The following is a 57,671-nucleotide window of genomic DNA, read 5'->3' on the forward strand; positions in this document are numbered from 1 at the left end:
TACAATTTTCTTTTCAACAGGGAAAACGAACAAAATTAACCAAATCGAAACACAAAACCATAACCAATCAAGGAATCAGAGCCTTTAATCTGCTAATTTGTGCCTTCTATATATAGAGTGTAAAAATACCTCTTCAAGGCATCGTGATCCGGTAAATTTGTGTTTGCACCACAAACAAAAGCCGCCCGCAAATTGCTTTATGGACGGCTTGGATCTCTGAATTATTTTGAAAAAACTATCTCGCAGCTACGACTCGCTTTTCAAATGGCCCATGGGGAATCGTTGGCGGTGCAAAACTTTCTGCGGAAGCGCGCTCCCACCGGCTGTACCAATCGGATAATTCTTCAATTTCTTCCTCTTGAAGCAAGAATCCATCCGGTAAATATGGATAGACTTCATTGCCATCGAGGAATTTGTTGTCATTCTGTCGGAACATAAAGTGATAAGGCATGAAATCACGCGGATCCGTCAAACCCGCGGCACCGGCAATTTCACCCAATGCATGCATTGTATTACGATGGAAGCGTGCGACTCGATCACTTTTATCACCGACATCAATGGCGCGCTGACGTAACGGGTCTTGTGTAGCGATTCCCACCGGACATTTATTAGTGTGACACGCCTGTGCCTGAATACAACCAATGGCAAACATGAAACCGCGCGCTGAGTTACACCAGTCAGCACCCAGCGCAAATGCACGAGCGATATCGAATGCGGTGATAATTTTACCGGCAGCGCCGATTTTAACCTGCTCGCGAATCCCCGCACCACGCAATGTATTATGTACGAAGGTCAAACCTTCCAACATCGGCATACCAACGCGGTTGGCAAACTCTACCGGAGCAGCACCAGTTCCGCCTTCTTTACCATCGACCACGATAAAGTCTGGAATAATACCGGTTTTGAGCATTGCCTTAACGATCGACATGAATTCACGACGATGACCGATGCAGAGTTTAAAGCCGACCGGCTTGCCGTTCGACAACTCGCGCAACTGTCCAATAAATTCCATCAGGCCAAGTGGTGTAGAGAATGTACTATGTGCAGGAGGCGAGATACAGTCCACACCAATCGGAATACCGCGCGCTTCAGCAATTTCTTCTGTTACCTTAGGGCCTGGCAGCATACCGCCGTGACCGGGTTTAGCACCCTGACTGAGTTTCAGCTCAATCATCTTAATCTGAGGATCTGCTGCAGTTTTAGCAAATTTCTCCGGTGAAAAACTGCCATCATCATTGCGGCAACCAAAATAACCGGATGCAATTTGATAAATCAGATCACCACCGCCTTGTCGGTGATAGCGGCTGATCCCTCCCTCGCCCGTATCATGAGCGAATTTTCCCTTACGCGCACCAATATTCAGAGCAGAGATGGCATTAGCAGATAAAGCTCCAAAACTCATTGCTGAAATATTATAAAGACTGGAATCATACGGCTGGGTACATTGTGAACCGCCGATATGAACACGGAAATCTGTGTCTGCATTTTGAACCGGAGCGGTTGAGTGTGTCAGCCAGGCATAGCCGGAGCTATAGACATTTTCGATGGTGCCGAAAGGACGCTTGTCTTCTTCGCCTTTGGAGCGCTGATAAACCAGACCACGATCCTGACGGCTGAAAGGCACTTCGTCTTTATCACTCTCAATCATATATTGACGGATCTCGGGGCGGATACTCTCCAGAATATAACGCATATGTCCCAAGATAGGATAGTTGCGCAACACAGCGTGTTTTATCTGAATGACATCGTACAACCCAACGAGCGTCAATCCACCAAAAACAGGCAGGCCGATCCACCACCAATAACTGTGAAACACGCCGGCGATTAACAGCAGGAAAGTGAGTAACGCGACAGCAGCAAATACCGCGTAGCGCAGGTTCAAATACATAGGTTCCACCTTAGTCATTGCCCGTTTGACGGCCATCTATGAGACTGCTCTCATATTGTCAAATAGCATTTTGTTGTGTCCGAAGGTTAACGGTGATCGTTATGATGTGCAAATTAGACAAGGATTGGGCGAACAAATCGATTTAGATCCTATAATGAAAACAATCGGATGCAAAATCGCTTGATCTTAGCGTTGTCATTTAAAATATGTCTCTATAATATTTTTGCTAATGGCTGGTAAAATTTTACATTTTATGTGATGAACTCCCTAAAAATTCTGACCAATTATAAAAAGTCGTGCCATGTCTGAGAGCATTCATCCTCCTTTTCGTTTTCATGATCTAAAAGCTGCACTTTGTCTGATGCTCGTCGGAGCTATAGCTCTTCTGATCGCAATGCTCAGTCCTACAGGTGTTAATTATCAATATGGCGTGGTAATGCCGCTGTGGTCCGATACAGGTGAAACACTGGCCATGATCGGACGGGCAAATGGCGAGATTATTTCGATCAACGATAAAACAGGCATTGCGCTTGTTTATTCCGATGAAGATGATTTTGTCAGCAAAATTTATGAAGCCGGCGCATGGCTGGTTTTTGAACCTTTGGAACTTGGCGGCTGCATTAGTTTTGGCGAAAGTTACGGTGCTTAAATGAACGTTGAACTTGATAAATTACGCACAAAGTTCAGTGGATTTCTGGTCATTTTATTATGGCTCCATCTTCCGCTTTTATTTTTAACTGCTCATGCGCTGGATCAATCACCTTATGGTGCTCTACTTGCCGGTGCTGTGCTTGCCGGTGCTTATAACATATCATGGTATAAAAACGGCATTGCCGAAAGTACTCGTTATATTTCTGCTGTAGCCTTAATGGGCGAGCCGATCATTCTCCTTTATTTGTTGCGCGGTCATGAGTGGCAAATGGATGTACATATGTACTTCTTTGCCATGTTGGCGCTCACAATTGCCTGGTGCGACCGTCGCGTCATTATTCTCGCGGCAGTGACAGTCGTCATTCATCACTTATTGCTTAATTTTGTGCTGCCTTATCTGGTTTTTCCAAATGGCGCTAATTTCAACCGTGTCGTTTTACACGGTGTTATCGTGGCATTCCAATCCACAGTGCTGATCTGGTTTTGCAATATGTTGGTGGAGAGTTTCCATCATAACGAAATTATGCGCAATGAAATTGAAGCAAAAAACAAAGCGCTTGAAGAAAGATCGAAGGCGGCAGAAGCTGCCTATGAGGCTAAGGGGATTTTCCTCGCCAATATGAGCCATGAAATCCGCACGCCGATGAATGCGATACTTGGTTTCTGCCATTTGATCATGCGCACGGATTTGAATGAAAAACAGCGCGATTATATGTCGAAAATCAGCGGTGCCGGTTCATCATTGTTGCGCCTGATTAACGACATTCTTGATTTTTCCAAAAACGAAGCTGGCAAGCTCACTCTTGAACGTCGCTCTTTCAATCTGCGCAATGCCATCGACAACCAGATTTTTTTGGTTACCAATGAAGCCGACAAGAAAAGTGTCAAGTTAAAAACCCTGATTGCACCTGACGTCCCGACCAAGGTGATCGGCGATGAATTGCGCTTCAATCAAGTTTTGATGAATATTGTCAGCAATGCTATTAAATTCAGTGAAAACGGCAATGTGACGGTTGAAGTCAAGCTCAACCAGCCAGCTAATGAAAAAGTCAGCCTTGCCGTTTCTGTAACAGATACCGGCATCGGGCTAACCGAAGAACAGCAAAAAAACCTCTTCAGTTCCTTTGCGCAGGCTGACAGTTCCACCACGCGCCGCTTTGGCGGCACCGGATTGGGTCTCATAATCAGCAAGCAGATTGTTGAGCAGATGTCCGGTAAAATCGAGGTCAAAAGCGAACTCGGTCAAGGCAGTACATTTACATTTACGATCGTTTTCGATTCTGCCGAAAATGAAAAACGTGAAGTCACCGCGCTGCCCACCCATATTCAGGCATTGCGTGTATTGGTGGCTGACGACAATCCCGCTTCGCGTGAAATTCTGCAAAGCATTTTTGCATCATGGTCGATGAAGATTGATTTGGTCGCTTCCGGCGAAGAAGTTATTGGCGCTTTGCTCAATCATCAAAACAGTAATACGCCATATGATTTACTGCTGCTGGATTGGAAAATGCCGGGAATGGATGGCCTCAATACTTTGAAGGTCATGCATTCGAATACCCAAATCAACCAGTTCCCGCATGTCATTTTGATCAGTGCTTATGGCCGTGAACAATTCGAGCAGGAAGCAGAGCAATCGGGCGTTACCAGTTTCCTGACCAAGCCGATTGAAGAAACTGTGCTGCTGAGTACAATCTGCAATTTGTTTGCGGATGAGAAGACTACGAATGACACTCAAACCCTGACCACACCAACCGTTTCAGCAAAATCACAAGGCAAGCAAATTTTGTTGGTGGAAGATAATGCCATCAATCAGGAAATTGCTGCTGAATTGTTGATGGATGCAGGTTTGAATGTCGACACAGCCGACAACGGATTGATTGCAGTTGAAATGGTCAAAGCCAATCCGGATAAGTATCAGGTCATTTTGATGGATGTGCAAATGCCGGTTATGGATGGCATTGAAGCGACCAAAACAATCCGGCAAACAATTGCATCGGATCGCCTGCCGATTATTGCTTTGACAGCGCATGCTTATGAAGAAGAGCGCAATAAATGTTTCAATGCCGGTATGAACGACCATGTATCCAAGCCAATTGATCCACAATTGCTGGTAAAAACGCTGGATAAATGGCTTCACGCTAATGTAGCCCCAACCGGACAGACAAGTGCAGCACCTGCCACAGTTGCAAGAACAGAAGAAAACCTGCCGGATGAATTAAGCCCTTTTGACATCAAAGCGGCTCTTGTACGTGTTAATGGAAAGCGTAGTTTGTTGCGCAAACTCATCATCAATTTCGCTGATAGTTTTGAGAATGTCGTCAAGGAATTGAAAGACAAACAACTGGCAAATGATATGGAACCAGCACGCCGTCAGGCCCACACGCTGAAAGGTGTTGCCGCCTCGCTTGAACTTGCGCAGGTCTCTAAAGCAGCCCACCAGTTGGAACTCGCCTATGCGGCGCAAGATCTCAGCAATATCGAAACATTATTGTCCAATCTGGAAACCTTTATTTTACCAGCACTTACAGCGGCTCGAAGTTTACAGCCATCACAACAGCAAAATTCAATTGTCAAAATAACGGGTCTCAATTTTGACGATTGCATGAACGACACATCAGTTCTGCGTGAACTGCTCGTCAAGCGCAGCCTCAGAGCACGAAGTCAATTTGAAGAGTTGGCAAAAAAACTCAACACAGCCACCACAGATATGCCGCTTCTGCCTGTAAAACAGGCAATCGACAAACTAGATTACGATCAGGCTCTGAAGGTGCTCGATCAATTATTATCTGCGCAGACGGACAAGTCATTATGAATAATCGCGCTGTCATCCTGATTGTGGATGATGAAGTCACCAATATTGAAATTATGAATGCAGTGTTGGAAGACACCTATGAAATTTGCTTTGCTACGTCCGGCGAGCAAGCACTTGAGGTTGCGCGCAATGTTTTGCCCGATCTCATTCTGCTTGATGTCATGATGCCGGGCATTGATGGCTATGATGTATGCGAGCGCATCAAATCTGAGCGCCTGCTGGCAGATGTTCCGGTGATCTTCACGACCGGTCTTACCGATGAAGATGCCGAGGTTCGAGGCCTCTCACTTGGTGCAATTGACTATATTACCAAACCAATCCAGCCGGTAGTGTTGCGTGCACGTGTTGCCAATCATGTGGAACTCAAACGGCTTCGTGATCAACTGGCACAAATGGCTGTCACCGATGCATTAACAGGTTTGAGCAATCGCCGCCATTTGGAAGAAACAATCAAAACAGAAATTACCACATTGGCACAAACCGAAGACTTATTATCAGTGATTTTACTTGATATTGATTTCTTCAAATCATTCAACGATACATACGGCCATCCAGAGGGTGATCGTTGTTTGACCATGGTTGCATCTGCTTTGAGCCGTGCCATTCATTTGTCCGATAATACGGTCGCGCGTTATGGCGGTGAAGAATTCGCCTGCATTTTACCAAGCACTGATTTTTCAACAGCCATGAAAGTGGCGCATGATATCCGCAATCAAGTTCAGGCGCTCAACATTCCGCATTCAGGTTCATCTGTCAGTCCATTTTTGACCGTCAGCTTAGGAGTTGCTACTGCTATAGCTCAAAGCGGTATGACATCATACGACTGGATTACACAGGCTGACCAACAACTTTATTTAAGTAAAGCCGGTGGTCGGGATATGATTTCCGGAACTATTTTTGGTCAAGAAAACTCTTAAATTTATTCTTCAAACTTTATTTACTTTGAAAAAACCGCGTCTGATTCACGCGGTTTTTTCTTTAACAAATTTAAAATGATGAAAAAAACAAAGAAAATTTGAATATATTAGAATTCTATTAAAATATATTTTTTCAACTAAAACTTGTATTTTACGCTTTTTAAGCAACAAACTAAGCTTTTATTATAAATTCCATGCATTTTGTTACCTGATTTGTTCTCAAACAATTGCATTTTGGATGACATGACGTTATTCCCATCTTCTGATTAAATGCAAACTGCAATCAAGGCCAACGACAGCACAAACGGGAGTTCCTCCTCAATGCTAAAAGTGCGTATTCGCACATTTGCCTTCATGCTCAACAGGATTAATCACTCAAAGGCACGCATTAGCATGCGTTCTATCGCTTACATACGATTGAAACGGATACAAGAATGGCTCAAGAACTGAATTCCCCTGCGCTAAATATGAGAACAGAGCACGACATGCTCGGTGAAATGGATATTCCGCTACACTTACGCTATGGGATTCAGACGGTTCGAGCGTTGGAGAATTTTCCAATTTCCGGTGTAAGTATTGGCCAGTTTCCAAGCCTCGTTAAAGCTTTTGGTATCGTCAAAAAAGCAGCCGCTGCCGGCAACTACGCTGAAGGCAGCCTGAGCAAGCAGCAATTTGATGCTATTTGCCTTGCCTGCGATGATGTTATCAGTGGTGCGTTGAATGATGATTTCGTTGTCGATGTTTTCCAGGGCGGTGCCGGTACATCCACAAATATGAATGCCAATGAAGTGATTGCCAACCGCGCTTTGGAACACCTTGGCAAGCCGCACGGCGCTTATGATGTTATCCATCCCAACGAAGACATCAACCGGTCCCAATCCACCAATGATATGTATCCGACTTCCGTGAAGCTCGCGATTATCCTCAGCAGTCAGGATTTGCTGGATGCACTGGATATTCTGATCGCATCATTCGAGAAAAAAGCAGCTGAATTCAATGACCATGTCAAACTTGGTAGAACCCAGCTTCAAGACGCTGTTCCGATGACCTTGGGTCAGGAATTCAACGCATTTGCGACCATTTTCAAAGATGATATTATCCGCTTGAAAGACGCTGTGCAGCAGATGACTGTGGTTAATCTTGGTGGTACGGCAATCGGCACATGCATCAATGCATCACAAATTTATATTGATGCAGCATTTGAAAACTTGCGCACATTTAGCGGCCTTGAAATGACGCCTGCTAAAGACATGCTGGCAGCCAGTTGGGATATGGGGGCTTTCATCTCTTATTCCAGCGCCTTAAAGCGCATTGCATCCAAGCTTTCCAAAGTCAGCAATGATTTGCGTTTGATGTCCAGCGGCCCACGTGGTGGCATTGGCGAGATCAAATTACCGGCTCAGCAACCGGGCTCATCCATTATGCCGGGTAAAGTCAATCCGGTTATTCCGGAATCTGTCAATCAGGTCTGTTTCCAGGTTATCGGTCATGATGTGGCTGTCACCATGGCCGCAGAAGCCGGCCAATATCAGCTCAATGCTTTTGAGCCGTTGATTGCTTATAATATTCTGACCTCGATCCAGCTGCTTTCAAACGCATCGCGTAACTTGGTCGAAAAATGTATTAATGGCATTGAGGCTAATGTAGATGCGTGCCGCACAATGGCTGAGACCTGCACCACATTGGCAACGGCGCTTGTGCCGGTCATGGGCTATGATGCAGCAATCCGCATTGCAAAATCAGCGCTTGATGATGGCGTGAGTGTGAAGGAAGCAGCTATTGCCGAGGGCCTTGATCCGGCATTGGCGGCTGAATTGCTTGAACCTATGCGTATGACCAATGCAAGGTAATGTTTCCAGTTCTATAAACTGAACTATTCTTTCTATGCCATTGTCTTCAAAATTTAGAGGACAATGGCATTTTTATGCAATAAGCGCGTTATTATTATAAATAAGACGCGTCTATTCGCGATAAAAGTCAAGAATACAGTGGTTCAAGATAATCTTGTTGGAAATAAGCGTCATTCGTTTTAAAGATCACATATCGAATATTTTTTTACGCATGGCGCTCATCCATGCAGACTACCATTTCAAGATCGCGACGGAATATGCCGGAAAATTATAACATCACACTCAATTTTCTTGATAACGCCAATAAGCAAGCTGATGATTTATTCTATTCGGACCGCTCGGCACAGCTCACCTATGGCGCCATGCAAAAGCTGGTTATTGAACTGGCAAGCTTTATTACTGCACGTAAACGGCCTAAAAAAATCGGCATTTTAGCGACCAAAAGCCCGCAAGCTTACATGGGTATTTTAGCGGCTGGCTATGCCGGCGCGACCTATATTCCGCTTAATCTGAAATGGCCGGAGCAACGCATTGTTCAACTTTTGGAAGCTCTTCAACTTGATGCTTTGATCGTAGACAAACAGGGTTTGGGCTTGCTTACGACAGATGTTTTAAAAGCCGCGCCCGATCTGGTTGTTTGCACTGATAAGCAAAACCTGCAAGCTGCATACAACAAACAACTGATTGTAGAATTTTCTGATATCAGCGCCGAAACTCTGATTGAGCCAGCACAGGTCGATGCAAAAGATCTGGCCTATATTCTCTTTACCTCCGGCACCACAGGCTTGCCAAAAGGGGTGATGATTTCTGCAGGTTCGCTCAAGAGCTATCTGGATGAAAGCCGGTCATGGACAAATCTGACACCGCAAGACCGATTGGCTGAAACCTGCGATGTTACATTTGATCTGAGCGTCCATAATCTGTTTTTATGCGTTGATGCCGGTGCATCACTGCATATTTTCTCATCATTGGAAATGCTCGCACCAAGCCGCTTTATTCGCGAGCGTTCGATAACTGTCTGGATGTCTGTGCCAACGCTTGCCGCAATGATGCGCAAAAGCGGAGCGCTCAAAGCCGACAGCCTGCCTAGCCTGCGTCTTTCCATCTTTTGTGGCGAGCCACTGCCTGTCGCAACAGTTGAAGCATGGGCACAAGCAGCCCCTAACGGGGTGATCGAAAATATTTACGGCCCCACCGAAGGCACTGTTATTTGTTTGCGTCAAAGGGTCGATGCAAAACCTGCTATCACCAAGGGACGCGATATTATCGCAATCGGTACACCTTATAAAACCATGCAGGTTGAAATTTTTGATGAAAACCAGCAAACCCTTGGTCTAGGACAAGCGGGAGAGATCGCATTAAGCGGCCCGCAGCTTGCTGAAGGGTATTTCGATTATGCCAATACCAATCAGAATGATCGTTTTCGGGAAATCAATGGGCAGCGATGGTATTTGACCGGCGATCTGGGCATGAAAGATGAAAACGGCATTTTTCATCATCTCGGTCGTACAGACAATCAGATCAAACTGAAAGGTAACCGCGTCGAACTCGAAGAAGTCGAGGCGCATTTGAGAAAAGCTGCCCAAAGTGAGATGGTGGCTGTTGTTGCTTGGCCGATTGTTGAAAATTCAGCGCAAGGTTTGGTCGCTTTCTGCACAAGCGCTTTAACGACTGATGCCATCAAAACAGCTCTTCTAAGCAGTTTGCCGCGCTACATGGTGCCGGAGACCATTCATATCTGCGATATATTGCCCGTCAATATCAATGGTAAAATTGACCGCAAACAGCTTCTAGAGCAAATCTAACACACATCCAAAATCATTCAAAAATAAATGAGTCATATATCGATGTCCGCTTCAGAATTTCAACAGATCAAAACCTATATCCTCGGTGTTCTTGCAACTTATAATATTCATGATGTTGCTGATGATCAGCCACTTTTTTCATCCGGCATGATGGATTCACTCGCAGCCGTGCAGATTTTAACCCAGCTGGAAACAGATTTTAACATTGATCTGGCTGACGAAGATTTTGATATCAATCACATCGACAGCCTCACGGCGTTGGAAAATTTTCTGTCTAAACGCCAAAATTAAGACGATAGTTTTTAACCGGTTCAAAGCTTGAAATATGAAACTGCGCGCAATAGAAATAGATGAACTCGATCAAGCGGCAACCTTGCTGCATGAAGGATTCAGCAAGCGTTCCAAAGTCAAATGGCTGGCCGATTTGCGTGATATGCACAGACACGCAGAAGAACTGGGTTATAAAAATATTGGCTTCATCGCCTCCAACAAAGAAACTGATCTCGGAATTTGTCTGGCCGTACCGTTAATACGTTCGATTTATGAAGCCGAACCTGTAAAAGCCATCAATATAGCCGCTTTTTATATGAAGCCGGAATTCAAATGGATGGCGGCACTTTTTTTGCGTCGTATCATGACGGAAAATGATGTGGATTATGTTGATGTGACGGCTTCCTCATCAATGAGAAAAGTCAATGCGCATTTGGGCTTTACGACATCCGCGACAGGATTGCTTGTCGTGCCGCTTATCGCAACGGCATTCCGTCCGTTTAAACGTGCCAAAATCCGCCGCTATAACCCCAAGAAATCAAGGTTATTTGCAGATAATACAAGCAAAATTCTTCAGGATCATATTGCGCTTGGCTGTCGTGTTTTGACCATTGAGCAAGATGGTCAAATACATCCGGTTATTTTAAGTCCTAAAAAGCGTGGCAGCCTTCCAAGTGCACGTGTGATATTGACCAAAGATCGCCAATTGATTGAAAATTCAATCGGATCACTTGCACGTTATTTATTGATACGCGGTCTCTTTTTTCTGGAAATGGATGTTTTTTCCAAACCAGATTTATGGGAAAGCTCGCTCAGAAAAAGATCTGCCCCTGTCCAGTCGACCCGTATTTCATCAACAGAAGCAATTGATCATACCTATACCGAACTGGTCTTTGTTCGCTAGAGCGTGTCGCACTTAATCGTATCCACTGTGCTCGCTCTAGCGTTTTGTTTTTACGCATGTCTTTATCCCAAAACTAGTGCCCACTTTCGGGAGACATGCTCTAAATATGTATTGAAGATTTTCTAACAAAAAACTCCCCCGACTAAGCTGCCGGGGGAGTTTTTTGTTTGAATGCTATATTTTTTATCAGAATTTAGATGTCATGCTAACCCAGAGACGGCGCCCGTCAAGGGTTGTATTGAAATCATCAACACCCACTTTTTTATCAAACATGTTATAAACAGCTGCATTAAAGGTCAGGTGTTCGTTGAATTCATAAGTGGTACCAATATCGAAGGTCATGTAGGAATCATATTTGCGCGCGATGACATTACCTTTTTCATCATAAGCAGCAGGTTTACCATTACCTCCGATACGGCTACCCGCATTGATTTCTGAGCCATGATAGTTTGCCACTGTCCATGCAGACAAACCTTCGACAGGTGTTGTCCAGTCAGCGCGGATATTACCCATATGCTCCGGTGTCCGCGTCAAAGGCAATCCATCAAAAATGCCGCCCTTCTGGCGTGAATGCGTATAAGTATAGTTTGCACGCAAACGGATATCATCGGTTACTTCCCATTGTGCAGTCAGTTCAACACCCTGCATGACTGCATTATCGATATTGAAGCTACTCCACAGTACATAGTTTTGGTTTTCACTCCAGCGAACCGGATTTCCGTTGCTATCCAAAACCTGCGTGTTGGAAATTTTATCTTTAAAATCAGTATAAAAATAAGTGGCACCCAGCTGCAGTCCGTCCTGATTGTCCCACAAAGCCGCAAACTCATAGCTTGTACTTTTTTCAGCTTTCAGACTGCCATCACCGATGATGACACCACAAGGGTTTTTACCGTCAGGCAGACTTGCCTCAGGCCCATAGTAACAACCTGCGCCACCGGTTGTATAAGCGTAACCAGGCGCAATGGTGCGAATTTCAGGTGCTTTAAACCCTGTGGAGATGCCGCCCTTTAAAGTCAGCTGCTCTGTTGCATGCCAAACCGCATAGGCACGAGGGCTCAAATGTGAACCATAAACCTCATGGTCATCCATGCGTAAGCCACCGGTCAGCGAGAAATCCGGTGTAATCCACCACTCATCTTCCGCAAACAATGCCCATTGCTGAATGCTAAATTTCTCGTCGAGACCTGTTCTGCGTCCGGGATTTTGGTCGATCAAACGAGAATCAATAAACTGACCGCCTGTTACGAGCGTATGTTGGCCATAAAATTCGAATGGGGTTGTAAATTTACCGTCCAAGACCGAGTTACGCACTTCCGGTGACCGTAAATCTTCTTCATAGGCCCCATTTGGTGTGTTTTGGCTGTAAGCGGTGCGTTTTGCCCATTCTTGAGAGAATGAAAAATCAGAGGTTGTCGGACCCCAACGGCCTGTGTGACTGATCATCCAATGGTCACGGTCATTGTCATTGTAGTTGTTCTTGCTTCTGCCGTCATCAGCCATTGATTTGCCAATTTGCCCTTCACGGCGCAGACGTGAAACACCACCTTTAATGATAATGTCATGATCTTCGTTAGGCGTGATGGTCAGCTTACCGCTCAGATCGCCATCACGCTGTTCTTTGGTACCACCAACTATCTTGTCTTCATTGCGTTTCATGCCGCGCCCCCAAACCTGCAGGCCGACAACATCCTTCACAAGCGGACCATTGGCATAAAATGAAATCTGACCGCTATTGCCATGATCAGATTTTTGTAAAGTGCCATCAACAGTGACTTCACCGTGCCACTCATCATCAACTTTTTTGGTAATGATGTTAATAACACCACCCATAGCATCCGAACCGTAAAGCGAAGACATCGGGCCGCGCACAACTTCGATGCGTTCAATCGCAGAAGCAGGCGGCATATAACTTTGTTCAAAGCCCGAATTACCATTCGTGCGCGCTTCGCGTGTGCTCTGGCGCTTGCCATCCACCAAAATAAGTGTGTAGGCACCGGGCAAACCACGGATAAAGATATCCTCTTCATTGGCAACACCGGTAACGCTCACTCCCTGTACACCTGCCAAGGCATCGGTCAGGTTACGGAAAACACCTTTTTTCAACTCTTCCTGCGGAACGACCGTAATACTGGCAGGAGCATCTTTCACATTTTGCTCGAAGCCCGTTGCCGTTACCACGATCTGATTCAGCAAAATACCGCTACCGCTTTCAAGCGATTGCGCAATTTCTTCTTCTGTAAGTGCAGGTTTCTTTTTCGCTGTCTGGGCATTTGCGGTGACAGTCAGAGACAATAAAGTACCCGCCAAAATTGTACCGCATGCAAGTCGCGATAAATGGCGTAATTTTATCGGATTTAACAATTGCGAAACAGACAAGGCTTCAGTTTTATGTCCCATTCTGGTCATTTCCATTGCTCTCTATTATAAATATGAGTTATTAACTCCTATTAATTAGGGAAGAGCAAAGAGGTCAATTGCCATGATTCAAACTTATTTCAACCTCAGCTTTTTGCAATTTAATAAAAAGTAGATTGTTCCCCTCCTTCTCTTCTAAATATTATATATTTTATAAGGACTTAGAGCTTTGCCTGAAGATAAAAATACCAGTAATCTGCCATCATCCCGCCTCGGGCAATTACGTTTACTGGTGGCTCTCGACACATTACTTGTTGAGGGGAGTGTCCAAAATGCCGCAGTTGAAATGGGTTTGAGCGCACCTGCAATGAGCCGTTTACTCAATCAAATCCGCGAAGCATTTGGCGATCCTATTTTTATCCGTTCCGGACGCCGCATGTTACCAACACCAAAAGCCGAAGCCTTACGGTTACGTTTGCGTGCTCTTAGCGCCGAGGCGGATGATCTGTTGAAACCATTACCCGACGATCAGCGCCAACACGCGCACAATGATTGGCAATCCACAGCCCTTATGTCAGCACCACCACTCTCGCTTCGAAAGCCTTTGCTGGACGGTCAGCCAACGCCACAGCAACTGGCAACCCAACTTGAAAACCTTACTCAACACAATGATCCGGCCATTCGGTTTTCGCGCTTTCTTGGCATTATCGGTCGGGGCAGCGGCAATAGCCGTCCTTTATCCATAGAGGAAGCAGATGAAGCTTTCTCTTTAATATTAGAGGGACGTGTTGACCCTCTCCAACTTGGTAGTTTTTTAAGCCTGATCCATTATCGCGGCACATCTGCACAAGAACTCGCAGGCATGATTTATGCAACCCGCCGGTTTTATGACCTCGACAACCCGAACATCCAACGCGCTGATCTGGACTGGCCTGCATATCTTTCACCCAATTCACAGCGTGCACCCTGGTTTATGCAGGCTGCGAAATTATTAGCGCAGGCAGGCTATAAGATCGCGTTGCATGGAAATAACGGCACAGGTGCCAATAGCGGAAAAATTGAAAAAGCCGCTAGAGCCCTCGATATTCCGATCGCATGCAATGTGATGCAAGCAAGCCAGAACTTAGCGGCCAACAACATTGTCTATCTGCCGCTACCGGCCTTTGCCCCGCATGTTGGTGCTTTGAACGCGCTTTATCCGCTGTTTGCAGCACGCTCTCCTGTCGGCGACTGCGTCCATTTAATCAACCCCTTGCAGGCACATGCAAGCCTGTTGGGTGTCTCACGCCCAGCCTATCGTGAATTGCATCGCGATACGATCAATCTGATGATTGAGCAGCAAAAAAATGCAACGCTTTATACCAATTCATTGAAACAACTTAATATATTGAGCGGCAATCGGGATGTGGCTGAGTTTTTCCCATTCCGTGACACAACAATCTTAAATCTGACAGAACGCAAAAGCGCCGACATTTTTATTCAAGCACTGAAAGAACCGGAAGCGCATCCCCGTATTGCCATGGATTCATTTGAATATTGGTATGCAATATGGCAAGGCACGGCCATTGATAAAAGATTAGAAACGGTTATTACCGCAACAGCAGCACTTGGTTTGATGACATTACAACCAAGTGAGCCTTTCGAGACCTGTCACCTGTTTACAAAGAAGCTTTGGCAAAACAGACATAATAAGCCATGAGATATGATACATAGTAATGCATCACAAACCGTATAGAACTAACGATAGACTATCAAAGCCAGTCCGATCACAACAAATGCTGCACCTAACCACGCTCCGGCGGCAGGACGCTCGCCCGTGCGCAACCATAAAAGTGGTAAAATAATCACCGGTGTTGTTGCTGAAATAGTCGAGACAATTCCGGTTTTCCCGCCTGATAAAGCATATAGAAGCAGCGTCATTCCCAATGCTAAAGATAAGAACCCCGATAGTGCCGTCATTGCCAATATCGGCAGTGTAGGTTTGTTACGGGGTTTAACCGAAGCAATCGGTAATTGGGTCAATACACTTAAACAAGCCGCAGCCACCCCTACACGCATCATTGAGCCGACAAATGGATCAATACCTGTTTCCATCACCGGCCGGACAACAATAGAACCAATGGCTTGGCCAAGAGCTGACAACATACCAAGTAAAACGCCCACCCATAATGTGCCTTTGACTATTTCCCACGGGTGATTTTGATTGCGCCGTTTACCAAAGAAAATTGCGAGGCAGACACCACCAACAGTAATTGCAATTCCCAATACGGCACGGGCGGTCAAAACCTCTCCCAAAATCAGCCAGCCCAGCAAAGCAGCAATGGGCGCATTCATGGCAAAAAGAATGCCGGAACGTCTGGGTCCCAAACGATTTAAGGTTAGAAATAGCGCGGTATCGCCCAAAAAAATACCAATGAACCCGGAAAGGATCAAAGGACCAATATTGGAACCGCTTAGTTGCTGCCACGCTCCTGTTGTCATGACATAAAGAGCAAGCAGGCAGGTTACAAAAATCTGGCGATAAAGATTATATGTCAGTGCGCCAAGATGTCCGGCAGGGCCGGCAGAAATTAATCCTGTCAATGCCCAGCAAAAAGCGGATCCTAGAGCCGCAAGTTCGTAAACCGGCATATTGGGCCCCTCGGACTTATTCGCCACTTGATTTTGTTATGAAAGCTTTCTCAAAAAAGCTCATAAAACAGAGACGGATCAAAATCAATCGACCATGTGTTTACGCCAAAGGTTTAAATTCTGACGTGAACATATCGCTTGAAAAATCAGCGTGGAAAACGTTGATTTTCTTCAAGAACATTCAAATCCATATGATTGCGCATATAGCGTTCTGATGCCTTTTGCAGCGGTTGATAATCCCACGGATAATAAGCCCCGTTACGAAGTGCCGGATAAACTACATGGCGCCGTGCCTGACTGGCACGCACCTGCGCATCATAAAGCTCAAGATTCCATCGCTGATCAGCCAATTCCGTCAAGTTTTGAAGCACTTCCCGATACTCGGCTGAACCGGCCAGATTGTTCAATTCGTCCGGGTCATTCTTCAAATTAAATAATTGTGGCGGATCAGCGCGGCAAAGGTTCAATTTCCAATCACCGTCACGCAACGAAACCATTGGTGCAATCGTGCCTTCCGCCGCATATTCCATCGGAACGATACCGCGTGCGCCATTACCATTAGCAACATCCACCAGGGACATGCCATCCGTCCAAGGCATAATGCCATGAAGATCAATACCAGCAAGATCAGAAAGTGTTGGCAACACATCCAATGTCGAGACGGGTTGGTCTACCAATCCTGCCTTTAACTGCGGCGCAGCTATCAATAGCGGAACACGTGCCGAGCCTTCAAAAAAGTTCATTTTGAACCAAAGGCCGCGTTCACCAAGCATATCGCCATGATCGGAAGTAAACACGATCAAGGTGTTTTCGCTCATCCCGCAGCGCTCAAGCACATCCAGCAAACCACCGATCTTCTCATCCACGTAAGAAATATTGGCAAAATAGGCCTGACGTGCGGTTCTGATCTGTTCAACGGTCAAAGCATAATCTTCTGCCTTGCAGGCACGCAACAAACGTTCGCTATGGGGATCAATATCCTCTGCTTTTAAAGGCGCAATTTTCGGATCAAGCTGAGGAATATCAGCATAAAGATCATAAAAACGTTTACGCGCGACATAAGGGTCATGCGGATGGGTAAAACTTACCGTGAGACACCAAGGCCGTTCATCATGCCCGCGCGCAAGATCATAAAGTTTGGCTTCAGCCTGATAAGCCACTTCGTCATCATATTCCAGCTGATTGGTGATCTCTGCAGTACCGGCACCGGTGATCGAACCCAGATTGTGATACCACCAATCAATACGCTCACCAGGTTTGCGATAATCAGGCGTCCAGCCAAAATCTGCCGGATAAATATCGGTGGTCAGACGTTGTTCGAAACCATGCAATTGATCTGGCCCAACAAAATGCATTTTCCCCGATAAAGCGGTTTGATAGCCTGCGTTACGCAAATGATGCGCATAGGTCGGGATTTCGGAAGAAAATTCCGCAGCATTATCATAAACACCAGTTCGCGACGGCAATTGTCCCGACATGAATGATGCGCGCGCAGGCGCACAAAGTGGGCTTGGGGTATAACAATTAGCAAATCGTACCGAACGCTCAGCAAGCTTGCGCAGATGAGGGACATGCAGAAAATCTGCCGGACCATCCGGAAAGAAAGTTCCGTTCAGCTGATCGGCCATCAAAATGAGAATGTTCGGCTTTGTCATTAGATTAAACCATCAAAAATAAGAAATTATCATGCAAAACGGCGGGCATCTGAAATGCCCGCCTGCTCACAAAATCTATAACACAGATTAAAGGCCGAGTTTAGCTTTAACAGCTGTTATGCCCGTTTCCCCTTTATATGTGGTAACACCCTCAAGCCATTTATCCAGCTTGTCCGGATTGGCTTTCAACAATGTTTTAGCAGCAGCTTTGCCTTCCGTGCCATCATTGAGAATTTTATCCATCAGCTCATTTTCCATATCAACTGTAAAAACCAGTTGCTTGAAAAACTTCGAGGCATTCGGGCATTGTTCCGCCCAACCGGTACGGGACAACGTGTAAACTTCGGCACCACCATAATTGGGGCCAAAATAATCATCGCCACCAGAAAGATACTCAATATTGAGCTTGGTATTCATCGGATGCGGAGCCCAAGCCAGAAATGCGACCCATTGTTTGTTTTTATTTTTGCGCTCTACTTGCGCCAGCATGGCTTGTTCGCTTGATTCAACAAGCTTCCAGCCATCAAGTTTAAGATTTTTATCGGCAAGAATCTTTTCAATATTCTGATTTGCAGGTGCCCCCGGTTCAATCCCGTAAATTTCTTTACCGAATTTATCGGCATGCGCACTCAGATCAGCTAAATCTTTAATGCCTTCCTGGGCAACATAATCAGGAACCGCCAATGTAAATTTGGCCCCTTCCAGATTTTTCACCAATATCTCCGCCGCTTTTGCACTATCAAGATCGTCGCGGAATTTTTGCTGTGCCGGCATCCAATTGCCGAGAAACACATCAATATTGCCGGTTTTCAAGGCTTCATATCCAATGGGCACCGACATGGTTTTAATGTCGGCCTTATAACCAAGGCCGTCAAGCAGAACGGCAGCCACAGAATTCGTTGATGTTATATCAGTCCAGCCCGGATCAGATAAACGGATTGTTTGACATGCCTCAGGATCTGCCGCAAGAGCAATACCTGTTAGCCCCGTCAATCCGGCTAGTGCCAATGCTGTCAATTTAAGATAGCGCATAAATATTTCCCCTGTCCGGCTCCACTTTAAAAACGCATGCAAAATCAAATTTCGTTATGACTTGCATTCTTGCTTTTAAAGAAAACATCTTTAACGATAGGGGAAAAGACATTGATTTTTTATCGCAGATATAAAGGTTATTTATGGCTTCTCCATCTTGGGATCTCGGCAGCTTAAGCGTTTTCGAAGCTGTCGGACGCTTGGAAAATTTAACCTTGGCAGCGCGTGAACTCGGTATGACGCAACCTGCGGTGAGTTATCAAATTAAACGCCTTGAAGATCGTTTAGGTGTTGCTCTTTTTGCAAGACGCGCCCGTGGCGTAGAAATGTTACCGGAAGGAGACATTCTTTATACAGCCGTTCGTCAGGGGTTGAGCGGTATTGATGAAGCCTTGCAACAAATTAAACGCCGCCAACGCAGCCCCGGTCTCAGAATTGCAACAGATTATGGCTTTGCCGCATTTTGGCTTATGCCACGAGTGGCAAAATTTCGCCCGAAACATCCAAATGTCGACGTACGCATTATGGCATCTTCCATGCTGCAGCAAAATATATACAAAGAGGCTGATATAGCGATTTTATTTGGCGGACGCGAAGATTTTCCCGCCAATGCCATCCGTTTCATTGGTGAAGCGGTAACACCGGTGTGCTCACCGGCTTTTTTACGAAAATTTGGGCCATTTTCTAATGGAAAAGGTTTGAATTCTGCACCTCTCCTGCATCTGGACACATTACAAGGCGCCCGCTGGTACACTTGGGAAAGCTGGCTTGACGAGGTCAATTTAGAAATTGATGATCACAATTCAGGTCTGGTTTTCAATACTTATAATCTGGTGCTGGAAGCGGCCATTGCCGATCAAGGCATCGCGCTTGGCTGGGCAGGGCTCACCGAGGAGGCACTCAAGCGCGGACAACTTATTCCAGCCTGTGATGTAACTTTGACAAGCAATAAAGGTTACTGGTTGATCACCAACCCTGATATTTCAGATATAGCCGAAAAACTATGTTCCGAACTTCTGACGATTGAGCCGGATCAATAAATCAATCGGCTCGAACAGGATACACCTTTTCCAGCAGGCTTTAAGCACCAACAAAGCCAATTCAGCTCGCTCGACAGGTTTCAATTCAAAAGAATGTTTTATATTGATTGCTTCTGGTTCATATTTTTGCTGTATCTGCAATAAATTGTAAGCGGTTCAATCGGAAAACTACCATGTCAACTAAATTATCGGCTCTTGAGGCTGCTTCAAAATATCTTTCGCCTGATGACAAAGCAGAATATTTAAAGATCAAACGGACAATGGAGGCAGCTGGTGCCCCACGCTCCAAAATCGAAGAGCGACTGCACAACTTCATCTGGGAAATCATTGAAAGCGATGATGACGACTATGAAGATGATGAAAACATAGAGGAATAATATTAGACTATCTAAAATGTGCCGATAAACACCTTGTTAATTAAAAGCTTTTACAACAATAGCCATGATTAAAGCATTTGTTACATCATCTGTTATTTTTTCCGTCATCTCCATCGGTAACTTAGCCCATGCCAATGAGCTGATTGAGTATGGGAAAAAAATCGTTGAAGTAAACTGCTCCGGCTGTCATGCAATCGGCACAGATGACAAAAGCACCCATAAAGATGCACCACCATTCCGCACTCTTTCCAAGCGCTACCCGATTGACGCGTTAGCGGAAGCTTTTGCTGAAGGCATTTATGCCGGTCATCCCGATATGCCGGAATTTGAAGCATCACCTGAACAAATTGATGCAATTCTGGCCTATATGAGCAGCATTCAGGAAAAATGATGAAAATGGCGCGTGCATTATAAATGCCCGCTCCTGTTCCCGCTCCTGTTAATGCGCAATAACGGTTTCCGGCTGAATATAAATGCGCTCATTTTTGAAAATGATATCTGCCTCTATTTTATAGACATTGCGCAAATTTTCAGCTGTCAAAACGGCTTTTGGTGTGCCGTCTGCAATAATTCTGCCCTTCTCCAACATAATCAATCGTGTGCAACGATGTGCTGATAATGACAAATCATGCAATGAAGCAATCACCGTTTTTCCCGCTTGTGCCAGCTCTGCAAAACATTGCATCAGACTCAACTGATGCGCCGGATCAAGGCCGGAAACCGGCTCATCCGCCAAAATCAAGGGCGAACCTTGCGCCAATAAACGCGCAATCAAAACGCGGGCTTTTTCGCCGCCGGACAATTCCTGCACGGATTTTTTGGCAAATTTAGTTACATCCATCTGCGCCATAGCCTCTGCAATAACTTGATGATCATCAGGGCTGAGCGACGCAAAAGCGGAACGCTGCATATGCCGGCCAAGACCGACAATTGTTTCTACCGAAACCGGCCATGCGACATCGCGTTCCTGCGGCAAATATGAAAGCCATTTTGCACGCTCATTATGCGCCATTTTAACAGTTAACGCACCGTCAATCACGACCTCACCACTATAAGAGATGAAGTTCATTATCGAACGTAAAAGCGTGGTTTTACCTGCACCATTGGGACCGATCAAACCGATGAACTCACCTGCATTTGCTTCAAAGCTGATCTGGCGTAAAATGTCTTCGCCATGCATCGAGACGGATAAATCGCGTACATTGAGACTCACAGCATTTTCCTTCTGTAGCGCAAAACCAGCCAAAGGAAGAACGGCGCACCGACCAAAGCCGTCAACACCCCTAATTTCAAATCACGCGATGGTGCAATAATACGCACTGCAATATCAGCCATCAGCAGTACCGCTGCACCACCAAGCGCACTGACCGGCAACAGGCGCGACGGTTGCGCGCCGACAAGCGGACGCAAAATATGCGGTACGATCAAACCAACGAAACCAATTGCGCCGGAAATTGCCGTTGCAGCACCCACTGCCGCCGCAGTGCCGGTAATCGCAAGAATTTGCACACGCTTTAAATTAACGCCCATACTGACAGCTGTTTCTGTGCCCAATGTCAACGCGTCCAATGCCCGCCCCAATGAGAGCAGCATCATGGCACCGACAAGAATAAATGGTGCCGCCAGCATCACATGCAACATGGAGCGATCTGCCAATGATCCAAGCAACCAGAAAACAATTTCCATTGCCGCATAAGGATTAGGTGACAAATTAAGCGCCAGCGATGTCATGGCAGCCGCGAGTGAAGACAAAGCAACACCCGCCAGAATAACTGTTAATGTCCCGCCATGAAGGCCTGCCAATGTTTGCACGATCAATACAGACGCAAAGGCACCAACCAATGCCAATAATGGAAGCGCCAACGGAAAAAGTGCTGAAAGTCCGGTATAAATTGCAATCACCGCGCCAAGAGAAGCGGAAGCACTGACACCCAGCAAACCCGGCTCGGCTAGCGGATTGCGTAGATAGCCTTGCAAAACAGCACCCGACAGCCCCAACGCACCACCAACCAATAGACCCAAAATGGCACGCGGCAGACGAATTTCACGCATGACCAGCACAACCGCATCACCTTGTCCGGTTACCAGCGCATGAAGACTGTCATAAGCGCCCAATGCTGCAGGGCCGATCAGCAAGGACAGCATAAAAAGCAAGGCGACCAGCATGGTCAGCCCTGCGCATAACCAATGATAGCGCCTTGTTTCACTCATGTGCAATATCCGATAAAATTTTCACCGCTTCCACCGTAAAAGGGCCGCCGCACACGGTCAGATTATCCGGTAATGTCACGGAAACCGCTTGCTTTTTAATGGCCTGCAAAGCTGGATGTTCATAATTTTGATAGGCAAGCGCTGCGCCGTCATAACGCTCTCCCATCAACAAATAATCAGGCTTGTGCATCACCAATAATTCAAGCGGCATCTGCCCATATCCGTTAAGTGATAACTTGTCCGCCAGATTGGTAAATCCGGCATGGCGCACAACCGTGTCCATCAAACTGCCACGCCCTGAGGTATAATTATTGGCATAGTATAGCGCGATTGTCCGTGTGCGTTTTTTCAACTCTATTTCAGCCAAACCCTGATCTATTTCTGCAATCAAAGCCTCGGCTCTTGTCTGTTGTTCCAGCAACTCGCCAACACGTCTGATATTAGCGCGGATATCATCAAAAGTAGATGCAGGACGAAACTCTTCCACCTGAAAGCCCAAACGTCGCAACAAATCAACCGTCGCTCGCGCCGTAAAACTGCCAGCCAAAACCAGATCCGGTTTTTGTAAAAAAATCTCTTCTGCCCGCCCGTGATTAAGCGGATATGTCATGGCTTTATCTGCCAGATATGACGTTTTATGATCGAGTGACAAATAAGAAACAGAGGTCAGTTGATCTTTATCTGCCAGCAGCATCGCCAACTGATCAGTGCAAACATTGATAGACGCGACTTTAGGCGCTGCCTGTGAAGGGGCAACATTGCCAAGCAGCATCCCAAAAAACACACCAAGCAGTGCTACGCTTTTGCAAATGCCATGACCGGCACAGGATGCGCTGGTCAGATAGCCAATATATGAAAGTACAATGCGCAAATTACGATGTCTTTCTGCACTTTTCATTAAAACTCAGAACCGAATTAGAACGAACGGCTATAGCCCAAGCTCATAGTTCTGCCCGGCATACGGAAACCGACCGCCGTCTCATATTCTTTATCAAAGATATTCTCGACAGAGAACTTAATCTGTGACTGCGGATCAAAAGCATAAAATGCTACAAAATCCGCGGTGATATAGCTATCAAGTTTTTTCTTATTCGCCTCATCCGCATAACGGGAAGAGCCATAAAGAACGCGCGCTGTTAAATCCAATTTTTCATCTGGATGATAGCTAATCTCACCGCTTGCTTTAAACCGGTCGGCATTAATCAAATAACGACCACTAGAGCCACCACTTTTATTAAGAGGCTCCCGCAAATCAACGCTCGCTTTGAAAGCCCAGACATCATTAAATTGATGCTGCACGGCCGCTTCTACACCACGGATGCGAGCCTTTTCTACATTTTTTGGTGTCATGCCAACCCAAATAATCTGATCCTCAATATCATTTTGATAAAGAGCGATATCAAAATGCGTTTGCTGAGCCATCTGCCAGTTGAAACCAACTTCAAAAGAGCCGGACGTTTCAGGTTTCAGGTCAGGATTACCATAAGAAGGGTAATAAAGATCATTAAAGGTCGGCACACGGAAACCTGTGGCATAAGAAGTGCGCAAGACGAAGTCCTGCACAACTTCATAACTGGCTCCTATATTATAAGTGACCTTATTCCCAAATTGCTGATTGTGATCATAGCGCAGCCCCGCATCAATAAGAATATCTGCATAATCAATCGAATATTGAGCAAACAAAGCGCTTAAATCGCGACTGGACTTTTCATACTCAACATCGCCGACTTTCTCACGATAAAATTCACCACCAACGACAATGATCTGCTGGGTTTTATCCGTGTTAAACGCCTTCTGTGTTGAAGCAAAAATGCCGTAACGCTGGGTTTTAAATGTATCGCCTTTTTTGGAAGCACGAAATTGTCTCGATTGATCTAAAGAACTGGTCACTTCGATGGTTGAAAACCAATCATCGCTATGATCAATTCGCGCGCCAAAGCGACCGGAAAAATTATGCGTGTCAGCACTATCAAATGCTGTATTGCTTGTACCATCATAATGGTTGCGGCCGCGGGTATAAAGCCCGTCCATATAGACCCGCCCCCATTCGACATCCTTGGCCAATGAAAGGTTTAAGCTGCCTTGCAGAAAACCATCGCGATCATTCTCTATCGGAGATGTCGTGAAATCATAACCTTGCGTACCCAGAATGCTGGCACCCAGACCATATTCAATACCGTTTGTCGATTTGCCGGAAATATTACCGGAAGCAAAACCGCCCCACGGATGGGTCACGCCTGTCGTCCATGAGCCGCAATAGGCCTTGCCATTTTCGCAAGCGCCACCCTGCTTGGTAATAATATTAATAATTCCACCCATCGCATCCGCACCATATTGTGCCGAATGCCCGCCTTTGGCGATTTCAATCCGCGCAATGGATGACAGCGGAATGCTGGACAGGTTGGGTGTACCGGATGTTGCCGATCCCATACGCACGCCATTAACAAGTACAAGTGTCTGACTTGATGAAAAGCCACGCAAGGACACCCCCGATGATGAACCCTGTCCGCCATTTGCGATCATGGTCACGCCAGTATAAGTTTTCAGCAATGATTGCAGGTCAGGTGCGGCTGATTGCTCGATCTCCTTTTCATCAATCACTGTCACCGACGAAGTGGAACGCTCCAACGCGCTGGCACGGCGCAATGGTGTGGTGACCGTAATAGTTTTCAGTACAATTTCATTGTTTTCGCTTCCAATGCTTTGTGCTTGTGCAGCAAATGAAAACAACACCAATGCTCCGGTAGCGACACCGCCGAGCAAAACAATTTTTCTAAACATTCACTCTCCCCAACAAGGTTTGCAACAGGCCATTAATGACCATTAAATAACCAAACCGCTTGTCGGGAAATGAAACATCATCCGGACGCACGGCAACATTTGTTCAATGTCACCGCCACGGACGACCGCGCATGGACACACCCCGTATCCGTGCATGGGTGACCGAAAAAGGCAGGTCTCCTGACTTCCGGGTCTTCGCTTCTCTTTCACCTTCCCAATGATTAAAAACCATCAGTGGTTTGAAATGCTTGGCTATCTGCATTTCTCGAAAAATCACTCACCGGTTACAGTTGCGGGGGCAGTCACGGAATAAGACTTAAAATCGCAAGATTTAAAAGGTCGGCACCATGTTCCCTTTTCATCTGCTCATCACAAGCAGAACCTCTTCCACTATCGGACGTAGCAAGCATCGCCAACAAAGACAACTCTTATAATTTAACTAAAAATAAACCATATTGCCGACCTTTTAAAACAGTCTTCAAACATATTACCGCTTGCCGCTTGCCGCTTGTCGCAAACTCACCTATTCCTTATAAAACCGCGCATGAAAGAGGAGGCACCAGCCGTGCCGCAAAGAGCTTCGCCCCTTGCTCCGTTCCAGCATAAAACCTTTCGGGCCCTTTGGTCTGCAACGCTGGTTTCCAATCTTGGCGGACTTATTCAGGCAGTCGGTGCCGGTTGGATGATGACAACCATTGCAACTTCCCAGGATATGGTTGCTTTGGTGCAAGCCTCCACTACGTTGCCGGTCATGGTGTTTTCTCTTGCAGCCGGCGCGCTGGCCGACAATTACGACCGCCGCCGCATTATGCTCACCGCACAATCCATGATGCTGCTGGTATCGCTTGCTCTGGCAGTCTTTGCTTATTTCAACCTTCTCACACCTTGGCTATTGTTAAGCTTTACCTTTCTAATCGGCTGCGGCGGTGCGCTGCACAACCCGTCATGGCAAGCTTCCATGGGAGATATTGTCCCGCGAGAAGATCTACCTGCCGCAGTTGCGCTCAACAGCATGGGTTTCAATCTGATGCGCAGCGTGGGGCCTGCCATTGGTGGTTTGATTGTTGCAGCTGCGGGTGCTGCAATGGCATTCATTTTCAATGCCTTCAGCTATATCGCATTGCTGGTTGCGCTGTTTAAATGGCAGCCGCCAAAATCGCAAAACACGTTACCACGCGAATCTTTTGGTCGCGCTATTGCCGCCGGTCTTCGCTATGTATCGATGTCGCCCAACCTTTTGAAGGTCATGTTTCGCGGCTTTTTGTTCGGCTTTTCCGGCATTGCCATTCTTGCACTTTTGCCAATTGTTGCGCGTGATCTGGTAGCAGGTAATGCGCTCACCTATGGTATGATGCTCGGAGCTTTTGGTCTGGGTGCTATTGGCGGCGCAATGCTGAGTGCACGTTTGCGCGAAGTCATGAGCAATGAATGGATCGTGCGCCTTGCTTTTTTGATGTTCGCGGGAAGTTGTATCTTTTTAGGGTTAAGCACCCAATTTTGGCTCAGCTGGTTGTTATTGCTGCCTGCAGGTGTCGCTTGGGTGCTGGCACTCTCGCTTTTCAATGTCACTGTGCAGCTTTCCACGCCGCGTTGGGTCGTTGGCCGTGCACTGGCATTATATCAAACTGCAACTTTCGGAGGCATGGCGACTGGCAGCTGGGTTTGGGGTTCTATCGCTGAATCGCAAGGTGTCGATTTGTCACTTATCATTGCCGGTATTGTGCTCATCGGCGGCGCGGCTATCGGCCTGATGTTCAAATTACCTGAGTTTGATGCGCTCAACCTTGATCCGGTCAATCGTTTCAACGAACCGGAACTGAAACTCGATATTCGCTCGCGCAGCGGCCCGATCATGATAATGATTGATTATAAAATCGATCAGGATGACGTAAACCAGTTTTTGAGTTTAATGGCAGATCGTCGCCGTGTGCGCATCCGCGATGGTGCGCAACAATGGGCATTATTGCGAGATCTGGAACAGCCGGAAACATGGACCGAAAGCTACCATGTGCCCACATGGGTTGAATATGTTCGCCACAACCAACGCCGGACGCAAGCCGATGCCGAAATATGGACACGCTTGAAAGCTCTCCATCGCGGTGAAAAACCACCTTTCGTGCATCGCATGATCGAGCGACAAACAGTATCATTGCATGATGATATGCCATTGAAGCCGCATACCGATGACCATACAATTGTGTAAGCTATGGTTGAGCAAAATATTACGCATAAACTAGAAGAAATTTTGCACAGGCTGGAACAAAGACGCGATTGCGAGCGTGTCTTTAGCCGCATCTATGCTGAAACTGCATTAGCAGCAGCTAACGAGGCAGATGAGCGTCATCGCAATGGCCAAAGTTTAAGCCCGCTTGATGGCCGTATTATCTCGGTCAAAGACCTGTTTGATGTCAAAGGTGAACCAACCCTTGCAGGTTCGCTCATTCGCAAAACCAGTGCCCCTGCCCGAAAAGATGCGGTGATTGTAGAACGCTTGCGTCAAGCCGGTGCCATTATCATCGGCAAAACCCATATGACAGAATTCGCCTTCACTGCTGTCGGTTTTAATCCGCATTATGGTGTGCCGGAAAATGCCATTATCAAAGGTGCCATTCCCGGTGGCTCGTCCTCAGGCGCAGCCGTATCGGTTGCAGAAGGCACCAGCGAAATTGCAATCGGCTCGGACACCGGCGGCAGCATCCGCATACCGGCCGCGCTCAATGGTCTTGTCGGCTTTAAACCCACCGCTAGCTGGATACCACATGAGGGTGTTTTTCCTTTAGCACCGACATTGGATTCCATCGGTCCTTTAGCAAAAAATGTTACGGACTGCATTATAACTGATGCGATCATGGCGGATGATGCGCCACCTTTGTCACAAGCACATTCATTAAAAAACTTGCGCGTCGCGGTTCCCGACGGGCACCTGCTGGCACTGACTGAACCAGATATTCTGGCGCGCTTCCACAATGTTTTAGACTTACTGAAACAGCATGGCGCACACATAATATCATTCAACATTGATGATCTCATCGATGATATGGCACATATCACCCGCATTGGTTCGATTGCCGGTATTGAGGCCAGTCATGTTCATCGTGACTGGTTGCAAGATGATAATGCGCCTGTCGGCCAAGATTTGGCGCGCACATTACGCAAGCGCAGCCTGATTTCTAACGAGACTTACCAGCAGCAACTCTTTGAACGCCAGCAACTCGCGCGCCTGATGGATGCGCGTTTGAGCAATTATGACCTGATGGTCACGCCAACATGTCCGATCTTTGCAGCCCCTATTGCTGATCTTATCCATAACCGTGATGAATATAATCGTGTGGAAGCATTGTTGTTGCGCAACAACCAAATTGCCAATCAATTTGATCTCTGCGCGATCACATTGCCAATGATAAAAGCGCCAAAACCCGCAGGTTTTATGGCGTTTGCCCGCAACGGTCACGATCATAAATTACTAGCGATCAGCATGACACTCGAACAGATTTTTGAAGAACTTTAAAACATCTGCCTACTTGCCAGATTTGTGTGTTAGCGTTACCCCCTAAAGCCATGCGCATAAAGGCTATGAGGTAACAAGATGCTGGAAAAAATAATTGATCAGGGTGCCGGTCGTGAACAAGCCGACTTGGTACTGAAGGGCGGCAAGTTCTTCAATCTTGTAACCGGTGAAATTGTCGAAAGCGACATTGCTATTTGTGGTGATCGTATTGTCGGCACTTACGGCACCTATAGCGGCAAACGCGAAATTGATATTAGCGGCCGCATTGTGGTGCCCGGCTTTATCGACACCCATTTGCATATTGAATCCTCCCTCATTACGCCGCATGAATTTGATCGTTGCGTGCTGCCGCGCGGTGTGACCACCGCCATTTGCGATCCGCATGAAATCGCTAATGTACTGGGGCTCGAAGGTATTCAATATTTTCTCGACAGCGTTGCCGAAACCTTGATGGATATCCGTGTGCAGCTTTCAAGCTGCGTGCCATCCACCCATATGGAAACGGCAGGCGCTGAACTTCTTGTCGATGATCTTCTGCCATTGGCCGACCATGAAAAGGTCATCGGCCTTGCAGAATTCATGAATTTTCCAGGTGTTTTGAACAAAGACCCGGAATGTATGGCAAAGCTCACCGCCTTTCAGGGGCGCCATATTGACGGTCACGCGCCACTCTTATTGGGCAAAGATTTAAACGGCTATATTGCTGCCGGCATCCGCACCGAGCATGAAGCTACATCTTACGAAGAAGCGCTCGAAAAACTGCGAAAAGGCATGCATGTGCTGGTGCGTGAAGGCTCGGTTTCACGTGATCTGCAAGCCTTGATGCCGCTCATTACCGAGCGCAATTCGCCTTTCATCGCTATTTGTACCGATGACCGCAACCCGCTCGACATTGCCGATCATGGCCATCTCGACCACATCATCCGCACTGCAATTAATGGCGGTGTTGAACCCTTAGCGATTTATCGTGCTGCCAGTATTTCTGCCGCGCGCGCCTTCCGCTTGTATGATCGCGGCCTCGTCGCGCCGGGTTTGCGTGCCGATCTGGTAGTGCTGGATTCATTGGAGGGCTGCCACGCCCAAATGGTGCTGGCAGGCGGTGAAGTGGTCAGCGAAGAAGGCTTCGCCAAACGCAAAAAGATCGAGCCGGTTGGCCGCAACAGTGTGCGTGCCCCTGTGGTCAAGCCTGCCGATTTCCGCTCTTCATCCAATAGCGGCAAAACCCGTGCCATCGGTATTATTCCGGGCAAAATTATCACAAAGAGCATAGAATATGACCTGAATGTCGGGCCTCATGGCGTCGAGCCGAATTTGGCGCGTGACGTTTTGAAAATCGCAGTGGTGGAACGCCACGGCAAAAATGGCAATATCGCCACAGGTTTCATCAATGGTTTTGGCCTCAAAACTGGTGCCATTGCTTCAACCGTCAGCCATGATAGCCATAATATTTGCGTGGTCGGCACCAATGATGAAGATATTGCTGCCGCTATTAATCGCCTTGGCGAAATTGAAGGCGGCTTTGTTGTCATCCGTGATGGTCGCGTGCTGGCAGAGATTCCGCTTCCTGTGGCAGGCTTGATGAGCCTGGAGCCGCATGAAGTGGTGCGTGAAGATTTGCGCAAACTGCGTCAGGCCGCTTTTGATATTGGCTCACAACTGGATGAACCCTTCCTGCAACTGGCCTTTATCGCTCTTCCGGTTATCCCGCATCTGAAAATCACCGATATGGGATTGGTCGATGTCGACAAGTTTGAATTTGTCGGCAATTAATGAAATTGGATCAGCCGGATTAAAATAAATCCGGTTGACTCAAATCTTTCTTCATCGCTTGTTTGAAGGCCGCTTGTGTTGCTTTCAGATTGACCATGGCCTGCGGATAGGTTTGCCCTAAAACCACCCCCGCGTCAGATAAAACCCCTTGCGGCGCATCTGATGGCTGATGAATCCAGCGATCAGGCATTGCTGCTAATTCCGGCACCCATTGGCGCACATAGTCCCCTTGCACATCAAAGCGCTGGCCTTGTAAAACCGGATTGAACACTCGGAAATAAGGCGCTGCATCAAAGCCGCATCCAGCCACCCACTGCCAATTGCCCGGATTGCTGGCAGTGTCGGCATCAATCAATGTGTCCCAAAACCATTCTTCACCGATGCGCCAATCCACCATCAAATTTTTGGTCAGGAAAGATGCCACCAACATACGCACACGATTATGCATATAGCCGCTCGCCCATAATTCACGCATACCAGCATCGATCATCGGAATGCCCGTTTGCCCCTTTTGCCATCGTTGGATTTGTGCATCATCATTTTTCCAATGCAAATTTTGCAATGTATCGCGCATGTCAAAGCGTGCGATATCGGGCAAATAAAATGCCTGATAATAATGAAAATCACGCCACAACAATTCCGACATCAGCTTCTGCGTGCCTTCCGCCAAGGCATCATTCATATCGCTGATAAAGGCTGCCTTTTGCCAAATCTGGCGCGGGCTGATTTCGCCAAAACGCAAATGCGGTGATAAAAGCGACGTGCCTTGCTTGTCCGGACGGTCACGATCCTGCTTATAAGCTTGAAGACTGTCGTTTAAAAAATCATCCAGTTTTTGCTGGGCGGCACTTTCGCCAATCTCCCATAGAGATTCAAATTTCTGCCCCCAAAAATCTTTACTTCTACTTTGATTAGTCAATGATGAAGGAGAAACATTAATTCCGCTCTCCGTTTCAGGAAAGCCTGTTGTGCCGAGTATTTTTCGCACCGCGCGCTCATAAGCGCCAAAAACTTTATAAGGGCTTTCGTCCGCAGACCTAACCTGCCAAGGCTCCAATAATAAATTGCCTTGAAAAGATGCGGCCTCAATACCAACCTTGTGCAAATCTGATTTTACACGCGCATCATAATCGCGCTCATAGGGTAAATAGCGTCGGTTCCAATAAACTCTGTCAAAACCTTGCTTTATGACCAGCAAATTTAAAATATCTGCTGCATTACCCTCCTCAACAATCAAAGGAATCTGAGCAGCGTTCAGTGCAATTTCCAGCTTTTGTAAGCTGTTTTCAAGCCACCAACGGGATGCAGCGCCTAGTTTTCGTGAGCCACCATCCATTTCATGAATAAATATGGCGGTGATATCGGCCTTAGAGGCTATTGCCGAAGCAAGTGCCGGATTATCATTGAGACGCAAATCATTACGCAACCAAATCAATATCTTATTGCTCATCTCCTTACCCACAATGCATAAGTTACATCTGTCTTTTTAGCATTCTTTTTTATCTTTATTGCCACCAAAATTTAAAATTTCTTTCCATTCACAGTCATCGTTATCTGCCTGTCATAAATATGCGCGATTAAAGCGCTGTCGCACACGAGTGCAGACTTGATGTTTTGATGCAAGTGAAATGACAAGCTGAATGTCCGAAATCGTAATCCAGAACCTAAACAAGTCCTATGGTGGTGCTTCGGTTCTTTCCAATATTTGTCTGGCCATTGGTGACGGCGAGTTTGTTGCCGTGCTTGGACCTTCCGGCTGCGGTAAAACAACTTTATTACGCATGATTGCGGGTTTTGAACAGCCGGACAGCGGCACTATTCATATTGATGGCAAGGCTGTCACCTCGGACAAAAAATTCGTTCCCCCTGAAGATCGCAATCTCGGCATTGTCTTTCAAAATTACGCGCTCTGGCCTCATATGAATGTTGCTGAAAACGTCGGCTACAGCCTAAAAGTGCGTAAGACCCCGGCGGTTGAACGCACGCAGCGCGTCAATACAGCACTCAAAACAGTTGAAATGCTTGCCTTTGCCCATCGCAAGCCGGCCGATCTTTCCGGCGGTCAACGTCAGCGCGTAGCGCTTGCGCGATGCTTGGCTCAAGGCAATAATCTTGTTTTGCTGGATGAGCCGCTCGCCAATCTGGACGTGAATTTGCGCTCTGCAATGGAAGATGAATTCTCCAAATTCCATCGCTCCACAGGCGCCTCGTTATTTTACATCACCCATGATCAGGCTGAAGCTATGGCACTCGCCGACCGTGTCGCGGTGATGAATAAGGGCACCATCATGCAGTTTTCGACGCCGTATGAACTTTATAATGAGCCGCGCAACACGATGGTTGCCGAATTTATCGGCGATGGTTTCACGCTCAATACCGGTCATGTCAGCGCCGTCAACAATGGCAAAGCAATCGTCAAAATCGAAGGTTTTGATGTGGAAGTGCGCTGTCACAAAAATGAACAGCCACGCTCATCCGGCGTAATTGCCATGCACCCGGAAAACCTCAAACCAGCACCGGAAAACCAAGGCCATATCCGCGTAAAAATCACCCGCAAAGTGTTTCGCGGCAGCCATTACCGCATGGAAGCAGAAGCCATCCGCTTCCCCGGCGTCAAGCTTGCTTTCCATGTCGATCAGCTAACCGATCTTGAAACAGGCCAGACCATCTCGCTCCTGATCGATGATGCCTGGCTTATACCCGTCTCCCAAGCATAAACCCCACAGTCAAAAAGGCTTATCTCATGCGTCTTATAACTGCTCTTACTGCCGCGCTTCTTCTCTCAACGGCTGCCAATGCAACCACATTGCAGCTTTACACATCGCAATCTCCTGAAATTGCTCAAGCGACCGTTGATGCGTTTCAGGCTCAATATCCTGACATCAAAGTGGAGTGGATGCGCAACGGCACCAGCCAATTGATGAACATTTTGCAGGCTGAAATTGAAGCAGGCGCGATCAAACCGGATCTGCTGCTTGTAGCTGACACCATCAATCTCGGTGCTTTGAAAAAAGACGACCGTCTGCTTGCTTATCCTGAAGCACCTGTCGGTGATTTTGACAAAGCAACCTATGACAAAGACATGACCTTTTTCGGCACCAAGGTGATCACCACTGCGATTGCCTACAACACCAAAAATGCCGAAGCTGTGACCTCTTGGAACCAGCTGCTTAATGAAAAGAACACCGGTCAGATTGCAGTCCCAAGCCCGCTTTATTCGGGTGCTGCACTCAACCATCTGCATTCGGTTAAAAATGTCGACACGATCGGCTGGGATTTCTACAAAGGTCTTGCCAAGCTCGACATTCACCCTGAAGGCGGCAATGGCCCGGCATTGAAGGCTGTTGCCAACGGCATGGCAAAATACGGCATCATCGCCGATGCTGATGTTATCCGTGCCAAGGCAAGCGGCTCGCCGCTCGACATCATTTTCCCGACAGAAGGTGTGAGCTTCATCACCGAACCGGTTGCGATCATGAAAAACACCAAAAACGCCGATGCTGCCAAGAAGTTTGTTGACTTCGTGCTGTCCAAACAGGGTCAAGAACTGGTGATCAAGCAGGGTAACATGTCGATCGATAAATCCTTGCCGTCACCGGAAGGCTTCCCACGTCTGGAAGACATCAAACTCCTGCCAATGGATAGCGATGAAGCAGTCGCTTCCGACAAACAGACCCGTGAAACTTTCACTGAAATCTTCGGCGGATAAGCAGTTACGTGAAATACATATCTTCAAACTTGGAGCGTCGCTTTGCGACGCTCTCTTTTAAAACCGAGTGGGTTATTCTCGCTCTGTTAACCCTGCTGATTGCGAGCCTTTCCATCGCACCGGTTGCCCGTCTTGCAATGACGGCTCTAATGCCGGAAGGTCAATTCAGCTTGAGCTGGGTCTATAGTGTTTTGGCGAAGAAACAAATTTTCACCGCCACACTCAACACGCTTTATATTTCGGTTTTCTCCACTCTTTTGGCGCTCCTCATCGGCTCAGCCGCTGGTTTTTTGACGATTTTCACCAAGATGCGATGGAAACAGGCGTGGATTTTTGCCTTTGTACTACCTTTAATGATCCCGCCTCAGGTGACGGCATTGGCTTGGGTGCAGGCACTTTCGCCCACCAGCCCGCTTTTGTCTTATCTGCCGTTTACATTGAGCGGTGGCACCAAACATCCGCTTTATTCGTCCACCGGCATTATTATTCTGCTGGGTCTATATAATGCGCCACTGGTATATTTGACATTACGCGCCACATTGCGCCGTATTCCAGCTGATCTGATGGAAGCTGCACGCGCATCTGGCGCTAAACCTTGGGTGACTATGCTCAGCGTTGTATTGCCATTATCACGCACCGGTTTGCTGGCAGGTGCAGCTCTGGCCTTTGTTTCGGCCATCGGCAATTTTGGCATTCAGGCGATGCTCGGCATTCCGGCCAGATTTCCAACCCTGATTACCATCATCTATCAAAGATTAAACAGTTATGGCCCGACAGCCCTGTCGGAAATGGCAGTGATTGCGCTTTTCCTCACCATTATTGCCAGTCTTTGCCTGATCTTAAACAGCTGGCTTGCCAATCGCAGTGATGTGCGTGTTTCCGGTCTCGGTCAAAACATGGTCTGGGATTTGGGCAAATGGAAATATCCGGTTGAAATCATCGCATGGGGCTTTCACCTTATCACGTTGGTCTTGCCGATTTCCGCACTCATCGCTTCATCCTTGGTGCGCGGTGTGGGGCAGGAATTGAACTTCAACAATCTCACTTTTGAAAATTATCGTCAGGCGCTTTTCGCGCAAGAAGCCATTCGCAATGCTTTCATCACCAGCTTCAACCTGACACTCGCCTCTTCAGCCGTCATCATGGTGCTGTCGCTGTTTTTGGCATACTTCCTCAGTTGGCAAAAAGGTTTGCTGTCACGAATTTTGCAGGTAGCCAGCGAACTGACCTATGCACTGCCTGGCATTATTCTGGGAGTGGCGATGATCTTGTTTTTCCTCAAACCTATCCCGATCCTCAATATCAGTATCTACGGTTCGGTCTGGATTATTTTCGTCGCCTATATTTCCAACTTTTTGGCGCTTTGCTTGCGCCCAGCATTAAGTGGATTTGCGCAAGTCGATCGCTCCATGGATGAGGCCGCACGCGTTGCTGGCGCTGGGTTTCTTACCCGTATGCGCACCATAATCGCGCCATTGGTAGCACCAGCCCTTGTCGCTGGCGGCATTCTGGTTTTCATGAGTGCGCTCAATGAGATTCAGGTCTCAATTCTGCTGGTTTCTTCTTCAACCCGCACCATCGGCCCGATGATCGTATTTTTGGAAGAAGGTGGCTCGTCTGCTTTGGCAGCAGCTGTTGGCTGCCTGATCGTCATGATCATCTTCCTGCTGATGGCTTTCATTTCTCTCTTCTCGCATAAACTGCCAAAAGGTGCGCTTCCATGGCAAAATTAATCAATGTCAGTGGCCTTGGCGGCAAAATGCCAGCCTGTTTTGTGCTGGAAATGCACGGCAAACGCATTATGCTCGACCTCGGAGAAGGCCCTGAACAGGGCATCTATCCAGATTTGAGCCATGTTGGTGATGTTGATAGTATCGTACTGTCGCATGCCCATATGGATCACGCCAATGCACTTCATTTGCGCCCGCAAATCGGCAATCCGCCGGTTTATGCCACCCGCACCACATGGAGTTTCTTAAAAGATGCGCCGGTTGCGGAGGCTAACCGGCACTACCTGCCGGATCAAGGCGAATGCCTGATTGATGGACTGACGGCACAAACCGGACGCTGCGGCCATTCACCGGGTGGCATCTGGATACATTTTCCAGATTATGGCGGCATCACTTACACCGGTGACTGGAGCGTTGAATCCAATCTTCTCCCCTTTGATATGCCGCCCGTTGCCGACACATTACTGACCGATGCCTCTTATGGTGATCGCGATCAAGCTTTGGAAGATCAATTCAATAAAATTTATGAGGCATCGCAAGATGGTGCCGTGCTTTGTGTGCCCTCCCATGGACGCGGACCTGAAATTGCGCTGGCCTTTTTAGCGCGCGGCCATATTCCGCGTCTTGGCAAAAGCATTTACGCTGAAATCGAGCAATTGCTGGAAAATGAAACGCTTTATGATGTAACGCAAAAACCGGTTCTTAAAGCACTTTTACAGCAACAGGATTATAGCACAGCTTTCAGCGCCGATGATGTTATCATCACCACCGAGGCCAATGCAGAAAGCGGCCATTCGGCTGAATTGCTGGCAGAATTTGGAGATGGTGGAAATTTCATTTTTACCGGCCATGTGCCCGATAATACACCGGCCAAAACCATGTTGACTAACGGCACCGCGCAATGGTTTGCGTGGAATGTCCATCCGCGCCAACGTGATGTTTTAGCCCTTGCCGATCAGACTCGTGCACGCTTTGTTTTACCGGCTTTTGTGCCACCAAAAAACGCACAAAAACTGTTCACAATTTTAGGCGACCGTCTATGCTGTGAACAAGAGCTAACCTTGCCTTGATACCCCCATATGAAATGAGTTGAAAATGCCTGTTACCTTATTGCCCCCCACAGGAATGAACGAAAAGGAAGAAGATAGTTTTTCCATGATCGTGCCGGTTTTTGAAAACACAGGCGCGCAGAATGCAACGCTTTATATCGGCAATCAGGTGACCGCCAATGATGCGGCACTGCTTTTACAGGAAAACATCACCTCGACCATGAATGTGGCGGTGAATGTATATTTGGCACCGTTGCAACTGGCCAATGGCACCCATATCCGCCGCACACAAGTGGGCTTGATTGATGGTCACGGCAATTCGCTCACACATTTACTCGCTGCAGTTTTTGCACTTGACGGTATTTTAAATCAGGAAAGTCCGGGCAAGGCGCATTATCCGGCGCATAAATATGGCAATGTGCTGGTGCATTGCCGTGGCGGTCGCTCACGTTCTTTGGTGGTGCTTGCGGTTTATCTTTTCTGGCGCCACCGTGATCAATTCCCAAACATTGAAACGGCAATCAGCCATATTCGAGACTTGCGCCAGATTGAAGACAATTATCCCTTGCCCGGCATGATTAAACTTGCCGAAGAGGCAAGCCAGTTTCTGGGAGTGCAATTTCGGGCCTCATAATGTATACGCCCCGGCGATCAAGCGTTTTTTTTATCCTTTATCAGGCAAATTTAAAATAAATCAATATTGAGCTTGCAAGGATCAGGGCATATGGTTCCGGCACTTCATAACTGGCATGCCTTGGAATTTTTAGATGATCATCCGCTCAAAGCCAACGTTTAAAGATATACTCTTTTCCATCAACGGCTCTATCATACCACGCATTATCTATCATCTGATTGCTATTGCTATTTTGAGTATTATCGCGGTTTTGGCGTCAAAAGAATTTCCGGGCATTTTTGAACAGATCAGCGCCATTCCTTTCACCCTCATTGGTATTGCGCTTTCGGTGTTCATGAGCTTTCGTAACAATGCCTGTTATGATCGTTGGTGGGAAGGACGTAAACTTTGGGGCGAATTAATCATTGCCTGTCGTTCGCTGGCACGCCAAACATCAAAATTGGAGCGGCAAGATAAAGAGTTTATTTATCGAAGACTCTGCGCATTTGCAGCAGGTCTTGCCGCGCATACCCGTAAAACACCGGTTGATGTTGCCATCAAACCTTGGCTTGATATTAAATTGGATCCTGAAAGCCCCAATCTGACCAATGACGTATTGGATCAGATAGGGACATATTTTACCGACCTCACAGAGGCCGGGGAAATCAGTGCAATCCATTATTCAGTGCTTGAAACACAGCTGACAAAGCTCTCAACAGTTCATGCCGGTTGTGACCGTATCATGCAAACGCCTGTTCCCTTCGCCTATTCATTGCTGTTGCATCGCACAGCACTAACCTTTTGTGTGACATTACCCTTTGCATTGGCCGGATCACTGGCATGGTGGACATTGTTGCCGGTCTTGCTGGTAGCTTATACATTCTTCGGCCTTGAGGCTCTCGGTCATCAATTGGAAGACCCATTCGGCAATGACCCGAATGCGTTGCCATTAGATACAATGCGCCGCACAATTGAGCGCGAATTATTATTTGCATTAGGTGAAAGACCGATACCGCCCCGCCTTGAGCCTGAAGGCTATATTTTGAAATAGTCTTTAGCGTGCTTCTTGTTACGCTAGCCTTGACTTGAAACATGAGGTTGCTTATTTCACTTTCAAGCAGATGGAAAACCGCGATCTGCCTTTTCTTTTTCGTGATTATGAGTGCCGGGGCGTGCCGGCTCACAGGTTAGTTATCTAGCTCAGGAGCCGACTATGTTCGTCCTATCGCCGGTTAAACGGCGCATCCTTTATGTTGCTGTTTTTGAAATTATTGCCATTGCTGCATCAACCATCTTGCTGATGTTGTTGAGTGGTACTGACGCGCAAGGATCCCTACCGATTGCCACGGTCATCTCGCTGATCGCTGTTGCGTGGAACTATACATACAACTGGCTGTTTGAAAAAATGGAAGTCAGCAGAAAAAGTGAAGGACGCAGCCTCATTTTACGTATCGGTCACGCGTTGGGCTTTGAATTCGGCCTCTTTGTCATCATTATTCCAATTTACATGGCATGGTATTCTGTCAGCTTTTGGAAAGCATTTCAGATGGAGGCAGCTCTGTTGCTGTTTTTCCTGATCTATACTTTCGTTTTCACCTATATATTCGACCTGATTTTCTCGTTGCCGAATTACAAAACACAAACAGAAGAGCACTAACCGGAAGCCAGCAATTCCCTCACCAGAGCGGATGCTGGCTTTTTTAAATTCTCCAAAATCGAATAATGATTGTGTCCAACCTCTTCGATCAATTTGATCGGCACCATCCCGTCCCAGATCATGGCAAGTAAACGTGATTGACGTATAAATTCCGGACGCTCGTTTGCCCCCACCCAGCATGTCACCGGTATAGTGGATAAAGGTCGCAACAATACAGGGCTTTGGCACTCTGCCTCAGCATCATCAAGCCGTAATTTTTCATTCAGCCTTGTCTTTTGCAACAAGCGCAAATCATGCACACCACTGATAGACATTACATTTTGAATACGGGCTAAGATGGCCTTGTCTAGCAAACTATTCTGACAGATCATCCGTGTTACCAAATGACCACCAGCTGAATGACCGACAAGTTTGATCGGCCCCGCAATCAATGCAGCCGCTTTCGTGATAGCAGAGGTAATTTCGCCAACAATTTCAAAAATTTTAGCATTTGGTGCAAGGGTATAACCCGGAATAGCGACCGTCCAGCCGTTTAAACGCATACCTTCAGCCAAATCTGTCCAATCGGATTTGGAACATTCTGTCCAAAACCCGCCATGAACAAAAACGACAAGCCCTTTGCTTGTCCCCTCAGGAAAAACCAAATCCAAAAGATTGCGCGGCGCATCACCGTAAGCAATATCAAGCTGTACAGGCATTGAAGCACGATAATCGGCTGCATTATTTGCCCAAAGCTCAGGCAAAATTTCCGAGCCCGGAATATAAGCCGAATTTGCAAATTCTTCGTTCCAATCGCGCTGCATGGTTGGTCTACTCTTTTATAAAACTGGTCGCTCAGCGTTATTAAAGCTCGGTTCTGACACGCCAAAGCTCAGGGAATAATTCCACTTCCAACATACGGCGCAAATAAGTAACCCCTGCCGTACCACCCGTTCCGCGTTTAAAGCCGATTACCCGTTCAACAGTAGTGACATGGTTAAAGCGCCAACGGCGGAAATAATCTTCAAAATCGACCAGTTTCTCAGCAACTTCATAGGCTTCCCAATATTTTGACGGATCACGATAGACCTCAGCCCAAACGTTAAGAACATCTTCGTCAAACTGCCAGACCTGTCTTAAATCACGCTGTAATACGGCTGTTGGCACATTCAAACCAATACGGGAAAGACGGCGCAAAACTTCATCATAGAGTGATGGACGCGCCAGTTCAGCTTCCAATAATTTCAACAGATCAGGCCGATGTTTATGCGGTTTAAGCATTGCCAGATTGCGGTTGCCGACTGCATATTCAATCAAACGATATTGCCATGATTGAAAGCCGGAACTTTGTCCCAGATCATCACGAAAATGGGTATATTCCGATGGTGTCATCGTGCGCAGCACATCCCATGCAGAATTAAGCTGTTCGAAAATACGAACCACACGGCTGAGCATTTTCAAAGCTTCTGATGTGCGATCCTGCGCGATCATCTGGCGCGCACCATTAACCTCATAAAGGGCAAGTTTCATCCATAACTCAGTGGTTTGATGCTGGATAATAAATAACATCTCATCATGAGCCACAGAGAGCGGATGCTGCGCAGATAAAATCTGGTCTATATGCAGATAATCGCTATAGGACATGCGCTGGCTAAAATCCATCTGCGCACCATCTTTAGAAGGATCATAAGTCATTGTTTGCTCACTATTTTTTTGATGCCGTTTATTAAAAAAACTCGTTAAGAAAGCACCATATACTCAATTTTGCTATTTACAAAAGCCGAATATTTTAAATGACCTATGCCGCAGTAACTTTAGTGAAATAAAAAGGAGGAGCCCAAGCTCCTCCCTTTATAATCAATCAAATCACAAGGCTTATGAGTAAAAATCCGGTGCCTTTTTAAAGGTGCTCCACGCATCCGGATCATGGCCTGTGACAACCATCGCGCCTGTTTTTTCAGCAACTGTGCGCAGTTTCTGGACAGATCGCACAGAATCCACTGTCGAAGACAGAAAACCCGGCAGTGAGCGCTCTTCCCAATGGTCTGTTGTATAAGCTGCATCAACTGCCAGAATAATCGGCTTGCTGTTGGGCAGGCGAATGAGAAAAGACTGGTGACCGGGTGCATGACCAGGTGTAAAAATGGTGGTCAAAGTACCATCACCATAGATATCGTAAAAATCATCATGGACACCGTTGAGGAATTCCCATTTCAGACCTTCGCGGTCAAAGTCTTTGCGGATATAACCACCCTTTGCATACCAATCCGGCGTGAAGGCATATTCATATTCCGCACGCTGCACGATATGGGTAGCATTGGGGAAACGGCCGACCGCACCGGTGTGATCCAGATGCAGATGTGACTGCAGGCAATATTTTACATCGGCCGGATCAAATCCAAGTGCCTTGACCTGATCGACACAGCCCATTTTCGGGTCAAGCACAGGCCAATAAACATCGCAGATACCTCCCCAATAGCCGCGCGGATCGGTTGCCACTTCCACCGCATTACCGCCATCAATAATGGTGTGACCATCCGGATGGGTTATCAGGTAAAAAGGCACCGGAATTTCATAATCCGCGCCATTACCTTCATTCATTTTGATATTATGCACTTTGCATTTCAGCGTGCCGGACTGAAGCATATAAAGTCTGATATCCGTCATGACTTATCCTCCGTAACAAGACGTTTAGTTAGACTATGGCCAACTTTAAAAAGCTTCTCTGTATAGTGCCAAAGCATCCTCTTCTTTGACCTCAACAGGATTATTGATCAGCAGACGTGTTTGTTTCATGGCATCGCTTGCCAGCATAGCGAGACTGTTGTCGGTGACACCCACATCACGCAGACGACGCGGCGCACCGCTTTCATCCATGAGTTTCAGCATATGTTCGACAAAAGCGTCCGAGCGTGCAATTGCATCACCTTCCCCTTTAACGCCCAACACGTTAGCCAGTTCAGCATAAAGCGGCGCGGCAGCCTTTGCATTATAACGCAAAACCGGCCCCAGCATCAGCGCATTGGAAAGACCGTGCGGCACATGATAATGCCCGCCAAGCGGATAGGCCAAAGCATGAACGGCTGCGACCGGTGAATTGGAAAAAGCCTGACCTGCAAGGGTTGCACCAAGCAGCATCGCTTCCCGTGCTGCACGGTTGGTTGGTTCTTTACATGCTGTGATGAGATTAGCACCAAGCAAACGCAGCGCTTCACGTGCCAAAGCATCCGATATCGGGTTTTTCTTGTGCTGGCCGGTATAGGCTTCAATTGCATGCACCATTGCATCAATGCCGGTGGCGGCAGTGTGCAATTGCGGCAGACCAACAGTCAGTTCTGCATCGAGCAACACATAATCAGCATAAAGCTGCGGGGAAACAACGCCCATTTTGGTGGTTTCGCCGGTAGTGATAATGGAAATATTGGTAACTTCCGAACCGGTTCCGGCCGTTGTCGGCACCAAGATCAACGGAAGGCGATCGCCTTCCACTTTGCCGATGCCATACATATCTGCTAATGACTGGTCGGAAGCCAAAAGAACGGCCACAAGCTTGGCAATATCAAGCGAGGAACCGCCACCTAAACCAATAACAATATCGGCCTTGGCTTCTTTGGCTTGTGTGACGCATTCATAAAGAACATGCTCCGGCGGATCAGCCACAACCTTGTCAAAAATAACGATCTCAAAACCGGACGCTTCAAGATTTTTGGCAATCGGCGCAATCAGGCCGGCTTTAACCAAACCTGCATCTGTGACCAGTACTGCGCGCCGTTTACCAAATCGGGCAGCAACCACTTCGCCCAAGCGCCTGGCTGCACCCCAATTTACTTCCATTGCAGGAACCGTGCGGAATTCAAATGGATTGATTATCATTTTACTCCTCCGTCATTGCCAATCGATCAAGCGACCGCCGAGCAAAAATATTTAATTTCAAGATATTCATCGATGCCGTAATGCGAGCCTTCACGGCCAAGACCGGATTGTTTAATGCCGCCAAATGGTGCCACTTCATTGGAAATCAATCCGGTATTGTGACCAACCATGCCGTATTCCAGCGCTTCCATCACCCGCCACATCCGGCTTGTATTTTCAGTGTAGAAATAAGCGGCAAGACCAAACTCGGTATCATTGGCCATTGCAATCACTTCTTCTTCGCTTTCAAAGCGGAAAAGAGGTGCCACAGGGCCAAAAGTTTCTTCACGCGCCACAGCCATTGTCTGTGTTGCACCAGTCAAAACGGTTGGCTCAAAGAAAGTGCCGCCCAATGCATGACGTTTACCGCCAGTGACAATTTTCGCACCCTTACCAACAGCATCCTGAATATGGCTTTCCACCTTGGCGATGGCATCATCGTCGATCAAAGGGCCGATCAGCACACCAGCCTTGGTGCCTTCTCCAACGGGCAAAGCCGCTACTTTTTCTGCCAATCTCGTAGCAAAGGCATCATAAATGCCCGCCTGCACATAAAGACGGTTGGAACAAACACAGGTTTGTCCGGCATTGCGATATTTAGAAGCAATGGCGCCTTCAACGGCCGCATCAATATCTGCATCGTCAAAGACGATAAAAGGTGCATTGCCGCCCAGCTCAAGCGACAGTTTTTTGATCGTCGGTGCTGATTGCGCCATTAAAATACGCCCGACTTCGGTGGAACCCGTGAAAGAAAGCTTTCTGACCACATCACTGGCCGTCAACACACCGCCAATAATACGTGCATCACCGGTGACGAACTGAAGGACACCCGCAGGAATACCAGCTTGCTCTGCCAAAACACCAAGTGCCAAAGCCGTCAAAGGGGTCTGTTCGGCTGGCTTGACAATCATAGTGCAACCAGCGGCTAAAGCAGGGGCGGCTTTGCGGGTAATCATGGCGGCCGGAAAATTCCACGGCGTAATCGCGGCACAAACACCGATCGGCTGTTTCAAAACAATGATACGTTTATCACTTGCCGGAGCCGGAATAGTCTCGCCATAAATGCGTTTTGCTTCTTCCGAAAACCATTCAACAAATGAAGCAGCATAGAGCACCTCACCTTTTGCTTCCGGCAGCGGCTTACCTTGTTCTGCCGTCATGATGGCGGCCAGATCATCTGCGTTCTCCACCATCAGATCAAACCAACGACGCAGAATTGCTGTTCTGTCTTTGGCAGCCAATGCACGCCATGAAAGCAATGCTTTTTCGGCCGCTGCAATGGCAGCATTGATATCGGATGCTTGAAGCGATGGCACTGTGCCGACGACTTCGCCATTAGCAGGATTTGTCACTGCAATAGCTTCATTGTTGCTGGCCACCCACTGGCCATCAATCAAACAGTGATCTCGCAGCAGATCCGGATTTTTCAGGTTGACCATTCTCTCCTCCGACTATAAAAGTTCAATTAGATGAACTTGAATCAGTTAACTGAACTAAGTTGGCAGGAGTATAACAACGTGTCAAGCGCCGGATCAGCAAGGCTCAGGCAAGCCACATCACAAAAACAAACAGATTCCGTGCCCGCTCTCAGGCGTGCTGTTGCCATTCTCGATATGGTTTCAAATGCTGGCAGCAACTTGAATGCAGCCGAGATTACCCGTAATGCGGGCTTGCCTAAAAGCACCGTTCACGGTCTTTTGGCTGTCATGAGCGAGTTAAATTTGTTGGTTAAAAACGATGATGGCCGCTTTTCTGTCGGTGCACATCCTATGCGTTGGGCGAATAGTTTTCTCGGCCAAATGGATATTGTATCCATCTTCAGAAATTATTTTGCAAACGAGCCGGCACTTGATCACTATACTGTGACCTTGACCATCCGTGATCATGATGAAGTGGTTTATATCGGCTGCCGCAATTCCGACCAGCCACTTGGCCACTCATTTCGTATTGGCATGCGTCTGCCCGCCCCTTATACAGCAACCGGAAAAATGCTTTTGTCGGAACTTACCGATCAAACCATATCCGACATGTTTGCTCACGGTCTGCCACCGGCCTTGAGCGGCAGAAGTGTTAAAGACATCAATCTGTTAAAACAAGAATTAGCCGAAACCCGAACACGCGGTTACTCCATAGATGACGGCCAAATTCGGGAAGGTATGATCTGCATTGGTGCCGCTATCCGAGACCACACCGGATATGCCAATGCCGGTATTGCCATCAGCTTGCTGGAAAGCGAGGCAACGGCTGAAACAATAGAAAAATTGGGGCACATCATGCAAAAAGCAGCCTCTGATCTTTCCATGCAAATGGGTTATAGCCGCTAATATAAATTACGTTTCGCAATGCGGGTGCGTGAGGGCACGAGTTGACCTCACACGCATAATCATTTTATTTTTAAAATTTTTGATGTCTTAACACAAAAGCGTGAAACCAGATTGCACCTTTTTACGCCTTTTTCTAGTGTCCTCACATTGAAACCGTCAAGTACCCATGTTATTTATTTAACTTAAATACTTAGCACACTAATATATAGCCCCCAATGGATAATCTCGTGATCAGCTCAGAGTTTCTCGAAGAGCTCACCAAGGTGAGCCGTAAAATACGCAATGTTTTCAATCAGAAAGTCACCGAACACGGATTAACATATCCGCGTGCACGCACATTATTGCGCCTGATCAAAAAGCCCAATATGACCCAAAGCGAACTGGCTTTTGAACTCGAGCTTGAACAAGCAACCATGGTGCGTTTGCTTGATCGTTTGGAAGAAAATGGTGTTATCGAGCGCCATCCTGATCCCAATGACCGCCGCGCCAAATTATTGGTTTTAACACCACATGGCATTCAGCAAGCAGAACTTGTTCGCTCAATCGGTGAAACAATGCGCAAGCAGATGTTTCAAAACATGACTCAGGAAGAGCTAATGGCTTGTATTGAGCTTTTTCATCGCATTTCCGGTAATATCGACGATATGGACAACCTTGATGGCCCGGCTTGAAGCGTCAGCCAAGGCTGCGGCAGACGATGAGGAACGGATTGAACAACCAAGCGTTGAGCAATCTGTTGATGACGAGCAGGTTGTTGAAACCGCTGAGCCAAAGCCTGCGTCGGCACCAAAAGCACCTCCTCCGTTCATACCAAAGCCCATTTTTATTACGGCACTTTATATGCTTGCCGGTATTCTCCTTGCACTCACGCAAGGCTTTGGCATGAGCTTCTTAAGCATCAACCTGCAACAAATCGCAGGGCCGATGGGGCTGACCCAAACCGAAGCAACATGGTTGCAGGCAGCCTATCTTTTCCCTAATGCCAGTTTGACGCTGATGCTGTTCAAAATCCGTGCCCAATATGGATTGCGTAATTTTGCGGAAGTGGCCATTGTTGTTTATGCGCTTGTTTGCCTTGCACATTTTTGGGTGGAAACATACGAGAGTGCGCTTGCTTTGCGTTTTGTGGCGGGTCTTGCCGCAGCACCTATGACCTCGCTCGGGTTTCTATACACGTTGGAGTGTTTGCCGCCTGCAAAAAGAATGACCATCGGTCTTTGTACGGCATTAACAGCGCTTGTTATTCCGATGCCACTCACAGGTCTCATTTCACCTTATTTGCTGGATGCCGGTCAGCAATATTCGATCTATCTGGTAGAGCTTGGCTTTGCGATGATTTGTATGGGGCTGGTTTATATATTGCCGCTGGCCTCACCACCGCGTGCCAAAGTTATCAGCTTTCTCGATATTGTCAGCTATCTCTTTCTTGCCACTTCAATGGGTTGTTTTGCCGTCGCTTTCACCGTTGGCCGTCTTTATTGGTGGACTGAAGTGGATTGGATCGCATGGCTGATAATTGCCGGCATTGCATCAGGCGCAATTTTTGCGATGATTGAACTCAACCGCACCAATCATCTGGTAGATATACGCTGGCTTGCTTCAAAGGAAATCATCCATTTCACCGGTGCATTGATGGTTTCGCGCCTGATTTTGTCTGAACAAACCAGTGGTGCGATCAATTTCATGCGCATCAACGGCATGCAAAATGAGCAATTGAGCGGACTTTATCTCTCGATTATTGCCGGTGCGGTCACTGCCGCGGTTGTTTGTGCAAAAATCATGAAACCGGGACGTGAATCTTCCATTCACGCCGTTGCATTTCTGTTGATGGCACTAGGCAGCTATGTGGACAGCCTCTCAACCTCGCTTACCAGACCGGAACAAATGTATCTGAGCCAGTTTATGGTCAGTTTTGCCGGTGGCATTTTCCTACCCCCCGCCTTGATGATCGGCATGGCCGCCGCCATGAAACGGGGTCCCAGTTACATTCTTTCTTTCATCGTGGTGTTTCTGGCAGCTCAAAAGGTTGGCAGTTATTTTGGCAGTGCGCTTTACGGTACTTTCGTACAATGGCGCGAACAGTTTCATTCGTTTCGCTTGGTCTCGCAGCTTGCGTCAACCGATCCGTTGGTTACAACCCGCTTGAAACAATTAAGCGGCAGCTACGGCAAACTGCTCACCGACCCCAGCCAGCAAACGCTGCAAGGCGCATCACTGTTGGCAAAACAAGTCCAGCAACAAGCCTATACCCTTGCTTATAATGACTCGTTTTTATTCACCGCCTATTTATCACTCGGTGCGTTGGCGTGCCTTTGTATCCATGTGGCCTGGCGCAACAGGCATAAATTTTTCGCACTCAATAAAGCTGAAACAGCTCCCGTATAATTCAATAAAGCGAACCCAAAGAAGTTCATTCCATGTCAAAGATATTTCATTTTATCGCTACTTATGTTGCACTCGCCATTGGCTTGGCCGGTATTTTCATCGTATTATATGCTTGGAATTTGCCACCCTTCCATGGCGGTACCGAAACCACCAATGACGCTTATATTCGCGGTCAAATCACGCTTTTAAGCCCACAATTGGCAGGCTATCTGGTAGACGTACCGGTGCAGGATTATCAAAAAATCCATAAAGGCGACCTGATCGCCAAAATCGACGACCGTATCTATGTTCAAAAAGCAGAACAGGCTAAAGCAGCCCTCAAAGCCGCTGAAGCCTCCCTTGCTATGTCGGAACAAAGCCGCAAATCAGCCGAAGCCAAAATCGTCTCGGCCAAGGCAGCTCTGGAAAGCGCAAAAGCAGCTCTCGCCTCAGCTCAAACTGCGCATAACCGCACCCAGTCTTTGCTTGATCGCCATATTGCGACCCAAAGTGATGCTGAAAAAAATCTGGCAACCTATGATCAGGCACAAGCTGCCGTACATCAAGCCGAAGCAGGTATTTTGATTGCGGAACAGGAGCTGAATTCAACTATTGTCAGCCGCCGTTCTTTGGTGGCCAATGTAGAAAGTGCTAAGGCAGCCGTTGAACTCGCCGAAATCGATCTTGCCAATACGCGTATTATTGCGCCCGCTGATGGTATACTGGGCGAAGTTACCGGCCGTATCGGCCAATATGTCTCGGTCGGTACTCAGATCGGCTCGGTTGTTACCGAACATTTATGGGTTATCGCCAATTTCAAGGAGACACAGCTCAGCAAAATGAAAATGGGCCAACCTGTAACCTTCACAGTGGATGCTCTGGAAAACAAAGAATTTACCGGCACGATAGAGCGCTTTGCACCGGCAACCGGTTCGGAATTTTCGGTCATTCGTGCCGACAATGCGACTGGCAACTTTACCAAAGTCGCCCAACGTATTCCGGTACGCATCAAGATCGACGACAACCAGCCCTTGAGCGACAAATTAATGCCTGGCATGTCAGTTATTGCCAATGTAAGTTCCGCGCGCGAATAAAAACGAGGCTCACGATGGAAATCAAGATTGCAGCTGCTGCTTTAATGCGTGCGGATGGCGCAACATTATTGGTGCGCAAACGCGGAACATCTTCCTTCATGCAACCGGGTGGCAAAATTGATGCAGGAGAAACCGCAATACAAGCACTTTGTCGCGAATTACATGAAGAATTAGGCCTCAAAATTGAACATGATAAGCCGCATTATCTTGGAAAATTTTCAGCACCTGCCGCCAATGAAACAGGCGCGACAGTTATTGCTGAAATTTTTCAAATTGAAACAGATGCAAAGATTGAACCCCGAGCGGAAATCGAAGATGCTCGTTGGGTTTTTACCACTGACACAGATGATTTAGAGCTTGCACCTTTAACGCGTGACCAAGTGCTGCCCCTTATCTGGAAATAATGAAACAATTAGAAAAATAGCGGCAAGCACCTTGCCGTTATTTTTTCTGTATTTCTCTTCATCATATAATTTAAAAACACTGTATTTTTTAAAATAATCACTTATATTCATTCACATCGTTGCAATTTCATCGGATAGATAAATGCTGTAAAAACCGCACATATCATAAATTTTTACCTTATCAGTGGGCTATTAATTTGTGAGCTTGTTCATGTCTGCGGTTTTGAATTCTCCGGTTTGTGCTTATTTTTATTCCAATTTTTCGTCCCGACGCACAATCTCAGCCTCGATCCGCCAGACGCCCCATCTTCATTTCATGATGAGGTTTTAAAAAATGGAAATTATTGAACATTAGACGTGTTTCTTTCAGGTCGCTCTCCTGAACCATCACAAAAGCCAGCACCAATATATCCCTTTCTGCAATGCGGAAGGTTCTTGCTTGTGCTGATTTCATTTTCAAAATTTATTCTGAGGTACCAGATGACACATCATTACATAACGCTGGAAGGCGTTTCTTTTGTGTTGCCTGATGGCACGACACTTTTTCATGATCTCAACGAGCAATTTGACGGCCGACCGACAGGTCTGGTGGGTCGCAATGGCACGGGCAAAACCGTGCTTGCTAAAATTTTAAGCGGCGAAAAACAGCCAACAACCGGCCATTGCCTGCGTTCAGGCGCCGTGCATTATCTGGCTCAGCAAATTATTCAACCGGAAAACACAACACTTGCCGAGTTAACAGGCATGCAAACCACTTTAGATGCTCTCAAACGTATCGAACGCGGCAGCACTGAAATAGCTGATTTTGATGCAGTTGGTGACCATTGGGACATTGAGCAGCGTTTACGAACAGAGCTGGAGCGCAATAATTTAGGCTATCTTGATGCGACAACCCCTGCCCATCGTTTAAGTGGTGGTGAAGCGATGCGCGTAGCTTTAATCGGAGCGTTGCTGTCGAACACTGATTTTCTCATCCTTGATGAACCGACCAACCACCTTGACCGGCAGAACCGTCTTGCATTGATCGAACAACTGAAAAACTGGCCCCGCGGGCTCTTGGTTATCAGCCATGATCGCCAATTACTGGCTACGATGGAGCGTATAGTTGAGCTATCATCACTTGGCTTGCGCAGTTATGGGGGCGATTATAATTTTTATCGGTTAAGCAAGCAACAAGAGCACGAAAACGCATTCAAACAGCTTGACCACTTAAAGGCCGAGCGTCGTCGTGAGGAGCAAACCTTACGCGACCAACGTGAAAAACTAGAAAAACGGCAAGCAAGCGGTAACCGCACAGCCAAACAAGCCAATCAGGCAAAAATTCTGCTTGGCCGCCAGAAAAATCGCAGTCAAGCAACTGCCGGTAAATTAATACAGCAACAAAGTTCGGCACGCTCATTACTGTTACAAAGGGTTCTTGAAGCTGAGCAGAAAATGGAAGAAAACACTGCGATTACGCTCCATCAACTTCCCGTCACCAACGCTTCCCATAAACGTATTGCTGAATTGGACAATGTGGAACTCCCCTTTGTCAGCGGCACAAGCCGCAATATCACTCTTATCATCAATGGTCAGCAGCGCATCGGCGTTACCGGGCCAAATGGCTGTGGTAAATCCACTTTGCTTAGAATTCTTGACGGGCAGCTCAAACCACTGAGCGGCACCTGCAAAATCTTGACGAAAGGGATTTATCTCGACCAAAACTTGTCCAACCTTGATCCGGAAAAAACAGTGCTGGAGCAGATACGATTAGCCAATCCTACAATGCCGGAAGGTGATTTGCGTATGCGTTTGGCACAATTGGGGCTTGATGCACAAAAAATTACAATTGCCAGCGGTTTATTGAGCGGTGGCGAGCGTTTGAAAGCCGCTCTGGCTTGCGTCCTCTATGCAGAGCCTGCAACAGAGTTTTTAATGCTGGATGAACCGAGCAACCATCTGGACTTACCTTCTTTGCAAGCTCTGGAAACTATGCTCAAAAACTATCAGGGAGCACTGATAGTGGTGTCGCATGATGATCACTTCCTCAACAATATCGGTCTAACTGATCGTCTCCAGACGACATCAAAAGGTTGGCAATTACAAACTCTTTAGACAAATAATCATAAAGCCGGAATGATTTCCGGCTTTATGAAATTATAACGTCACGCTTTTCAATCACGCAAAACGCTTGGCTCCTGCAACGCATAAAACCACAATCAGTGTTGAAGCCACCATCGTCCAGGCAATAGGCTCATGCAAAAAAATACCAGCTAGAATAAACCCAAAAAAAGGTTGCAAAAGCTGCAACTGACCCACTCCGGCAATGCCACCTAGCGCCAAGCCACGATACCAGAAAACAAAACCAATCATCATCGAGAAAACGGAAATATAGAACAATCCAAACCAACCGGCAGGTGTTACATTGCTGACAGTTTGCGGCACAGTGAAAAACCCGATAATAAACATAACCGGAAATGACACCAGCAAGGCCCATGAAATAACCTGCCATCCGCCAAGTTTACGCGATAATGTTGCGCCTTCCGCATAACCAAGTCCGCAAATAATCACGGCTGCAATCATCAACAAATCGCCAGTCAGATTACCGCCGCTGCTGCCATAAAGTGCAAAACCTGCAACCGTTACTGCCCCAATAATTGAAAATATCCAGAAAACCGGCTCAGGCCTCTCACCACCGCGCAACACGCCAAAAAATGCAGTCGCCAACGGTAACATCCCGACAAATACAATCGAATGCGCCGCCGTGATGTGCTGCAATGCTAAAGCGGTTAATAATGGAAAGCCCAAAACAGTACCGATTGCCACCAAAATGAGCGGAAAAATATCGCTTCGATCAGGCTTTTGCTGTTTGAGAACCAGCAAAAAAAATCCACCAAGCAAGGCCGCAATAACCGCTCGTGCCGATGTTAAAAACATTGGTTCAAAATCGAGAACCGCAACGCGTGTGGCAGGCAATGAACCGCTAAAAATGATAACGCCGATAAGGCCACTACCCCAACCTGCACTCAACTTACTCATAAAGCCTCACTTTCATAAGGCAGTGCATTACGCTTATCTTGCTGGCGTTAACAGAAACAGTATGATACAGTTTCAACAAACTGTATGGGTCAATATATCCATACAATTTAAAGGGCATTTTATGCGCACCACCGAGCAGACACGCACCGAAGAACTGATGAATGTCATCCGTGTCAAAATCGCCAATCGTGTGCTCAGCCCATCGGATCGGCTGCCTTCTGTTCGTCGTTTTGCGGCCACCATGCAGGTTTCCCCTTCCACTGTCGTAGAGGCCTATGACCGGTTGGAAGCAGAAGGTATTATCCGCGCGCGACGTGGCTCCGGTTTTTATGTAACGGGCGCTGATCTGCCACCAATGGCGCTTGCTGAAATGGGGCCGATACGCGAACGTGATGTTGACCCTTTCTGGGTTTCCAAACAGTCATTGGAAACCGATGATGGTGTTTTAAAACCCGGCTGCGGCTGGCTGCCACCGGACTGGATGCCTCATGAAGCATTACGAAAAGCCTTGCGTAGTATCAGCCGTTGGGAAGATTGTTTACTCACCGATTACGGCAATGCGCAAAGCACCTTGGCATTGCGCCGTTTGCTGCTCGGACGCTTTGCTGAAGAAGGTTTGAATATCGGTGCCGAACAAATTTTGCTGACCACTTCAGGCACACAAGCGATTGACCTGATCTGCCGCCTACTCTTACGGCCGGGTGATACTGTACTGGTCGATGATCCCTGCTATTTCAATTTTCAAGCATTGCTGCGTGCGCATCAGGTGAAAATTGCAGCTGTCACCTTCACACCATCAGGCCCTGATATAGACGCATTTGAAACGATTTTGAAAGAGCAGTCTCCCCGTCTTTATATCACCAATTCGGCACTGCATAATCCAACCGGTGCCAGCCTTTCACCACAAACGGCTTACCGTGTTTTAAGTGCTGCTTCCGCGCACGGCATGACCATTGTCGAAGATGATATTTTTACCGATTTCGAGCCTAATCTATCACCGCGTTTGGCAATTTCAGATGGTCTAAACCGTGTTATTCGTATTGGCAGTTTTTCCAAAACATTATCTGCATCTGTACGCTGCGGATATATTGCGGCTAGTCCTGAATGGATTGAAGGGCTGACAGATTTGCAAATTGCCACAAGTTTTGGCGGTCCAAGCCCCATCACCAGCGCAATAATTGTAAAAGTTTTGGCAGGTGGCACTTATCGCAAGCACATGGATGAAGTGCGCCACCGTTTAACACTTGCCCGACTGGATGTCGCAAAGCGCTTGTCGGCACTTGGCATCAAGCCTTGGCTGATGCCGCGCGGTGGTTTTTACCTATGGTGTCAATTACCGGAAGGTGTGGACTCTGCCATATTGGCGCGTCGCTGTATGGAAGAAAAAATCATGCTTGCACCCGGCAATGCTTTCAGTGTTTCACAATCCGCGGCAGCACTTTTACGTTTTAATGTCGCGCAAACACAAAATCCACAGATTTACAGCACATTAAGACGACTGTTGAAAGACATTTGATCACATTTGGCACGATTAACGCATCCCCTCATAACGCGAGAAAGCAGTGATGTTTTCATTGATACGACTTGTTTGCGTCAAGGGTGGAAATGCACGCTGCGCACAATTGGCACGTTCACATAATTTGCACCCCGCGCCAATCATGGTGCGCGCTTCCGGATCATTGATCGCCAGACCTTTAGAATAAACCAAGTGTGAGGCATGGGCCAAATCGCAACCAAGCCCAATGGCAAAGGTTTTTTCCGGTGCACCATAGCCGCCATGATGATGTGTCACTGTGCGCGCTATCCACAAATAAGCGCGCCCGTCCGGCATTTCGGCAATTTGTGTGCAAATACGATCAGGCGATAAAAATGCTTCATAGACTGTCCAGAGCGGGCAACTCCCGCCAACGCGGGAGAAATGAAAATCAGTCGCGGATTGACGCTTTGATATATTACCGGCTCTGTCGACACGCACAAAAAAGAACGGCACACCATGCGCACCGGGACGTTGCAAAGTGCTTAAACGGTGGCAAATGGTTTCAAAACCAACACCGAATTTTTGTCCCAGCAGATCAATATCATAGCGAAGTTCTTCCGCGGCGTTCAAAAAGCGGCCATAAGGCAAAATGACGGCACCAGCAAAATAATTCGCTAAGCCGATGCGTAAAAGTGCAATGGTTTCAGCATCTGAAAACTCGGCCTGACCACAGAGCTTTTGCAATAGGTTTTCTTGCTCCAGAAAACAAAGTTGTGTCGCTATTTGAAAAGCGGACTGCCCTAAAGACAAAGCCCTTGATAAGGTCAAAACTTTATTTTGCAGATCAAAGTGCCGGACAGTATTTTTCTGCGCCCCAGTATCAATATAATCCACCCGCACGCCATGCATTGCTTGCAATCTTGCTGTTAAAGCGTCAACCAAGCGACCATTTTTAACATCAAGACTCTCAGCCAATCGTTCTGCCTGTTCATCCAGTTCGGCGATATGATTACTTTTTGAATAAAAATAATCCCGCACCGCTTCATAAGGCATTGAACGATAGGTGTTCTCTGTTACCTGACGCGGATCGCCCAAACGGATCGCCAAACCTTCCGATTGCTCCACCGCCTGCCGCATTTGCTTGTAAAGCTGGATCACCGCACGCCCCATCGCTGGCAGATTGCTGACAATATCTTTGATATCGCTGTTGGAAATCGTCTCGCCAATGATCGGATTGGATAGGACTTGCCGCAACTCCCCCACCAGCCGCGTTTCATCCTCCTCCGAGAAGAATTGCACATCAACGCCGAAAGCAGAGTTCATCCGCAATAAAACCGGCACGGTTATCGGTCTTTGATTGTTTTCAATCTGATTGAGATAGCTCAGCGAAATACCCAATGCATTCGCCAAAGCTTGTTGCGTCAAGCTTTTTTCCTCACGCAGCCTTCGCAACCTTGCGCCGACAAATGGTTTTTTCATGCGCCACCTCTCCCTGCCCTTGTGAAGACTGAAAACTTCGCAAACTTTGCAGATTTGCAAAATTTTCTTCACAAAACTCCACAATTTCAGTCATTTACCTCATTCTTTATAAGTGGATATTGCAAACTATTACAAGTGGCACACGGACCAAAATCGTTTTTTGGTTATTTACTTATGGAGATGCATTCGTGAATTCACATACAGTCCGCACTTATAAATCAGCTGAACCTTTAGCGCGTGAAGATCAGCTGGCATGGAAAATTGCCAGCATTGCCGCTGATAATGTTCCGCTTGATGAAGATGTTGTCGACATGATCGGCAATCGTATCATCGACAATGCGTCGGTTGCAGCTGCCTCTCTTGCCCGCCGTCCCGTCATCAGTGCCCGTGCGCAGGCCACTGCTCATCCTTATAAAAAAGGCGCCACTGTTTTCGGTTTGCCATCCGACACCCGCGTTTCGCCGGAATGGGCTGCATGGGCGAACGGCGTTGCTGTGCGCGAACTTGATTTTCATGACACATTTTTGGCGGCAGATTACTCGCATCCGGCTGACAATATCCCGTCCATTTTAGCTGTTGCCCAGCATTGCGGTTTAAACGGTGCTGCCCTCGCCCGTGGCATTGCAACGGGTTATGAAGTGCAGGTTAATCTTGTTAAAGGCATCTGCCTGCACGAGCATAAAATTGACCATATCGCCCATTTGGGTCCTTCTGCCGCGGCTGGTATCGGCACCGCACTTGGTCTACCGGCTGAAACGATTTATCAGGCGGTTCAGCAGGCTTTGCATGTCACCACCACCACACGACAATCACGTAAAGGCGAAATCTCCAGCTGGAAAGCTTATGCCCCTGCATTTGCAGGCAAAATGGCAATTGAAGCCGTTGACCGCGTGATGCGCGGCGAAGGCGCACCATCACCGGCATGGGAAGGTGAAGACGGATTTATTGCATGGTTGCTAAGTGGCCCGAGTGCAAAATATAGCGTATCTCTGCCGGGTAAAGGTGAAGCCAAACGCGCTATCATGGACACCTATACCAAAGAACATTCGGCGGAATATCAAAGTCAGGCATTGATTGATCTGGCGCGCCGTATGCGCACAAAAATCAGCAATTTTGCAGATATCGCCAGCATTGTTATCCATACCAGCCATCACACCCATTATGTGATTGGAACCGGTGCCAATGATCCGCAGAAAATGGATCCGAATGCCAGCCGTGAAACGCTCGACCATTCGATCATGTATATTTTTGCAGTCGCACTGGAAGATGGCGGTTGGCATCATGAGCGTTCATATGCGCCGGAACGGGCAAAGCGTCCTGAAACGGTCAGCCTCTGGCATAAAATTTCAACGCTGGAAGATGAAACATGGACAAAGCGTTATCACAGTCAGGATCCGAATGAAAAAGCATTTGGCGGTCGCGTCGTCATCACACTGAAAGACGGCACTGTCATCGAAGACGAACTGGCAATTGCGGACGCACATCCGCTTGGTGCCCGTCCGTTCAAACGTGCTGATTATGTCAATAAATTCCGCACACTGGCTGAAGGCATTATCGAAAGAACTGAACAGGATCGCTTCATCGCCACTGTTGAACGCCTGACAAGCCTTAAAGCAGATGAGCTTGGCGGCCTGAACTTCAGCGTATCGCCTGATCGTTTGGGTCTTGCATCACCAAAAGGCATTTTTGACTGCAACGCCTGATTATCCAATCAAGGGAGAAAATAAGCATGACAACACCTAAGCCGAAAAAGTCTGTTGCTCTCTCAGGCGTTGTCGCCGGCAACACTGCATTATGCACAGTCGGTCGCACAGGTAATGACCTGCACTATCGTGGCTATGATATTCTCGATATGGCACGCGCCTGCGAATTTGAAGAGATCGCCTATTTGCTGGTACATGGCGAATTGCCAACCATAACGGAACTTGCAGCCTATAAAGCAAAGCTTAAAGCTTTGCGGGGCTTGCCGGAAGTGGTCAAGCGCACACTCGAACTGCTTCCAGCTGCCACCCATCCGATGGATGTGATGCGATCCGGCATTTCAGCACTTGGTTGTGTGTTGCCGGAAGCCGGTGATCACAACCATCCGGGTGCGCGCGACATTGCCGATCGCTTGATGGCCTCCCTTGGTTCGATGCTGCTTTATTGGCATCACTTTGCCTATAATGGCCGCCGTATTGAGGTGGAAACCGATGACGACTCCATCGGCGGACACTTCCTGCACCTCTTGCACGGCACAGCTCCAAGTGCCGATCATGTCAGAGCCATGCACACATCGCTCATTCTCTATGCCGAGCATGAGTTCAACGCGTCCACTTTCACCGCCCGCTCCATAGCAGGCACCGGTTCGGATATGTATTCCGCCATTTGCGGGGCAATTGGTGCGCTGCGTGGGCCAAAGC

Annotated in this window: 48 protein-coding genes and 1 riboswitch (1 of these 49 running past the window's edge); of the genes, 30 read left to right on the top strand and 18 right to left on the bottom strand. The window is 47.3% G+C overall.

Annotated features, from left to right (window positions below; genetic code table 11):
* Positions 1–235: 235 nt before the first annotated feature.
* Positions 236–1,924: an FMN-binding glutamate synthase family protein gene (locus JNC77_RS14570; RefSeq protein WP_374833774.1), complete on the bottom strand. Its 1,689-nt coding sequence runs from the start codon at positions 1,922–1,924 to the stop codon at positions 236–238.
* Positions 1,925–2,189: 265 nt separating this feature from the next.
* On the opposite strand from JNC77_RS14570, the gene JNC77_RS14575 reads away from it, so the two are divergent.
* The 7 genes from JNC77_RS14575 to JNC77_RS14605 all read left to right on the top strand — a co-directional run bounded on the left by JNC77_RS14575 (position 2,190) and on the right by JNC77_RS14605 (position 11,097).
* Entirely contained in the window at positions 2,190–2,537 is a 348-nt protein-coding gene (locus JNC77_RS14575; RefSeq protein WP_374833776.1) for a hypothetical protein, read from the top strand.
* Positions 2,538–5,351, top strand: a complete 2,814-nt coding sequence (locus JNC77_RS14580) for a hybrid sensor histidine kinase/response regulator (RefSeq protein ID WP_374833778.1) — start codon at positions 2,538–2,540, stop codon at positions 5,349–5,351.
* Entirely contained in the window at positions 5,348–6,268 is a 921-nt protein-coding gene (locus tag JNC77_RS14585) for a diguanylate cyclase (protein ID WP_374833780.1), read from the top strand. The genes JNC77_RS14580 and JNC77_RS14585 overlap by 4 nt, the downstream gene beginning before the upstream one ends.
* 434 nt (positions 6,269–6,702) lie before the next feature.
* Entirely contained in the window at positions 6,703–8,118 is a 1,416-nt protein-coding gene (locus JNC77_RS14590; RefSeq protein ID WP_374833782.1) for an aspartate ammonia-lyase, read from the top strand.
* Positions 8,119–8,342: 224 nt separating this feature from the next.
* Positions 8,343–9,923 (top strand): AMP-binding protein, encoded by a 1,581-nt coding sequence (locus tag JNC77_RS14595; RefSeq protein ID WP_374833784.1) that lies wholly within the window; start codon positions 8,343–8,345, stop codon positions 9,921–9,923.
* Between the two features lie 42 nt (positions 9,924–9,965).
* A complete protein-coding gene (locus JNC77_RS14600; protein WP_374833786.1) occupies positions 9,966–10,214 on the top strand; it encodes an acyl carrier protein in 249 nt (82 codons plus the stop codon).
* Positions 10,215–10,248: 34 nt separating this feature from the next.
* Positions 10,249–11,097: a hypothetical protein gene (locus tag JNC77_RS14605; RefSeq protein WP_374833790.1), complete on the top strand. Its 849-nt coding sequence runs from the start codon at positions 10,249–10,251 to the stop codon at positions 11,095–11,097.
* A 186-nt stretch (positions 11,098–11,283) separates the two neighbouring features.
* On the opposite strand, the gene JNC77_RS14610 is transcribed toward JNC77_RS14605, so the two are convergent.
* On the bottom strand, positions 11,284–13,497 hold the full coding sequence (locus JNC77_RS14610; protein ID WP_374833792.1) for a TonB-dependent receptor domain-containing protein: 2,214 nt from the start codon (positions 13,495–13,497) through the stop codon (positions 11,284–11,286).
* A 187-nt stretch (positions 13,498–13,684) separates the two neighbouring features.
* Here JNC77_RS14610 and JNC77_RS14615 point away from each other — a divergent pair, with 187 nt between their 5' ends.
* Positions 13,685–15,154 (top strand): glycosyl transferase family protein, encoded by a 1,470-nt coding sequence (locus JNC77_RS14615; RefSeq protein WP_374833794.1) that lies wholly within the window; start codon positions 13,685–13,687, stop codon positions 15,152–15,154.
* Positions 15,155–15,192: 38 nt separating this feature from the next.
* Here the strand turns inward: JNC77_RS14615 and JNC77_RS14620 are convergent, their stop codons facing one another.
* The 3 genes from JNC77_RS14620 to choX all read right to left on the bottom strand — a co-directional run bounded on the left by JNC77_RS14620 (position 15,193) and on the right by choX (position 18,773).
* Complete coding sequence (locus tag JNC77_RS14620; protein WP_374833796.1) at positions 15,193–16,086, bottom strand: DMT family transporter; 894 nt, start codon at positions 16,084–16,086, stop codon at positions 15,193–15,195.
* Between the two features lie 146 nt (positions 16,087–16,232).
* Positions 16,233–17,741: a choline-sulfatase gene (gene betC, locus JNC77_RS14625; protein ID WP_374833798.1), complete on the bottom strand. Its 1,509-nt coding sequence runs from the start codon at positions 17,739–17,741 to the stop codon at positions 16,233–16,235.
* A gap of 87 nt (positions 17,742–17,828) precedes the next feature.
* Entirely contained in the window at positions 17,829–18,773 is a 945-nt protein-coding gene (gene choX / locus JNC77_RS14630) for a choline ABC transporter substrate-binding protein (protein WP_374833800.1), read from the bottom strand.
* Positions 18,774–18,916: 143 nt separating this feature from the next.
* On the opposite strand from choX, the gene JNC77_RS14635 reads away from it, so the two are divergent.
* The 3 genes from JNC77_RS14635 to JNC77_RS14645 all read left to right on the top strand — a co-directional run bounded on the left by JNC77_RS14635 (position 18,917) and on the right by JNC77_RS14645 (position 20,581).
* Positions 18,917–19,813, top strand: a complete 897-nt coding sequence (locus JNC77_RS14635; protein WP_374833802.1) for a LysR family transcriptional regulator — start codon at positions 18,917–18,919, stop codon at positions 19,811–19,813.
* Between the two features lie 173 nt (positions 19,814–19,986).
* Positions 19,987–20,190, top strand: coding sequence for a hypothetical protein (locus JNC77_RS14640; protein WP_374833804.1), 204 nt, complete (start codon positions 19,987–19,989; stop codon positions 20,188–20,190).
* 64 nt (positions 20,191–20,254) lie between these two features.
* Positions 20,255–20,581 carry a c-type cytochrome gene (locus tag JNC77_RS14645; protein ID WP_374833806.1) on the top strand — a complete coding sequence of 109 codons (327 nt, stop codon included), beginning with the start codon at positions 20,255–20,257 and terminating at the stop codon, positions 20,579–20,581.
* Between the two features lie 48 nt (positions 20,582–20,629).
* On the opposite strand, the gene JNC77_RS14650 is transcribed toward JNC77_RS14645, so the two are convergent.
* The 4 genes from JNC77_RS14650 to JNC77_RS14665 form a co-directional block, all read right to left on the bottom strand.
* Positions 20,630–21,370: an ABC transporter ATP-binding protein gene (locus tag JNC77_RS14650; RefSeq protein WP_374833882.1), complete on the bottom strand. Its 741-nt coding sequence runs from the start codon at positions 21,368–21,370 to the stop codon at positions 20,630–20,632.
* A gap of 29 nt (positions 21,371–21,399) precedes the next feature.
* On the bottom strand, positions 21,400–22,401 hold the full coding sequence (locus JNC77_RS14655; protein WP_374833808.1) for a FecCD family ABC transporter permease: 1,002 nt from the start codon (positions 22,399–22,401) through the stop codon (positions 21,400–21,402).
* A complete protein-coding gene (locus tag JNC77_RS14660; protein ID WP_374833884.1) occupies positions 22,394–23,173 on the bottom strand; it encodes an ABC transporter substrate-binding protein in 780 nt (259 codons plus the stop codon). The genes JNC77_RS14655 and JNC77_RS14660 overlap by 8 nt, the downstream gene beginning before the upstream one ends.
* Before the next feature lie 143 nt (positions 23,174–23,316).
* Positions 23,317–25,182, bottom strand: a complete 1,866-nt coding sequence (locus tag JNC77_RS14665; RefSeq protein ID WP_374833810.1) for a TonB-dependent receptor plug domain-containing protein — start codon at positions 25,180–25,182, stop codon at positions 23,317–23,319.
* Positions 25,183–25,335: 153 nt separating this feature from the next.
* A riboswitch (cobalamin riboswitch) is annotated at positions 25,336–25,583 on the bottom strand.
* A 164-nt stretch (positions 25,584–25,747) separates the two neighbouring features.
* Between JNC77_RS14665 and JNC77_RS14670 the strand changes: the two genes are divergently transcribed.
* The 3 genes from JNC77_RS14670 (at position 25,748) to ade (ending at position 30,460) form a co-directional block, all read left to right on the top strand.
* Positions 25,748–27,385 (top strand): MFS transporter, encoded by a 1,638-nt coding sequence (locus JNC77_RS14670; protein ID WP_374833812.1) that lies wholly within the window; start codon positions 25,748–25,750, stop codon positions 27,383–27,385.
* Positions 27,386–27,388: 3 nt separating this feature from the next.
* Positions 27,389–28,690, top strand: a complete 1,302-nt coding sequence (locus tag JNC77_RS14675) for an amidase (RefSeq protein ID WP_374833814.1) — start codon at positions 27,389–27,391, stop codon at positions 28,688–28,690.
* A 78-nt stretch (positions 28,691–28,768) separates the two neighbouring features.
* A complete protein-coding gene (gene ade / locus JNC77_RS14680; RefSeq protein ID WP_374833816.1) occupies positions 28,769–30,460 on the top strand; it encodes an adenine deaminase in 1,692 nt (563 codons plus the stop codon).
* A 19-nt stretch (positions 30,461–30,479) separates the two neighbouring features.
* On the opposite strand, the gene JNC77_RS14685 is transcribed toward ade, so the two are convergent.
* The gene (locus JNC77_RS14685) at positions 30,480–31,910 is read right to left on the bottom strand and encodes a cryptochrome/photolyase family protein (protein WP_374833818.1); all 1,431 of its coding nucleotides are present in this window, start codon (positions 31,908–31,910) and stop codon (positions 30,480–30,482) included.
* 190 nt (positions 31,911–32,100) lie between these two features.
* Between JNC77_RS14685 and JNC77_RS14690 the strand changes: the two genes are divergently transcribed.
* The 7 genes from JNC77_RS14690 (at position 32,101) to JNC77_RS14720 (ending at position 39,218) form a co-directional block, all read left to right on the top strand.
* Positions 32,101–33,177 carry an ABC transporter ATP-binding protein gene (locus JNC77_RS14690; protein WP_374833820.1) on the top strand — a complete coding sequence of 359 codons (1,077 nt, stop codon included), beginning with the start codon at positions 32,101–32,103 and terminating at the stop codon, positions 33,175–33,177.
* Positions 33,178–33,203: 26 nt separating this feature from the next.
* Positions 33,204–34,169, top strand: a complete 966-nt coding sequence (locus JNC77_RS14695; RefSeq protein WP_374833822.1) for an ABC transporter substrate-binding protein — start codon at positions 33,204–33,206, stop codon at positions 34,167–34,169.
* A gap of 8 nt (positions 34,170–34,177) precedes the next feature.
* Positions 34,178–35,902: an ABC transporter permease gene (locus JNC77_RS14700; RefSeq protein ID WP_374833824.1), complete on the top strand. Its 1,725-nt coding sequence runs from the start codon at positions 34,178–34,180 to the stop codon at positions 35,900–35,902.
* Positions 35,890–36,969, top strand: a complete 1,080-nt coding sequence (locus tag JNC77_RS14705) for an MBL fold metallo-hydrolase (protein WP_374833826.1) — start codon at positions 35,890–35,892, stop codon at positions 36,967–36,969. Before JNC77_RS14700 ends, JNC77_RS14705 begins: the two co-directional genes overlap by 13 nt.
* 25 nt (positions 36,970–36,994) lie before the next feature.
* A complete protein-coding gene (locus JNC77_RS14710; RefSeq protein ID WP_374833828.1) occupies positions 36,995–37,582 on the top strand; it encodes a dual specificity protein phosphatase family protein in 588 nt (195 codons plus the stop codon).
* A gap of 133 nt (positions 37,583–37,715) precedes the next feature.
* Positions 37,716–38,612, top strand: a complete 897-nt coding sequence (locus tag JNC77_RS14715; protein WP_374833830.1) for a bestrophin family protein — start codon at positions 37,716–37,718, stop codon at positions 38,610–38,612.
* A gap of 162 nt (positions 38,613–38,774) precedes the next feature.
* Entirely contained in the window at positions 38,775–39,218 is a 444-nt protein-coding gene (locus JNC77_RS14720; RefSeq protein WP_374833832.1) for a PACE efflux transporter, read from the top strand.
* Here the strand turns inward: JNC77_RS14720 and JNC77_RS14725 are convergent.
* The 5 genes from JNC77_RS14725 to JNC77_RS14745 form a co-directional block, all read right to left on the bottom strand.
* The gene (locus JNC77_RS14725; protein WP_374833834.1) at positions 39,215–40,021 is read right to left on the bottom strand and encodes a hormone-sensitive lipase; all 807 of its coding nucleotides are present in this window, start codon (positions 40,019–40,021) and stop codon (positions 39,215–39,217) included. The genes JNC77_RS14720 and JNC77_RS14725 overlap by 4 nt on opposite strands.
* Positions 40,022–40,061: 40 nt before the next feature.
* Positions 40,062–40,892, bottom strand: coding sequence for a tryptophan 2,3-dioxygenase (gene kynA, locus JNC77_RS14730; RefSeq protein ID WP_374833836.1), 831 nt, complete (start codon positions 40,890–40,892; stop codon positions 40,062–40,064).
* Between the two features lie 180 nt (positions 40,893–41,072).
* On the bottom strand, positions 41,073–41,864 hold the full coding sequence (gene attM, locus JNC77_RS14735) for an AttM family quorum-quenching N-acyl homoserine lactonase (RefSeq protein ID WP_374833838.1): 792 nt from the start codon (positions 41,862–41,864) through the stop codon (positions 41,073–41,075).
* 45 nt (positions 41,865–41,909) lie between these two features.
* Positions 41,910–43,070, bottom strand: a complete 1,161-nt coding sequence (locus tag JNC77_RS14740; RefSeq protein ID WP_374833840.1) for an iron-containing alcohol dehydrogenase — start codon at positions 43,068–43,070, stop codon at positions 41,910–41,912.
* Positions 43,071–43,096: 26 nt separating this feature from the next.
* Positions 43,097–44,548 carry an NAD-dependent succinate-semialdehyde dehydrogenase gene (locus JNC77_RS14745; protein WP_374833842.1) on the bottom strand — a complete coding sequence of 484 codons (1,452 nt, stop codon included), beginning with the start codon at positions 44,546–44,548 and terminating at the stop codon, positions 43,097–43,099.
* Positions 44,549–44,686: 138 nt separating this feature from the next.
* On the opposite strand from JNC77_RS14745, the gene JNC77_RS14750 reads away from it, so the two are divergent.
* The 5 genes from JNC77_RS14750 (at position 44,687) to JNC77_RS14770 (ending at position 49,295) form a co-directional block, all read left to right on the top strand.
* Positions 44,687–45,433 carry an IclR family transcriptional regulator gene (locus JNC77_RS14750; RefSeq protein WP_374833844.1) on the top strand — a complete coding sequence of 249 codons (747 nt, stop codon included), beginning with the start codon at positions 44,687–44,689 and terminating at the stop codon, positions 45,431–45,433.
* Positions 45,434–45,660: 227 nt separating this feature from the next.
* Entirely contained in the window at positions 45,661–46,104 is a 444-nt protein-coding gene (locus JNC77_RS14755) for a MarR family winged helix-turn-helix transcriptional regulator (RefSeq protein ID WP_374833846.1), read from the top strand.
* On the top strand, positions 46,091–47,818 hold the full coding sequence (locus JNC77_RS14760; protein ID WP_374833848.1) for an MFS transporter: 1,728 nt from the start codon (positions 46,091–46,093) through the stop codon (positions 47,816–47,818). Before JNC77_RS14755 ends, JNC77_RS14760 begins: the two co-directional genes overlap by 14 nt.
* A 32-nt stretch (positions 47,819–47,850) precedes the next feature.
* Entirely contained in the window at positions 47,851–48,891 is a 1,041-nt protein-coding gene (locus tag JNC77_RS14765) for an HlyD family secretion protein (RefSeq protein ID WP_374833850.1), read from the top strand.
* Between the two features lie 14 nt (positions 48,892–48,905).
* Positions 48,906–49,295: an NUDIX hydrolase gene (locus JNC77_RS14770; protein ID WP_374833852.1), complete on the top strand. Its 390-nt coding sequence runs from the start codon at positions 48,906–48,908 to the stop codon at positions 49,293–49,295.
* Between the two features lie 280 nt (positions 49,296–49,575).
* Here the strand turns inward: JNC77_RS14770 and JNC77_RS14775 are convergent, their stop codons facing one another.
* Positions 49,576–49,749, bottom strand: coding sequence for a hypothetical protein (locus JNC77_RS14775; RefSeq protein ID WP_374833854.1), 174 nt, complete (start codon positions 49,747–49,749; stop codon positions 49,576–49,578).
* Between the two features lie 26 nt (positions 49,750–49,775).
* Here JNC77_RS14775 and JNC77_RS14780 point away from each other — a divergent pair, with 26 nt between their 5' ends.
* Positions 49,776–51,389 (top strand): ABC-F family ATP-binding cassette domain-containing protein, encoded by a 1,614-nt coding sequence (locus JNC77_RS14780; RefSeq protein ID WP_374833856.1) that lies wholly within the window; start codon positions 49,776–49,778, stop codon positions 51,387–51,389.
* Between the two features lie 63 nt (positions 51,390–51,452).
* Here JNC77_RS14780 and JNC77_RS14785 read toward each other — a convergent pair whose 3' ends face one another.
* Positions 51,453–52,313: a DMT family transporter gene (locus tag JNC77_RS14785; RefSeq protein WP_374833858.1), complete on the bottom strand. Its 861-nt coding sequence runs from the start codon at positions 52,311–52,313 to the stop codon at positions 51,453–51,455.
* Positions 52,314–52,434: 121 nt separating this feature from the next.
* Between JNC77_RS14785 and JNC77_RS14790 the strand changes: the two genes are divergently transcribed.
* Entirely contained in the window at positions 52,435–53,829 is a 1,395-nt protein-coding gene (locus tag JNC77_RS14790) for an aminotransferase-like domain-containing protein (protein ID WP_374833860.1), read from the top strand.
* 15 nt (positions 53,830–53,844) lie between these two features.
* Here JNC77_RS14790 and JNC77_RS14795 read toward each other — a convergent pair whose 3' ends face one another.
* Positions 53,845–55,269, bottom strand: a complete 1,425-nt coding sequence (locus tag JNC77_RS14795) for a short-chain fatty acyl-CoA regulator family protein (protein WP_374833862.1) — start codon at positions 55,267–55,269, stop codon at positions 53,845–53,847.
* 188 nt (positions 55,270–55,457) lie between these two features.
* On the opposite strand from JNC77_RS14795, the gene JNC77_RS14800 reads away from it, so the two are divergent.
* Both JNC77_RS14800 and prpC read left to right on the top strand, forming a co-directional pair.
* A complete protein-coding gene (locus JNC77_RS14800; RefSeq protein WP_374833864.1) occupies positions 55,458–56,972 on the top strand; it encodes an MmgE/PrpD family protein in 1,515 nt (504 codons plus the stop codon).
* A 26-nt stretch (positions 56,973–56,998) separates the two neighbouring features.
* On the top strand, positions 56,999–57,671 hold the 5' portion of the coding sequence (gene prpC, locus JNC77_RS14805; protein ID WP_374833866.1) for a bifunctional 2-methylcitrate synthase/citrate synthase. 494 nt of this gene lie beyond the right edge of the window; only the first 673 of its 1,167 coding nucleotides appear in the window; its start codon is at positions 56,999–57,001; its stop codon lies beyond the right edge, outside the window.

The sequence above is a fragment of the Paenochrobactrum pullorum genome (assembly GCF_041929845.1).
Taxonomy (GTDB): domain Bacteria; phylum Pseudomonadota; class Alphaproteobacteria; order Rhizobiales; family Rhizobiaceae; genus Paenochrobactrum; species Paenochrobactrum pullorum.

What these genes read in the sequence shown, in the direction of transcription:
- JNC77_RS14570 (WP_374833774.1), bottom strand. Translation starts at nt 1,924, where the DNA reads ATGGCCGTCAAACGGGCAATGACTAAGGTGGAACCTATGTATTTGAAC.
- JNC77_RS14575 (WP_374833776.1), top strand. Translation starts at nt 2,190, where the DNA reads ATGTCTGAGAGCATTCATCCTCCTTTTCGTTTTCATGATCTAAAAGCT.
- JNC77_RS14580 (WP_374833778.1), top strand. Translation starts at nt 2,538, where the DNA reads ATGAACGTTGAACTTGATAAATTACGCACAAAGTTCAGTGGATTTCTG.
- JNC77_RS14585 (WP_374833780.1), top strand. Translation starts at nt 5,348, where the DNA reads ATGAATAATCGCGCTGTCATCCTGATTGTGGATGATGAAGTCACCAAT.
- JNC77_RS14590 (WP_374833782.1), top strand. Translation starts at nt 6,703, where the DNA reads ATGGCTCAAGAACTGAATTCCCCTGCGCTAAATATGAGAACAGAGCAC.
- JNC77_RS14595 (WP_374833784.1), top strand. Translation starts at nt 8,343, where the DNA reads ATGCAGACTACCATTTCAAGATCGCGACGGAATATGCCGGAAAATTAT.
- JNC77_RS14600 (WP_374833786.1), top strand. Translation starts at nt 9,966, where the DNA reads ATGTCCGCTTCAGAATTTCAACAGATCAAAACCTATATCCTCGGTGTT.
- JNC77_RS14605 (WP_374833790.1), top strand. Translation starts at nt 10,249, where the DNA reads ATGAAACTGCGCGCAATAGAAATAGATGAACTCGATCAAGCGGCAACC.
- JNC77_RS14610 (WP_374833792.1), bottom strand. Translation starts at nt 13,497, where the DNA reads ATGGGACATAAAACTGAAGCCTTGTCTGTTTCGCAATTGTTAAATCCG.
- JNC77_RS14620 (WP_374833796.1), bottom strand. Translation starts at nt 16,086, where the DNA reads ATGCCGGTTTACGAACTTGCGGCTCTAGGATCCGCTTTTTGCTGGGCA.
- betC (WP_374833798.1), bottom strand. Translation starts at nt 17,741, where the DNA reads ATGACAAAGCCGAACATTCTCATTTTGATGGCCGATCAGCTGAACGGA.
- choX (WP_374833800.1), bottom strand. Translation starts at nt 18,773, where the DNA reads ATGCGCTATCTTAAATTGACAGCATTGGCACTAGCCGGATTGACGGGG.
- JNC77_RS14635 (WP_374833802.1), top strand. Translation starts at nt 18,917, where the DNA reads ATGGCTTCTCCATCTTGGGATCTCGGCAGCTTAAGCGTTTTCGAAGCT.
- JNC77_RS14640 (WP_374833804.1), top strand. Translation starts at nt 19,987, where the DNA reads ATGTCAACTAAATTATCGGCTCTTGAGGCTGCTTCAAAATATCTTTCG.
- JNC77_RS14645 (WP_374833806.1), top strand. Translation starts at nt 20,255, where the DNA reads ATGATTAAAGCATTTGTTACATCATCTGTTATTTTTTCCGTCATCTCC.
- JNC77_RS14650 (WP_374833882.1), bottom strand. Translation starts at nt 21,370, where the DNA reads ATGCATGGCGAAGACATTTTACGCCAGATCAGCTTTGAAGCAAATGCA.
- JNC77_RS14655 (WP_374833808.1), bottom strand. Translation starts at nt 22,401, where the DNA reads ATGAGTGAAACAAGGCGCTATCATTGGTTATGCGCAGGGCTGACCATG.
- JNC77_RS14660 (WP_374833884.1), bottom strand. Translation starts at nt 23,173, where the DNA reads ATGCTGCTTGGCAATGTTGCCCCTTCACAGGCAGCGCCTAAAGTCGCG.
- JNC77_RS14665 (WP_374833810.1), bottom strand. Translation starts at nt 25,182, where the DNA reads ATGTTTAGAAAAATTGTTTTGCTCGGCGGTGTCGCTACCGGAGCATTG.
- JNC77_RS14675 (WP_374833814.1), top strand. Translation starts at nt 27,389, where the DNA reads ATGGTTGAGCAAAATATTACGCATAAACTAGAAGAAATTTTGCACAGG.
- ade (WP_374833816.1), top strand. Translation starts at nt 28,769, where the DNA reads ATGCTGGAAAAAATAATTGATCAGGGTGCCGGTCGTGAACAAGCCGAC.
- JNC77_RS14685 (WP_374833818.1), bottom strand. Translation starts at nt 31,910, where the DNA reads ATGAGCAATAAGATATTGATTTGGTTGCGTAATGATTTGCGTCTCAAT.
- JNC77_RS14690 (WP_374833820.1), top strand. Translation starts at nt 32,101, where the DNA reads ATGTCCGAAATCGTAATCCAGAACCTAAACAAGTCCTATGGTGGTGCT.
- JNC77_RS14695 (WP_374833822.1), top strand. Translation starts at nt 33,204, where the DNA reads ATGCGTCTTATAACTGCTCTTACTGCCGCGCTTCTTCTCTCAACGGCT.
- JNC77_RS14705 (WP_374833826.1), top strand. Translation starts at nt 35,890, where the DNA reads ATGGCAAAATTAATCAATGTCAGTGGCCTTGGCGGCAAAATGCCAGCC.
- JNC77_RS14710 (WP_374833828.1), top strand. Translation starts at nt 36,995, where the DNA reads ATGCCTGTTACCTTATTGCCCCCCACAGGAATGAACGAAAAGGAAGAA.
- JNC77_RS14715 (WP_374833830.1), top strand. Translation starts at nt 37,716, where the DNA reads ATGATCATCCGCTCAAAGCCAACGTTTAAAGATATACTCTTTTCCATC.
- JNC77_RS14720 (WP_374833832.1), top strand. Translation starts at nt 38,775, where the DNA reads ATGTTCGTCCTATCGCCGGTTAAACGGCGCATCCTTTATGTTGCTGTT.
- JNC77_RS14725 (WP_374833834.1), bottom strand. Translation starts at nt 40,021, where the DNA reads ATGCAGCGCGATTGGAACGAAGAATTTGCAAATTCGGCTTATATTCCG.
- kynA (WP_374833836.1), bottom strand. Translation starts at nt 40,892, where the DNA reads ATGACTTATGATCCTTCTAAAGATGGTGCGCAGATGGATTTTAGCCAG.
- attM (WP_374833838.1), bottom strand. Translation starts at nt 41,864, where the DNA reads ATGACGGATATCAGACTTTATATGCTTCAGTCCGGCACGCTGAAATGC.
- JNC77_RS14740 (WP_374833840.1), bottom strand. Translation starts at nt 43,070, where the DNA reads ATGATAATCAATCCATTTGAATTCCGCACGGTTCCTGCAATGGAAGTA.
- JNC77_RS14745 (WP_374833842.1), bottom strand. Translation starts at nt 44,548, where the DNA reads ATGGTCAACCTGAAAAATCCGGATCTGCTGCGAGATCACTGTTTGATT.
- JNC77_RS14760 (WP_374833848.1), top strand. Translation starts at nt 46,091, where the DNA reads ATGGCCCGGCTTGAAGCGTCAGCCAAGGCTGCGGCAGACGATGAGGAA.
- JNC77_RS14765 (WP_374833850.1), top strand. Translation starts at nt 47,851, where the DNA reads ATGTCAAAGATATTTCATTTTATCGCTACTTATGTTGCACTCGCCATT.
- JNC77_RS14770 (WP_374833852.1), top strand. Translation starts at nt 48,906, where the DNA reads ATGGAAATCAAGATTGCAGCTGCTGCTTTAATGCGTGCGGATGGCGCA.
- JNC77_RS14775 (WP_374833854.1), bottom strand. Translation starts at nt 49,749, where the DNA reads ATGAAATCAGCACAAGCAAGAACCTTCCGCATTGCAGAAAGGGATATA.
- JNC77_RS14780 (WP_374833856.1), top strand. Translation starts at nt 49,776, where the DNA reads ATGACACATCATTACATAACGCTGGAAGGCGTTTCTTTTGTGTTGCCT.
- JNC77_RS14785 (WP_374833858.1), bottom strand. Translation starts at nt 52,313, where the DNA reads ATGAGTAAGTTGAGTGCAGGTTGGGGTAGTGGCCTTATCGGCGTTATC.
- JNC77_RS14790 (WP_374833860.1), top strand. Translation starts at nt 52,435, where the DNA reads ATGCGCACCACCGAGCAGACACGCACCGAAGAACTGATGAATGTCATC.
- JNC77_RS14795 (WP_374833862.1), bottom strand. Translation starts at nt 55,269, where the DNA reads ATGAAAAAACCATTTGTCGGCGCAAGGTTGCGAAGGCTGCGTGAGGAA.